This is a genomic window from Paenibacillus sp. FSL R5-0517 (assembly GCF_037974355.1).
Lineage (GTDB): Bacteria > Bacillota > Bacilli > Paenibacillales > Paenibacillaceae > Paenibacillus.
The window spans coordinates 4,382,893-4,440,563 of the sequence record NZ_CP150235.1; the positions used below are offsets into that span (position 1 = coordinate 4,382,893).

The 57,671-nt window shown below is 45.4% G+C and carries 64 protein-coding genes and 1 other annotated feature (1 of these 65 running past the window's edge); of the genes, 3 read left to right on the forward strand and 61 right to left on the reverse strand.

The window, feature by feature from the left end; genetic code table 11:
* Positions 1–303 precede the first annotated feature (303 nt).
* The 6 genes from MKX40_RS19410 to mtrB form a co-directional block, all read right to left on the reverse strand.
* The gene (locus MKX40_RS19410; RefSeq protein WP_339235214.1) at positions 304–924 is read right to left on the reverse strand and encodes a UbiX family flavin prenyltransferase; all 621 of its coding nucleotides are present in this window, start codon (positions 922–924) and stop codon (positions 304–306) included.
* The gene (locus MKX40_RS19415; RefSeq protein WP_339235216.1) at positions 925–1,791 is read right to left on the reverse strand and encodes a UbiA-like polyprenyltransferase; all 867 of its coding nucleotides are present in this window, start codon (positions 1,789–1,791) and stop codon (positions 925–927) included.
* Complete coding sequence (locus tag MKX40_RS19420) at positions 1,784–2,512, reverse strand: demethylmenaquinone methyltransferase (protein ID WP_339235218.1); 729 nt, start codon at positions 2,510–2,512, stop codon at positions 1,784–1,786. The genes MKX40_RS19415 and MKX40_RS19420 overlap by 8 nt, the downstream gene beginning before the upstream one ends.
* Positions 2,513–2,527: 15 nt before the next feature.
* Positions 2,528–3,391: a heptaprenyl diphosphate synthase component 1 gene (locus MKX40_RS19425; RefSeq protein WP_339235221.1), complete on the reverse strand. Its 864-nt coding sequence runs from the start codon at positions 3,389–3,391 to the stop codon at positions 2,528–2,530.
* Positions 3,392–3,492: 101 nt separating this feature from the next.
* On the reverse strand, positions 3,493–4,044 hold the full coding sequence (locus MKX40_RS19430; RefSeq protein ID WP_339235223.1) for a hypothetical protein: 552 nt from the start codon (positions 4,042–4,044) through the stop codon (positions 3,493–3,495).
* A gap of 121 nt (positions 4,045–4,165) precedes the next feature.
* Positions 4,166–4,387 (reverse strand): trp RNA-binding attenuation protein MtrB, encoded by a 222-nt coding sequence (gene mtrB, locus MKX40_RS19435; RefSeq protein WP_017687697.1) that lies wholly within the window; start codon positions 4,385–4,387, stop codon positions 4,166–4,168.
* Positions 4,388–4,534: 147 nt separating this feature from the next.
* Between mtrB and MKX40_RS19440 the strand changes: the two genes are divergently transcribed.
* The gene (locus MKX40_RS19440) at positions 4,535–4,696 is read left to right on the forward strand and encodes a hypothetical protein (RefSeq protein WP_339235225.1); all 162 of its coding nucleotides are present in this window, start codon (positions 4,535–4,537) and stop codon (positions 4,694–4,696) included.
* Between the two features lie 66 nt (positions 4,697–4,762).
* Here the strand turns inward: MKX40_RS19440 and MKX40_RS19445 are convergent, their stop codons facing one another.
* From MKX40_RS19445 to MKX40_RS19555, 23 genes are all read right to left on the reverse strand, one after another.
* On the reverse strand, positions 4,763–5,035 hold the full coding sequence (locus tag MKX40_RS19445; protein ID WP_024630670.1) for an HU family DNA-binding protein: 273 nt from the start codon (positions 5,033–5,035) through the stop codon (positions 4,763–4,765).
* 217 nt (positions 5,036–5,252) lie between these two features.
* Positions 5,253–6,239 carry an ABC transporter permease gene (locus MKX40_RS19450; protein ID WP_339235227.1) on the reverse strand — a complete coding sequence of 329 codons (987 nt, stop codon included), beginning with the start codon at positions 6,237–6,239 and terminating at the stop codon, positions 5,253–5,255.
* Entirely contained in the window at positions 6,236–7,753 is a 1,518-nt protein-coding gene (locus MKX40_RS19455) for a sugar ABC transporter ATP-binding protein (RefSeq protein WP_339235229.1), read from the reverse strand. Before MKX40_RS19455 ends, MKX40_RS19450 begins: the two co-directional genes overlap by 4 nt.
* A 114-nt stretch (positions 7,754–7,867) precedes the next feature.
* Positions 7,868–8,965: a sugar ABC transporter substrate-binding protein gene (locus MKX40_RS19460; protein ID WP_339235231.1), complete on the reverse strand. Its 1,098-nt coding sequence runs from the start codon at positions 8,963–8,965 to the stop codon at positions 7,868–7,870.
* A 218-nt stretch (positions 8,966–9,183) separates the two neighbouring features.
* Positions 9,184–10,662 carry a stage IV sporulation protein A gene (gene spoIVA / locus MKX40_RS19465; RefSeq protein WP_017687692.1) on the reverse strand — a complete coding sequence of 493 codons (1,479 nt, stop codon included), beginning with the start codon at positions 10,660–10,662 and terminating at the stop codon, positions 9,184–9,186.
* 454 nt (positions 10,663–11,116) lie between these two features.
* Positions 11,117–11,896 carry a hypothetical protein gene (locus MKX40_RS19470; protein WP_339235234.1) on the reverse strand — a complete coding sequence of 260 codons (780 nt, stop codon included), beginning with the start codon at positions 11,894–11,896 and terminating at the stop codon, positions 11,117–11,119.
* 27 nt (positions 11,897–11,923) lie between these two features.
* Complete coding sequence (locus tag MKX40_RS19475) at positions 11,924–12,274, reverse strand: 2Fe-2S iron-sulfur cluster-binding protein (RefSeq protein ID WP_339235236.1); 351 nt, start codon at positions 12,272–12,274, stop codon at positions 11,924–11,926.
* A gap of 11 nt (positions 12,275–12,285) precedes the next feature.
* Positions 12,286–12,903, reverse strand: coding sequence for a hypothetical protein (locus MKX40_RS19480; RefSeq protein WP_339235238.1), 618 nt, complete (start codon positions 12,901–12,903; stop codon positions 12,286–12,288).
* Positions 12,904–12,986: 83 nt separating this feature from the next.
* On the reverse strand, positions 12,987–13,166 hold the full coding sequence (locus tag MKX40_RS19485) for a DUF2768 family protein (RefSeq protein WP_278294380.1): 180 nt from the start codon (positions 13,164–13,166) through the stop codon (positions 12,987–12,989).
* A 173-nt stretch (positions 13,167–13,339) separates the two neighbouring features.
* A complete protein-coding gene (locus tag MKX40_RS19490; RefSeq protein ID WP_017687687.1) occupies positions 13,340–13,615 on the reverse strand; it encodes a stage VI sporulation protein F in 276 nt (91 codons plus the stop codon).
* Between the two features lie 102 nt (positions 13,616–13,717).
* On the reverse strand, positions 13,718–14,758 hold the full coding sequence (locus tag MKX40_RS19495) for an NAD(P)H-dependent glycerol-3-phosphate dehydrogenase (protein ID WP_339235240.1): 1,041 nt from the start codon (positions 14,756–14,758) through the stop codon (positions 13,718–13,720).
* Positions 14,751–15,374, reverse strand: a complete 624-nt coding sequence (plsY, locus tag MKX40_RS19500; protein ID WP_339235242.1) for a glycerol-3-phosphate 1-O-acyltransferase PlsY — start codon at positions 15,372–15,374, stop codon at positions 14,751–14,753. Before plsY ends, MKX40_RS19495 begins: the two co-directional genes overlap by 8 nt.
* Positions 15,375–15,385: 11 nt before the next feature.
* Positions 15,386–16,708 carry a ribosome biogenesis GTPase Der gene (gene der / locus MKX40_RS19505; RefSeq protein ID WP_253438644.1) on the reverse strand — a complete coding sequence of 441 codons (1,323 nt, stop codon included), beginning with the start codon at positions 16,706–16,708 and terminating at the stop codon, positions 15,386–15,388.
* 185 nt (positions 16,709–16,893) lie between these two features.
* Positions 16,894–18,108 (reverse strand): 30S ribosomal protein S1, encoded by a 1,215-nt coding sequence (gene rpsA, locus MKX40_RS19510; RefSeq protein WP_062835205.1) that lies wholly within the window; start codon positions 18,106–18,108, stop codon positions 16,894–16,896.
* Positions 18,109–18,250: 142 nt separating this feature from the next.
* Positions 18,251–18,838, reverse strand: a complete 588-nt coding sequence (locus MKX40_RS19515; RefSeq protein WP_339235244.1) for a lysophospholipid acyltransferase family protein — start codon at positions 18,836–18,838, stop codon at positions 18,251–18,253.
* Positions 18,835–19,539: a (d)CMP kinase gene (gene cmk, locus MKX40_RS19520; protein WP_339235246.1), complete on the reverse strand. Its 705-nt coding sequence runs from the start codon at positions 19,537–19,539 to the stop codon at positions 18,835–18,837. The genes MKX40_RS19515 and cmk overlap by 4 nt, the downstream gene beginning before the upstream one ends.
* Positions 19,540–19,642: 103 nt before the next feature.
* Positions 19,643–19,867: a hypothetical protein gene (locus MKX40_RS19525; protein WP_339235248.1), complete on the reverse strand. Its 225-nt coding sequence runs from the start codon at positions 19,865–19,867 to the stop codon at positions 19,643–19,645.
* 63 nt (positions 19,868–19,930) lie between these two features.
* A complete protein-coding gene (locus tag MKX40_RS19530; RefSeq protein WP_339235250.1) occupies positions 19,931–20,584 on the reverse strand; it encodes a flagellar brake domain-containing protein in 654 nt (217 codons plus the stop codon).
* Between the two features lie 148 nt (positions 20,585–20,732).
* Positions 20,733–22,079, reverse strand: coding sequence for a germination protein YpeB (ypeB, locus tag MKX40_RS19535; RefSeq protein WP_339235252.1), 1,347 nt, complete (start codon positions 22,077–22,079; stop codon positions 20,733–20,735).
* Positions 22,080–22,200: 121 nt separating this feature from the next.
* Complete coding sequence (locus MKX40_RS19540; protein ID WP_167350887.1) at positions 22,201–22,371, reverse strand: hypothetical protein; 171 nt, start codon at positions 22,369–22,371, stop codon at positions 22,201–22,203.
* 116 nt (positions 22,372–22,487) lie between these two features.
* The gene (prsW, locus tag MKX40_RS19545; RefSeq protein WP_339235254.1) at positions 22,488–23,183 is read right to left on the reverse strand and encodes a glutamic-type intramembrane protease PrsW; all 696 of its coding nucleotides are present in this window, start codon (positions 23,181–23,183) and stop codon (positions 22,488–22,490) included.
* A gap of 43 nt (positions 23,184–23,226) precedes the next feature.
* The gene (locus MKX40_RS19550; protein ID WP_076209900.1) at positions 23,227–23,841 is read right to left on the reverse strand and encodes a genetic competence negative regulator; all 615 of its coding nucleotides are present in this window, start codon (positions 23,839–23,841) and stop codon (positions 23,227–23,229) included.
* Between the two features lie 187 nt (positions 23,842–24,028).
* Positions 24,029–24,382 carry a hypothetical protein gene (locus tag MKX40_RS19555; protein ID WP_339235257.1) on the reverse strand — a complete coding sequence of 118 codons (354 nt, stop codon included), beginning with the start codon at positions 24,380–24,382 and terminating at the stop codon, positions 24,029–24,031.
* Between the two features lie 94 nt (positions 24,383–24,476).
* Here MKX40_RS19555 and MKX40_RS19560 point away from each other — a divergent pair, with 94 nt between their 5' ends.
* Positions 24,477–25,370: a polysaccharide deacetylase family protein gene (locus MKX40_RS19560; protein ID WP_339235259.1), complete on the forward strand. Its 894-nt coding sequence runs from the start codon at positions 24,477–24,479 to the stop codon at positions 25,368–25,370.
* Between the two features lie 48 nt (positions 25,371–25,418).
* On the opposite strand, the gene MKX40_RS19565 is transcribed toward MKX40_RS19560, so the two are convergent.
* Genes MKX40_RS19565 through MKX40_RS19575 form a run of 3 tightly spaced genes read right to left on the reverse strand, consistent with a single transcriptional unit; the run spans position 25,419 to position 27,288 of the window.
* On the reverse strand, positions 25,419–26,219 hold the full coding sequence (locus MKX40_RS19565) for a metallophosphoesterase (protein WP_339235260.1): 801 nt from the start codon (positions 26,217–26,219) through the stop codon (positions 25,419–25,421).
* Between the two features lie 26 nt (positions 26,220–26,245).
* A complete protein-coding gene (locus tag MKX40_RS19570; RefSeq protein ID WP_339235262.1) occupies positions 26,246–26,698 on the reverse strand; it encodes a hypothetical protein in 453 nt (150 codons plus the stop codon).
* The gene (locus MKX40_RS19575) at positions 26,695–27,288 is read right to left on the reverse strand and encodes a type II CAAX endopeptidase family protein (RefSeq protein WP_339235264.1); all 594 of its coding nucleotides are present in this window, start codon (positions 27,286–27,288) and stop codon (positions 26,695–26,697) included. The genes MKX40_RS19570 and MKX40_RS19575 overlap by 4 nt, the downstream gene beginning before the upstream one ends.
* A gap of 335 nt (positions 27,289–27,623) precedes the next feature.
* Positions 27,624–27,854: a binding site (T-box leader), on the forward strand.
* Between the two features lie 199 nt (positions 27,855–28,053).
* Here MKX40_RS19575 and serA point away from each other — a divergent pair.
* Entirely contained in the window at positions 28,054–29,649 is a 1,596-nt protein-coding gene (gene serA / locus MKX40_RS19580) for a phosphoglycerate dehydrogenase (protein WP_253438670.1), read from the forward strand.
* A 205-nt stretch (positions 29,650–29,854) separates the two neighbouring features.
* Here the strand turns inward: serA and MKX40_RS19585 are convergent, their stop codons facing one another.
* The 29 genes from MKX40_RS19585 to MKX40_RS19725 form a co-directional block, all read right to left on the reverse strand.
* Positions 29,855–34,429: a collagen-like repeat preface domain-containing protein gene (locus MKX40_RS19585; protein WP_339235267.1), complete on the reverse strand. Its 4,575-nt coding sequence runs from the start codon at positions 34,427–34,429 to the stop codon at positions 29,855–29,857.
* Between the two features lie 193 nt (positions 34,430–34,622).
* Positions 34,623–36,020 (reverse strand): ATP-binding protein, encoded by a 1,398-nt coding sequence (locus MKX40_RS19590; RefSeq protein WP_339243132.1) that lies wholly within the window; start codon positions 36,018–36,020, stop codon positions 34,623–34,625.
* Positions 36,021–36,075: 55 nt separating this feature from the next.
* Positions 36,076–36,792 (reverse strand): response regulator transcription factor, encoded by a 717-nt coding sequence (locus MKX40_RS19595; RefSeq protein ID WP_017687664.1) that lies wholly within the window; start codon positions 36,790–36,792, stop codon positions 36,076–36,078.
* 139 nt (positions 36,793–36,931) lie between these two features.
* Positions 36,932–38,194, reverse strand: a complete 1,263-nt coding sequence (gene ccsA, locus MKX40_RS19600; RefSeq protein ID WP_339235269.1) for a cytochrome c biogenesis protein CcsA — start codon at positions 38,192–38,194, stop codon at positions 36,932–36,934.
* Positions 38,191–39,864 (reverse strand): cytochrome c biogenesis protein ResB, encoded by a 1,674-nt coding sequence (locus MKX40_RS19605; RefSeq protein ID WP_339235270.1) that lies wholly within the window; start codon positions 39,862–39,864, stop codon positions 38,191–38,193. Before MKX40_RS19605 ends, ccsA begins: the two co-directional genes overlap by 4 nt.
* A 14-nt stretch (positions 39,865–39,878) precedes the next feature.
* A complete protein-coding gene (locus tag MKX40_RS19610; RefSeq protein ID WP_339235274.1) occupies positions 39,879–40,406 on the reverse strand; it encodes a redoxin family protein in 528 nt (175 codons plus the stop codon).
* A 133-nt stretch (positions 40,407–40,539) separates the two neighbouring features.
* Entirely contained in the window at positions 40,540–41,289 is a 750-nt protein-coding gene (locus tag MKX40_RS19615; protein WP_124116190.1) for a pseudouridine synthase, read from the reverse strand.
* A 197-nt stretch (positions 41,290–41,486) separates the two neighbouring features.
* A complete protein-coding gene (locus MKX40_RS19620; RefSeq protein WP_339235278.1) occupies positions 41,487–42,305 on the reverse strand; it encodes a serine protease in 819 nt (272 codons plus the stop codon).
* 63 nt (positions 42,306–42,368) lie between these two features.
* Positions 42,369–42,902, reverse strand: coding sequence for a spore maturation protein (locus MKX40_RS19625; protein ID WP_062835224.1), 534 nt, complete (start codon positions 42,900–42,902; stop codon positions 42,369–42,371).
* A gap of 6 nt (positions 42,903–42,908) precedes the next feature.
* On the reverse strand, positions 42,909–43,535 hold the full coding sequence (locus MKX40_RS19630; protein ID WP_339235281.1) for a nucleoside recognition domain-containing protein: 627 nt from the start codon (positions 43,533–43,535) through the stop codon (positions 42,909–42,911).
* A 31-nt stretch (positions 43,536–43,566) separates the two neighbouring features.
* Positions 43,567–44,754: a D-alanyl-D-alanine carboxypeptidase family protein gene (locus MKX40_RS19635; RefSeq protein WP_339235282.1), complete on the reverse strand. Its 1,188-nt coding sequence runs from the start codon at positions 44,752–44,754 to the stop codon at positions 43,567–43,569.
* 162 nt (positions 44,755–44,916) lie between these two features.
* A complete protein-coding gene (locus MKX40_RS19640; protein WP_339235284.1) occupies positions 44,917–45,720 on the reverse strand; it encodes a sigma-70 family RNA polymerase sigma factor in 804 nt (267 codons plus the stop codon).
* A 66-nt stretch (positions 45,721–45,786) separates the two neighbouring features.
* The gene (locus MKX40_RS19645; protein ID WP_339235287.1) at positions 45,787–46,479 is read right to left on the reverse strand and encodes a lytic transglycosylase domain-containing protein; all 693 of its coding nucleotides are present in this window, start codon (positions 46,477–46,479) and stop codon (positions 45,787–45,789) included.
* 63 nt (positions 46,480–46,542) lie between these two features.
* The gene (locus tag MKX40_RS19650) at positions 46,543–46,758 is read right to left on the reverse strand and encodes a hypothetical protein (RefSeq protein ID WP_339235289.1); all 216 of its coding nucleotides are present in this window, start codon (positions 46,756–46,758) and stop codon (positions 46,543–46,545) included.
* A complete protein-coding gene (locus tag MKX40_RS19655) occupies positions 46,755–47,129 on the reverse strand; it encodes a hypothetical protein (RefSeq protein WP_339235292.1) in 375 nt (124 codons plus the stop codon). Before MKX40_RS19655 ends, MKX40_RS19650 begins: the two co-directional genes overlap by 4 nt.
* A 78-nt stretch (positions 47,130–47,207) precedes the next feature.
* Positions 47,208–47,594, reverse strand: coding sequence for a hypothetical protein (locus MKX40_RS19660; protein ID WP_339235294.1), 387 nt, complete (start codon positions 47,592–47,594; stop codon positions 47,208–47,210).
* Positions 47,595–47,729: 135 nt separating this feature from the next.
* The gene (locus MKX40_RS19665; RefSeq protein WP_339235296.1) at positions 47,730–48,296 is read right to left on the reverse strand and encodes a sigma-70 family RNA polymerase sigma factor; all 567 of its coding nucleotides are present in this window, start codon (positions 48,294–48,296) and stop codon (positions 47,730–47,732) included.
* A 597-nt stretch (positions 48,297–48,893) separates the two neighbouring features.
* Entirely contained in the window at positions 48,894–49,310 is a 417-nt protein-coding gene (locus MKX40_RS19670) for a Na-translocating system protein MpsC family protein (protein ID WP_339235298.1), read from the reverse strand.
* 230 nt (positions 49,311–49,540) lie between these two features.
* Positions 49,541–49,738: a hypothetical protein gene (locus MKX40_RS19675; RefSeq protein WP_339235300.1), complete on the reverse strand. Its 198-nt coding sequence runs from the start codon at positions 49,736–49,738 to the stop codon at positions 49,541–49,543.
* Complete coding sequence (locus MKX40_RS19680; RefSeq protein WP_339235303.1) at positions 49,707–50,030, reverse strand: hypothetical protein; 324 nt, start codon at positions 50,028–50,030, stop codon at positions 49,707–49,709. Before MKX40_RS19680 ends, MKX40_RS19675 begins: the two co-directional genes overlap by 32 nt.
* Before the next feature lie 155 nt (positions 50,031–50,185).
* Positions 50,186–51,100, reverse strand: a complete 915-nt coding sequence (locus tag MKX40_RS19685) for a hypothetical protein (protein ID WP_339235305.1) — start codon at positions 51,098–51,100, stop codon at positions 50,186–50,188.
* Between the two features lie 14 nt (positions 51,101–51,114).
* Positions 51,115–51,510: a hypothetical protein gene (locus tag MKX40_RS19690; RefSeq protein WP_036672279.1), complete on the reverse strand. Its 396-nt coding sequence runs from the start codon at positions 51,508–51,510 to the stop codon at positions 51,115–51,117.
* Complete coding sequence (locus MKX40_RS19695; protein ID WP_339235307.1) at positions 51,507–52,067, reverse strand: hypothetical protein; 561 nt, start codon at positions 52,065–52,067, stop codon at positions 51,507–51,509. The genes MKX40_RS19690 and MKX40_RS19695 overlap by 4 nt, the downstream gene beginning before the upstream one ends.
* A gap of 14 nt (positions 52,068–52,081) precedes the next feature.
* The gene (locus MKX40_RS19700; protein ID WP_339235310.1) at positions 52,082–52,873 is read right to left on the reverse strand and encodes a hypothetical protein; all 792 of its coding nucleotides are present in this window, start codon (positions 52,871–52,873) and stop codon (positions 52,082–52,084) included.
* 16 nt (positions 52,874–52,889) lie between these two features.
* Positions 52,890–53,843 (reverse strand): hypothetical protein, encoded by a 954-nt coding sequence (locus tag MKX40_RS19705; RefSeq protein ID WP_339235312.1) that lies wholly within the window; start codon positions 53,841–53,843, stop codon positions 52,890–52,892.
* A 3-nt stretch (positions 53,844–53,846) separates the two neighbouring features.
* Positions 53,847–54,908 carry a hypothetical protein gene (locus MKX40_RS19710; protein ID WP_339235315.1) on the reverse strand — a complete coding sequence of 354 codons (1,062 nt, stop codon included), beginning with the start codon at positions 54,906–54,908 and terminating at the stop codon, positions 53,847–53,849.
* 12 nt (positions 54,909–54,920) lie between these two features.
* Positions 54,921–55,274, reverse strand: coding sequence for a hypothetical protein (locus MKX40_RS19715; RefSeq protein ID WP_339235317.1), 354 nt, complete (start codon positions 55,272–55,274; stop codon positions 54,921–54,923).
* 1 nt (position 55,275) lies between these two features.
* A complete protein-coding gene (locus MKX40_RS19720; RefSeq protein ID WP_339235318.1) occupies positions 55,276–57,042 on the reverse strand; it encodes a hypothetical protein in 1,767 nt (588 codons plus the stop codon).
* A gap of 59 nt (positions 57,043–57,101) precedes the next feature.
* Positions 57,102–57,671: the 3' portion of a hypothetical protein gene (locus MKX40_RS19725; RefSeq protein WP_339235320.1), read on the reverse strand. The gene runs 564 nt beyond the window's last position; only the last 570 of its 1,134 coding nucleotides appear in the window; its start codon lies beyond the right edge, outside the window; its stop codon occupies positions 57,102–57,104.

The window sequence follows — 57,671 nt, forward strand, 5'->3', positions numbered from 1 at the left end:
CATGCTTACCTTCCCCTCCAGCAAGTCGGGCCTGCAGGCATTACGATAAACCCGGCTTACCGTTCTTGCTTGTGTTTTTCCATAAAGATCTAACGTATTCTTCTTCACCGAATGTCATGGCCGACACCCGGGAATTAAACTCTGCGACTTGTTCTGAAACAAAATACAGAAGTTGCCGGAGCATGGGTCAAGACTGTGGTTCATGAAGACTCACCATCAGCACTCACCAATACCCCGGGATTCGGGGGACAAATAAACCGAGCAACACCTTGGCAAAAAACTGCCTTGTATCGGACTCAGTCATTATCCCCGTTCATCCGGTTCTCCCCATCTTGTAAAAAGTTGATGTGGGATGCGCAAGCTATCCAGCACTTTTCCCACCAAAAACAGAATCAACTCATCCATAGTCTGAGGTTTGTAATAAAAAGCAGGCATAGCCGGTATCATACGCACACCAAGACGTGAAAGCTTCAGCATGTTCTCCAGATGGATTGCATGAAGAGGCGTCTCACGTGGTACGAGGATCAATGTTCTTCCCTCTTTCAACATCACATCAGCTGCACGGGACATCAGATTATCCGAGGATCCCTGCGCAATGGACGAAAGAGTTCCCATAGAACATGGCATGATAATCATGCCGTCGGCCAGATAAGAACCACTTGCAATGGAGGCCCCTATATCACTCACAGGATGATAGATCAGAGAACCCGCACGGTTGCCGAATTTTTCTTCCAGCACCACATCCCGATTCGTCACATCCCAGTCCATTTCTTCTTTCAATACACGCCACCCTGCATTGGATATGACCAGATGAACGTTATATTCCAAATCAAGCAGCGTTTCAATTAATCGAATGCCATATATACTGCCACTCGCTCCGGTAATTCCGACAACCAGTCTTTTATTGTCCGGTTGCTGTACCATTTATTTCACCGCCAGATCAATCAGAGTAAACGTAAATACGATTATACTAAGCAAACTGTTCATGGTAAAAAACGCCGTTTGAACACGGCTCATATCATTAGGCGATACAATATAGTGTTGATAGAACAGAATTCCATACGTCACCAACATGCCTGCGCCATACCACCAGCTCAGATCTGTCATCAACAATAATGCAAGAAAACCAATTGCAGTAATCACATGGAAGAACTTAGCGATCTGCAAGGATTTAACCAGGCCAAAACGGGAAGGTATGGAGTGAAGACCCTCTCCCTGATCAAATTCCAGATCCTGACATGCATAGATAATATCAAAGCCCGCTGTCCAGAACACAATCGTAACGTACAGCACAATCGCTGTCCAATCCATCGTGCCTGTTACAGCTACCCAGCCACCAAGTGGTGCCAAACCAATCGTCATTCCGAGAACGACGTGGCATAACCATGTGAATCGTTTGGTGTACGAATACAGTACCAACATAAACACAGCAATAGGCAACAGCTGCATGGACAATACATTAAGATTGGATGAGGCCCAGAATAACAATATAAATGAGATAATGACAAATATAACAACTTCCCCATTTTTCAAAAGCCCTGCCGGGATGGCTCTCATCGCAGTACGGGGGTTTTTACCATCAATCGCTTGGTCAATAATCCGGTTCAAACCGAATGCTGCACTACGTGCACCGACCATCGCAAGCAATACCCACATGATCTGCATCCAGCTTGGGAAGGTATCATCCACTACCATGGAGCCTAGAATGGCCCCCATAAATGCAAAGGGTAAAGCAAAAAGCGTATGTTCAATCTTGATCATTTCTAAAAAGATGCGAATTTTCCTAAACATGCTGATTCTCCTTGGTTCCAATATGCAATGCCGCGATACCTCCGGTTAGAGGGTAGGCCTGCACTTCTTGTAATCCTGTTTCTGCAAAAATGTCCGCCAGTTCCTTCCTTCCGGGAAAAATCGCCAGAGAGTCGGGCAGCCATTTGTACTGCTCAAAACTTTTAGCAAACACTTTGGCAAGATTCGGTAAAACCTTCTCAAAATAAAAATAATAAATGCCTTTGAACGGCTGCCATGTTGGCTTGGACAATTCCAGACACACAACCATACCGCCCGGTTTGACCACACGTTTCATTTCAGATAACACCTGTCTGAGATCCGGTACATTGCGAAGCCCGAACCCGATTGTCACATAATCAAATGAATTGTCTTCAAAAGGAAGTGACATGGCGTTTCCCTGTGTCAGGGTAATCTGATTCTGACGTTGCACCGCATTGATCTTCGTCTGGCCGACCTCCAGCATGTTGCTGCTGAAATCAAGTCCGTGCATGTGCCCTGTTTCACTTGCTTCTGCCATAGCAAGCGTCCAGTCACACGTGCCGCAGCACAAATCAAGACCGGTGTCGCCTTTGGACATATTCATCTTTTTCATGGTGAATTTGCGCCAAGCCTTATGCCTGCGGAAACTTAGAATATCATTCATGACATCATATTTTCCGGCTATGCTCTGAAAAACCGAATGGACATATTCTTCTTTCGGTTTGGTCTCTCCGCTCCCCATTCGTCTGTCTCCCCCTCAATCTTCCCTTACTGCCGCATGTGAAGGCTGCAAATATGCCAAGTAAGGCTCAAGAATCGCATGGATCTCATGCAAGCCCATTCGCCCTTCCTCGTCTTGCAACAACACTTGAATGCGGTGTGTACAATCGCGAAGCTTGTCCAGCAAAACTTCACCAACCCTATGCTTCAGCATCATAGCGTTCCATGCACGTACATCCGGTTCAGATTGACGCAGCACAGTGCGCTCATCGTCATTACCATGCTCGTATATGTGCCAGTATGCATAGCTGTGGAGATATTGTCTTTCGTCATTCATCCGCTTCAGTTCTTCCACGATCGTTTCGCAGGAGCTGAATTCGGTCAACAGGCTGTTCCATAGTGATTCTTCGTTATCTCGAATCATGCCTGTAAATGAAAGAAACAGCTGCATTCTCAGCTGTACCGTTTCACGCAAGTATTCATCAGCCGAAACGAGAAGCTTCTTCATCCGTTCATACAGCGTCATCTTGCGTGCGTTCACTTCGGATACAGCACCACTGAGTTTGCCGATCATTTCAATTCTGCCCGCTTGGGCAAGCAATTGATAAAAACGGCTACTTAAATAATCTCCGGCGAGTACATTCAACTGGCGTGAACGCATCTCCTGCTCTCTCCGCTCACCGGAAATGGTATCGATTCGATCATGCGTATCCATGGCCAACTGAACGAGCGAAGTTGCAAGAGCATATAACTCTTGATGCACCTTTTCGTCTGTGCGGCCCACAAATACCTGCAGCAGACGTGCTCGGCTATCCGGAAATGATGGGATTTCCGTATGTTGTCGAATCATGTCGTAATCCGTATATTTCTTTGCTAGTTGGGGTACGCGATATGAATTCATTCTCAGCCTCCGAGCCTTAACATTGTTAAACCATTTCTGCACTACAATCTTATATATTATAGCATATGTTGATCGGGCACGCACTGAATCCTGCTATTCTATTACCCCTGACTTGTCATTTCGAATTGCTTCTTCCAGAGTTCGGTTTCCATCAAATGAAACCAGTCCTTCAATTCCTCTGAAAAGGCCGCACTTTTCCAGTTCCGTAATGTGTCAATCGCATACAGGGGCCACTCACCACGCCGAATATCAGCAGCAAGCAACAGATGTCGTTTATGCATCCATTCATCCTCTGCCATCACACGCAACAGCACCTGATCCACGTTATCCAGAGTACGAAAGCCCAGATCCGCCACAGCTGCCATGTTCTCATAGATTTCAGTGTAACTTGTACCCGTTCCTTTTACTTTGAGGTCCAGTGTCAAAATGGACTGTTTCCATTCCACTCTTGCGATGGGTGTGGATAGTTGCATGGAGCTTAGCACATCAACCAGATTGTCATTCGTTAGCTGAACAGGATGATGTGATGCAGAGGCAGGTTGTACGTTTTCCCCGCCCCAGGTACGCATATGTAAGGTTTGTATCGCAACAAGCAGAAAGACTGCCGCAACCGTTGCCAGCATTGAAGCAGTAACAATCATCCGCGGATTCATATACGCCTCCCTGCCTTTACCTGTTAGTGTAGTCTGTCCGGTAAAGGCTCATACCTCATTGTACAATGAAAAAAAGCAGGCTATGCCTGCAATCTTCATTTGATTGTATTCAATCTGTACATTACTCCGATTCAATCTGTCCATGCTTGGTAATCAGCGTGGCTTTGCCCCGGATTTTAATAGCTGAGGTATGAGTGGTAAATTGGGCAAACATCACTTCACCCTTGTCCAATTTCTCGGTGTGGTGAAAACGTGTATCCTGACCTCGGGTTAATCCGATCACCTGGACACCATTTTCCTCTGCCTTAATTACAATATAATCATTGCCGGTTGGATGATCCATCACGCATGTCCCCTTCTTAAGTTCGATAGCGTTAATGATGATTAAGATTGTTTCATTTGTCAACCTGCCCCTTATACGAATGCACCGCAAGAATCAGCTACCCCCGGGTCATACTACAGTTGTACCCCCACAGAAAGGAGAATCTACATGAAGTACACCCCTGCCGCACTTACAGACGAGCATATTCATCAGTTAAAAGAAATTGAACAGCATCTGTCTGCAGCTGCTGGCGAAGAACTGATTCTCGTTGCTTATACCGGGCAACCGGATGATCCTGAGCACTCGGATAGCCGCAAGAATCATCGTTAAAGGGCAAAAGAAAAGGCCGTGAACAAGTCACGGTCTTTTTGTCGACATATGGAATATGTAGAAATCTTATTTAATTCCGTCTTTGAGCGCTTTACCTGGTTTGAATGCAGGAATTTTGCTCGCAGGAATTTCGATTTCTTCACCTGTTTGCGGGTTGCGTCCTTTACGTGCGGAGCGCTCGCGAACTTCGAAGTTCCCAAAACCAACCAATTGTACTTTATCTCCGCTTTGAAGAGCCTCAGAGATTGCTTCGAATACGGCATCAACCGCTTTCGTTACATCTTTTTTGGACAATTCAGTCGCTTCAGATACGTGTGTAATCAAGTCTGATTTGTTCATTTGTTTTTCACCTCCTGTATCAATGTCCTGAATGTTATACTGTGTTTCCGTTTTATAGCGAAATATACGTTCATACGCAAAAAATCTACGTACATCTTGAGCGATGAACACAAATCTCCGCCTGCGGTCAACAGTCATTTTCGGCAGAATGTCGTCTGAAACCACGGGCATTTCAGACGCCGAACAAATTTCATACTAATACAGACAGCCCACAATTTCAAGTCCGGTTGCGGTTTAAGACGTAAAATGTAACCGCCAGGGCAAGCACGAGAACCCCACCTTTTACAATATCATGGGTGAAATACTGTACGTTCATCATCGTTAACCCGTTCACAAGAACACCAATCAGAACCGAACCGATGAAGGTTCCGATGACATTCGGTTTACCCGCACCAAATACAGAGAAACCGACAAATACTGCAGCTACCGATTCCATTAACAACGGTGATCCAGCATCAATTTGCCCAGATCCCACTTTGGAAGCATAGATGATACCACCGATTGCTGCAAACACTCCAGCAGCTACATAAGCGAGTGTACGCACCTTTTTCACCTTGATTCCAGACAAACGTGCAGCTTCCTCATTACCGCCTGTAATGTACATCTGGCGCCCGTATTTCGTATACGTCAAAAAGATATGCACACCTATTACCGCAATAAGCAGCAGGATAACCGATATCGGCATACCGAGCCATTTCCCCTGCCCTATGAGCAGGAATGTCGGGTCCATCTCTCCCGCAGCTTTGCTCCCATCAGGGAACTGCATGTGATTGTAAATGGTATAACCCTGTGCATACGTTTTGTGAATACCTCCGATGATGTACATCGTGGCAAGGGTTGCCAGCAAATCCGGAATACGCAATTTTACAATGAGCAAGGCGTTCAGCAAACCAATCACAGCCCCAATAATCAGTGGCACAATAATGACGATTGCCAAGGGTTGTTGATACCAGATCATTAACGAAGCAGTAACGACAGTTGTCAATGAGACCGTTGCCCCTGCCGAGAGATCAAATCCATCAACAATGAGAGATAACGTAACACCGATCGCGACAAACGTGACGATTGAGATCGAGCCCAAAATATCGGTCAAGTTACTATACGTAAAGAAATAAGGCAATTTAATGCCGAAAAATGCAATAACTCCAATAATGACTATAATCGCCCCGTAACGGAACGCAAAATCCAGTGATTTATCCTTCATGACTGCACCTCTTGTCCACCGCTTGCATAGTATAGCAGCTGTTCTTGATTAGTCTCGCCTCGTTTGAACTCTTTCACGATAACACCTTCGCACATGACTGCGATTCGGTCGCCAATTCCCATGCCTTCATCCAGTTCACAGGTGAAATAGATGACACCCTTGCCGGCCAAAGCCAGTTCATTGATGATGCGGAAAATGTCACTTTTCGCCCCAATATCTACGCCCTTGGTTGGCTCATCAAATATAAATACATCCGCATCCGCATTAAGCCATTTTCCAATGGCTACCTTCTGCTGATTACCACCGCTTAGGTATTTTACTTCCTGCTTCACTGACGATGTTTTAATTCCAAGCTGTTTCACCAATGACTCTGCATTCAGACGTTCCCGCTTGCGGCTTACGAAACCTAATGTACTGAGACGACTTAGCAAAGGCAGGCTTAGATTCCGTTCCACGTTCTCCTGAATCAGGATTCCTTGTTTACGTCGCTCCTCCGGAACAGAAACAATCCCCAGAGCCGCCGCATCCGCAGGCTGAGACAGACGGAGATTCTGGTTGTTGAGCCGGATCTCGCCTCCCTCCAGCCGATCTGCACCAATCAGCAAGCGAGAGCTTTCGGTTTTACCCGCGCCTACCAGACCCACCACAGCAAGGACTTCACCTCGGCGTACAGAGAGATCAACACCTTTGACCTTCACTCCACGACGAAGTCCACGTGCCTCCAATAGCAGCTCCCCCACGGGCGCTTCCGTCTTCGGAAACTCTTCTTCAAATGGTTTGCCCAGCATCTGAGTAACCAAATCGTTGATCGCCAGTCCCTTTGCTTCACCGGTAAATACATGTTGCCCATCCCTCATAACCGTAACGCGATCACAGTGACCCGTCACTTCAGCAAGACGATGGGTTATGAAAATGCAGGCTACGCCCCGTTCCTTCAACAGATGAACAATCCGGAAAAATGCATCCGTTTCTTCCTGACTCAGCGGTGCAGTAGGTTCGTCAAAAATGATGACCTTGGCATCCTGAATCAAAATCCGCGCCAGCAGTATCATCTGTTTTTCTGCAAGCGTCAGATCAGCCACTTTTTGGTGAACGGATATGTCCGCCCCTAATTGCTTCAATGCCTCAATCGCACGCTGTTGCAGCTTCCGCGGACTTTTCCACCACCCCCCGGCAGGTGAAGCCAACTGATCCAACATAATGTTCTCCGCAGCCGTCAGCTGTGGCACCAGTGCCGCATCCACTTCCTGATAGACACAGTGAATCCCGCTTGCCTTCGCGTCTCCCGGAGAACTTAAATGAAGCGCTTGTCCACTTAGCTGAATCGTCCCCTGATCCAATGGATAAGCACCAGACAAAATTTTCATTAACGTACTCTTACCGGCACCATTGGCACCCAGCAGCGCATGAATCTCCCCGCCTTTTACAGAGAAATCCACATCCTTCAGTGCAGGTATGCCTGAAAACTGCTTGTGGATGTGTTCCATTTGAAGCAGAATCGGTGCAGTGCTCATGATGTTAACCTCCAATCGTTCCCTTCCGGGAGCATCCCTTTTTTCATCCAGGCCATACATATCTTCATTATGTTTGAAAAAAGCGCGCCTTGCGGCGCGCTTCCTATACGCTGCTTATTTAGCAGTAATACCGTATTCGCTCATCCAGTCCTTGATTCCTTGTGTGCTTCCACCCCATCCTTCAACGAACTCTGACAGCTCCGAAGTGGAGATTTGTTGATCTGGCAGAGCTTCACGTTGAACATAGACCGGGTTAAGCACAACTGAATCTTCTGTCTCGTCCCCGTTCAGTTTCTGATAAGCATAACGGACTTGGACGCGACCAATATCCGTTGGATCAACAGCAGCAGAAGCAACCCAAGGATTTTTCGGGTCCTGAATCATTTGCAGATCCTCGTCACTCATATCGATACCATACACTTTAATCTCGTCACGTCCAGCTTGTTGAATTGCACGCGCTGCACCTTTGGCGAATTCATCCCATGCAGTCCATACAGCTGTAATCTCACCTTTTGGATATTGCTTGAGAATAGCTTCCATTTTGGCTTGAGTATCCAGCGCAGGATTCTGTGCGGAACCAAATGTAGCTATTTCCTTGATGTCCGGATTTGCTTTCATGAATTCACCGTATGCAATCTGACGACGTTCCATCGGTGCGAAACCAGCTACCCATACTTTGACAATATTTCCTTGTCCATTGATATCTTTTTTCATTTGCTCCAGTGTGAGCTCAGCCATCTTCTGGTCATCCTGTGACAGGACTGTAGCTCCCGGTACAGTAATGGCTGCGTCGAATACAACCACGGGAATGTTCTGTTCTACTGCCTTCTTCACGCCTGGTTCTAATAGGGAATCACCGTGATCCGTAAGAATGGCATCGAATTTCTGATTAATTGCGCTATCAAGCAAAGATACCATCTTTGCTTTGTCATTATCGGCAACAAACGTCGTCAGTTCGCCACCGAATTTTTCGATTTCTTGTTTGACTCCTTGTACATATTGCTGCGAGAAGGTACCTGTATTAAATTCCATAATAAGTGCAATTCTTTTACCGCTTAGAGGGCCTGTAACTGCTTCCGTTTTCGGCGTATCAGCTGATGCACCTGAAGCTGGAGTTGCTGCCGGTTCTTTTTTAATTCCGCAAGCGGACAGTGCCAATGTAAATACCAATAACACACTCAACCATACCCATTTTATCTCTTTTCTTTTCATCTCTGTCTCCCCCTGTCCACTCTCTGTGATCTCGATCACAATAGTTGAATATTAATATAACGGCTAATCCCTAGTATGTAAATGGGTTTTAGCAATTTAAAGCTAAAAATCGCTAAGTTTTTTTTGAAAGCACTATTCTTCCCATCCATTTCATCCAAAATAAAGAAATCACATAAAAAAGACCGCGAGGGGATTTCCCCTTACGGTCTTTTGATGTCTTACAAAATGATAGCGATCAAGCCACCTGAACCTTCGTTAATGATTCTTCCCAGCGTCTCTTGCAGTTTATATCTTGCATTATCCGGCATCATGGCAATCTTGCCCTGAATCCCTTCTCGCACGATAGAGTGCAGCGAACGGCCGAACATATCTGAATCCCATACCTTGATCGGATCGTTCTCGAAGTCCTGCATCAGGTATCTCACCAGTTCCTCACTTTGCTTCTCCGTACCGATAATTGGAGCGAACTCCGATTCCACATCGACCCGGATCATATGAATGGACGGTGCCGTAGCTTTCAGACGTACGCCAAATTTGGTGCCCTGACGAATGAGCTCAGGTTCATCCAGAGCCATCTCGGCGAGAGATGGAGCAGCAATGCCATATCCGGTCGTTTTGACCATTTCCAGCGCTTCTGCGAAGCGATCGTATTCTCTCTTCGCATGTGAGAACTCCTGCATCAATTGCAGCAGATGATCCTTGCCGCGAATCTCGATGCCAACCACTTCTACGAGAATCTGATCATACAGCTCATCCGGCGCATACAGGTCAATTTCAGCTACACCCTGCCCCATGTTCATACCACTCAGGCCTGCGCGATCAATGAATTCATATTCCATGAACTGAGCGACAACCCGATCCACATCACGAAGTCTGCGAATATCCTTCACGGTATCCCGTACAGAATTTTCGTAGTTGCTTCGCAGCCAGTGAGTCTCGTTCAGCACCATAACCCAGCTCGGCAGGTTTACATTCACTTCATGCACAGGGAACTCATAGAGCACTTCACGAAGTACACCCGTCACATCATCTTCAGTCATTGTGGCTGCACTGAGTGTCATCACCGGAATGTCGTATTTGGCAGCAAGTTCACTACGCAATTGCAGGGCTTCTTCACTGCGTGGGCGAGTGGAGTTGATGACCAAGACAAACGGTTTACCGACTTCTTTCAATTCCGCAATAACCCGTTCTTCGGATTCCACATAGGAACTGCGGGCAATTTCGGCAATTGTGCCGTCTGTTGTGACCACAACACCCAGTGTGGAATGCTCCTGAATGACTTTGCGAGTCCCAATCTCGGCGGCTTCCTGGAACGGAATTGGCTCTTCGAACCAAGGCGTGGAGATCATGCGCGGACCATTTTCATCCTCGTACCCCTTGGCTCCTTCCACCGCGTAACCCACACAATCCACAAGGCGTACATTGACATCAAGCCCTTCGGCCACCTTGATCTGAACTGCGTTATTCGGTACAAATTTTGGTTCGGTTGTCATGATGGTTTTGCCTGCTGCACTTTGTGGAAGTTCATCCACTGCACGGGCACGATCGGCCTCGCTTGCGATGTTGGGCAATACGATCGTTTCCATGAATCGTTTAATAAATGTTGATTTTCCCGTCCGGACTGCGCCGACAACCCCGAGATAAATATCCCCTCCGGTCCGCTCAGCTATGTCCTTAAAAATGTCCACTTTCTCCAATGAAATCCCCTCCCTAAATTACTCCGAAGGAAAAATGCTAAAGAGCATCCGCTTCGTTTTTTCAATCAGAAGACTGAAATCCCTGCAACGGTAGAGCCGCCTTTGTGAGTGCCCGGAAGTCGTCCGCCGCCGAACGTTGCATTCTGATGAAACCGGCGAGAGCGGCGTTAACTCGTACATGCAATTGGACTAGTATCATCTTATGTATCCGTATGCGGCAATATGACGCGTATTTTTGTTTTTTTATCTTATGGTGATGACATTAGGAGAATCCCCCGATCTCGGACTGCGCGTCTTTATTTCAATCTACTTTATGTGATCCATGAAGTTATTATGACGGTTATTGCTCATACGGACAAAAGAAAAAAGAGATATCCCTGATTTGGAATATCTCTTTTTGAACCCTTAGAGGCATGTGAGGCATACAGTTAGATCATATGAATGGCAACCAGACTTATTTTGTTGGCTGTGCCACTGGTGCATTATTTTGCCAAGTGTATAAAACAGATTTTACAGGTACGAAGTAGGAGTGTTCCAACAGAAGATCCCGAACATCATCCGTCTCTGCTGGAGACACATCAGACTTTTCCACTGCCTGCATAATGTCAAAAGCATAATCTACATAGACCTTGCCTTCGTCATCCATCATAAAAGGTAATGCCTGACCCGAATACACACTATTCAATGTAATGGAAGGAGTCCCTGCCTGTGCAGCCTGATCCATATCCACAGCATATAACCCCGGATACAATTCTTCCCCGCTTGGCAGCTTATTGTTATGTACGGATTTATATTGACTAACCATTCGCTGCACATCGTTGACTTTCTGAACAGTCAGGAGGTCCATCACTTTAACGGTGGGATTCACTTCTTCATCCTGGATAAGGAAGTAAGCGCTACCACCGCTTTCAAAAGCGGTTCCCGGTATTTCATCCAGATACCCCAGTTGCTTCAATTTGGGCAGATCCACTCTAAATTTTTCATATTTTGGCGTTTCCATATCTGCATTGAGGATGGGTAAAATCCCCTCATCTTGCTGGAATGCCTCTACCGCACTCTGGATACGGCTCACGCTTTCCCGATAGGCTATTTTAGGGTCCGAATTGCTCTGCGATGGATACATACAACCACTTGCTGTAAAAGCAAACAACAGGAATAACAGCAGACCGCTCATCTGATGCATCAGACGGTGCCGTCCGCTTCCTTCAACACCTTTTGGCTTGTTCCTAATCATTCGTGTCCTCCTAGAATAACGCTTATCTCAGAACCAGTCGTCTTCCTGTTGCTGACGTTCCAGTTGTTTCCGTATGGCTGCCTTCAGCGGGTCCTCCGGAACATGAACCGATAGAGAACCACACACCTTGGCCTGACAGGACAGTCTTGTACCTGCTTCCAACAATGAACCCAACTTGCGCTTTTCTGCATCCGTTGGCGGATACAGTTCCGCCCGATATTCTTCGTCTACGTTCACCTTGCACATCAAGCAAGCAGCTTTACCATCACATCGGGTCGTAATCTTCACTCCGGCTCGTCGTGCTACATGCAGAAGTGTCGCCCCTGGTTTAAGCACGATTGATTTGTTCATGGGTAAAAAAGTAACTTTGTAGTCCATTATGTTCCTCCCTACTGTGACCAGGCAAAGCCAACAAGTTCTTCCACTTCGGCTCTGAAGCGGCTTGTCCATACATTCTGTTGACTTAAAAGCATCATTATAGGCTGATGGGCATGTGGTTGCTGACGCATCTGTGATGCAATGGGTACATAACGATCTTCTCGACCTCGCAGCATATTAAACAACAGCTCATGCGCAAGCGGCATCAGTCGCAGGGGATATGAACCCACTTGTGCTACTGGTGCATGCGGAGCAAGTACATGTTCAATATCGATGCGGTACCAACTTTTGCGAGCCCATATTTCGAAGCCACCAACCAGTTCCAGCGCACATTCACCAACCTGATAGTGGCTTAGCAGAGAAGCATAAGGTCCTGTTTTATCCACTGTAGGCTCGTCAAGCATTTCCCCTGGAGCACTACGGTGAAGTTCCTTAGCAGCAGCAACATCCGCATAAATATCAATATCTCTGGGAGCCTGTTGCAACTCTACCCCCTGAAGCAGCAACCCACAGCTTCCTCCAAGCAACCATGTCTGTGGCTGTGTGTTCCAGGCTTTGGCCGTTTCCAGCAAAGCCGCGTGTAATTCCGGATAACGCTCTGTCCGACCCTCCGTATCATGCGGCCCCATAGGCTCACACTCCCCTCATCCGTGTTCATTGTGTCAGTTCTTATGATGTGCTTATGCGGATGTTAACCTTCAGGCATAGGAAGTCAGGTCAGAGAAGCGATTCCACCGAAAAAGCCAATCAGCATAATCAAAAATGCAATGAAAGAAAGAATCCCTCTTACAATACCTTTTGTTTTGGCACGAGCAAACGTAATCAGGAATACAGATAGTCCCATAATGAGGATGGCGACCAATGACAGCCACATCTTGTCCATTGCGCTCATAATCCAGCAATCTCCCCTTCAGTCCGATATTCATCACTGACACTGTGACAATTGCAACCATTATAACACGAAATTCAGCGCAACTTTCCAAAAAAAAGACAAAAAAGCAAGCCGACAGGAGCCGACTCGTCTTTTTGTCTTACTGGATCACCTGCACAAGCAGGCGTGATCTATTATTTTTTCATCATCATTTTCATTAACGATTCCATACTGCTCGGATTCAATCCGCTTTTCTTGACCGCACTCACAATATCCTTAACCGTATCCTCAGATACCGGAACTTTCGCCATGGCGGATACTTGTTTGATCAATTGGCGCAACTGAGCTTCATTTTGAATCGTCGTTGGTTTCACCGTGCTTGCCAATTTCTTGACGGCACCTTCTGTAATCGTTTTACCCGTTTTCTTGTTGATTGCATTCAGCGCATCTTTGGAAATGTTGTTACCCATTCGTCTCCCCTCCTCCGGCAATACTCATGTGTATAGTATGAGTCCGGAACAGAAAAGGTGAATAAGCTTCTCATTTCACAAATAGGTTTAGGCGGATTACAATCAGGAATGCCACTGCTCCCAGGTTTCAAGCTTCATGACTTCCATTTCAGTCTTCGGGTCACGTCCCATCAAGGCTTCAACTGCATCACGCGGCTGTCTCTCCTGGAATAAAACGTGATACAGCTGATCCGCAATCGGCATTTGCACACCGTATTTTTGCGAGATGAAATAGGCAGCTTGGGTAGTTCGAATGCCTTCTACCACCATGCCCATGGACTTCAGAACATCATCCAGCTTCTGTCCCTGGCCCAACATCGAACCTGCTCTCCAGTTCCGGCTATGCTGACTTGTAGCCGTTACAACCAGATCTCCGATTCCGGCAAGTCCCGAAAACGTTAGCGGATTCGCTCCCATCTCTACTCCAATACGTGTGATCTCTGCCAGACCACGTGTTAGCAAAGCGGCTTTGGCATTATCACCGAACTGAAGACCATCGGACATACCTGCACCAAGAGCAATAATGTTTTTGAATGCACCTGCCAGCTCAACACCGAGCATATCCCGATTCGTGTAAACCCGGAAATAGGCATTCATAAACAAAGCTTGAGCAGCCTCGGCAGATGACTTATCCAATGAAGCTACAACCACAGTAGTCGGACAACGCTTCACCACTTCTTCCGCATGGCTTGGGCCAGAAAGAACTACAACACGGCCTTCTTCACATTCAAGTTCTTCTGAAATGACTGTAGACATCCGTTTGAGGCTTTCTGTCTCAAAACCTTTGGTTGCATGAATGACTAACATCTCAGGCTTATAATAAGCCTTAAGCTGGTTCGTAACTGCACGCATGGCTGAAGAAGGCGCAACAATTAACACAGCTATAGCGCCTTCCACCGCTGCTTCCATATCACTTGTTGCCTGAATTCGTGGTGAAAGCTCCGCATCCGGTAGATAGCGAGCATTGGTGTGCTTGCTATTGATTTCGTTAGCCTGGTCTTCACCACGTGTCCACATCATCACGTCCAACTGATTGGCGGCAAGTACACTGGCCAGAGCTGTTCCCCAGCTCCCAGCAACCAGAACAGCAACTTTTTTAGACAACACGTTTACCCCCTCCAGGGTTTTTCGATCCCAATTTATTTTCCTGTCCTTTGGCGAGCTTCGCAATATTGGTACGATGTCTCCAGAACGCAAACAGACAAATAATCAGACTCCCCCAGAAGATATTCATTGAATATCCGGGTAATACCAGAATAAAGATGGGTGTAAATGCTACAAAAATCAGAGACCCCAATGAAACATACCGGGTCAATACAATAGACAGAATAGCGATCACCCCAGCACATAACGCAGGTAGGAAAGCAAGACTCACCAGAACACCAATGGCCGTGGCAATCCCTTTTCCTCCACGAAAATGGAAGTAAAGAGGCCAGTTATGTCCTGCGATGGCTGCTATACCACTGAGTGCAGGAATCCAGGCAGAACCGTTGCCGAGCCAGATTCCAATCCATACAGCTGCAACACCCTTAAGTACATCAAGTAACAGAACAGCAATAGCCGGTCCTTTACCCAATATACGCAACGTATTGGTAGCTCCTGCGTTTCCGCTTCCGTGCTGACGAATATCGATCCCCCGTATCGCTTTTGCAAGGAGGACACTAAAGCTGATCGAACCGAGCAGATAACTCAGCACAATCGCTGCGATTGGTAAAATCACACACTTCTCCCCTAACCTTCGTCGGACTTCCTCCGAGTAAATATACGGATTGGTGTACCTTCAAAGTTAAACGCTGCACGGATCTTGTTCTCCAGATAGCGCTCGTATGAGAAGTGCATCAATTCCGGATCGTTCACAAAAACAACCATGGTCGGTGGCTTAACAGCAACCTGAGTCACATAGTTGATTCTCATTCTCCGTCCTTTATCTGTTGGCGGAGGGTTAATAGCTACCGCATCCGATACGACATCGTTAAGCAGATGCGTCTGAACACGCAACGAGTGTTGTTCCGCCACATGTTTTACAACCGGCAATAATTTTTGTAAACGTTGTTTTGTCAGGGCTGACAAAAATACGACTGGAGCATACGTCATAAACAGGAAGTGATCCCGAATTTTCGTCTCAAACTCTTTCATCGTTTTGTCATGCTTCTCGACTACATCCCATTTGTTCACGACAAACAAAGACGCTTTGCCCGCTTCAAATGCATATCCAGCAATATGCTTGTCCTGCTCAATAATGCCTTCTTCACCATTAATGACAATCAGAACGACATCTGCACGCTCAATCGCACGCATAGCACGCATTACACTGTATTTCTCAGTTGTTTCATATACTTTACCACGCTTACGCATACCTGCTGTATCAATCAGCACGTAACGTTGGCCGTCTTTTTCAAAAGGTGTATCAATCGCATCCCGGGTCGTTCCAGCCACATCACTTACAATGACACGCTCTTCCCCCAGAATAGCGTTCACCAGTGAAGATTTACCCACATTAGGACGTCCGATCAGAGCTACACGAATGACATCTTCGTCGTAAGTCTCTTCCTCAAGTTCTGGCAACTTCTCCACAATAGCATCAAGCAAATCACCTACACCTGTACCGTGACTTCCGGATACGCCGATGGGATCACCGAAACCGAATCCATAAAACTCATAAATGAGCTCACTTCGTCCGATATTATCCACTTTGTTAACCGCTACAACAATAGGCTTGCCTGAGCGGTATAGCATCTCTGCTACCTCTTCATCCGATTGCGTAATACCTGCTTTTGCATCACACATGAATACAATAACATCTGCTTCTTCAATAGCGAGCTCTGCTTGCATCCGAATCGATTTTAAGATTACATCTTCACCATCAATTTCGATACCACCTGTATCAATAATACTAAATGGTTTACCGTTCCATTCACCGATTCCATATATACGGTCACGGGTAATGCCCGGCTTGTCTTCCACAATGGCCAGTCTGTCGCCGATGATCCGATTGAAAATGGTGGATTTACCCACGTTCGGTCGTCCGACAATTGCCACAACGGGTCTTGCCATACAGTCCACTCCTCCTGTCCATACTTACGATAATCATCATAGCAAAAAAGATAAGTCTTGGCTAACGTTTCATGCCAAATTACTTGCAATAAAAACAATCGGCGAACCCGCCTGGGGCTCGCCGATCTTGCTTTTATTATTCAGCAAAATATGCAGTATATAACTTAGAACCATGCATTGTTAACTTATTTGAATTTGCTGAGTTTGTCACCAAACAGTTCGCCGAGCGTAGTGCTCATACCTTGATTGTTCAAGGAAACGTTTGGATTGTTGATTTCTTCACGTGGAGCGTTGTTTCTTGCTGGACGCTCTGATTTTTGTGGTTGAGCAGGAGCTTCTTCAGTTTCTTTGATGCTCAAGCTTACACGTTGCTCAGAAGGGTTCATGTCCAAGATTTTAACTTGAACTTCTTGTCCTTCTTTCAGCACTTCATGAGGAGTGCCGATGTGTTTGTGGGAGATTTGTGAAATATGCACAAGTCCCTCAACACCAGGAGCGATTTCAACAAATGCACCGAAGTCGACCAGACGTTTTACAACACCTGTTACGATATCGCTGGAATTGAATTTCTCGCTTGCAGTTTCCCAAGGACCTGGTTGAACTGCTTTCATGCTCAGGCTGATTTTGCCTTTTTCAGGGTCAACTTTCAGCACTTTCACACTAACTTTATCGCCTTCAGACAGAACGTCGGATGGTTTTTCAACGTGTGTCCAAGCCAGCTCGGATACGTGAACCAAACCGTCAACTCCGCCCACATCAACAAATGCGCCGAATTGAGTCAAACGTTGTACTGTACCTTCGATCACTTGACCTTCTTGCAAACCAGCCATAACCGTTGCTTTGTTTGCTTCGAATTCTTGCTCCAATACGTCTTTTTGGGAAAGGATCACTTTGTTGTTCTCACGGTCGATCTCTTTCACTTTAACACGCAGTGTGCGTCCTTTATAGTCGCTGAAGTCTTCAACGAAATGGCGTTCAACCATGGATGCCGGGATAAATCCACGCACGCCCACGTCTGCTACCAGACCGCCTTTAACAACATCACCTACAACAACTTCGAATACGTCTTGGTCTTCAAAATGCTTTTGCAATTGATCCCAAGCGTTTTCGCTGTCGATTGCACGTTTGGACAGAACGAGTTTTTCTTTCTCGTCGTCGATGCTAAGAACTTTAGCTTCAACTTCTTGTCCAACTTCTACTGCATCAGACGCGCTGTCCACATGTAATGAAGACAGTTCACGAATTGGAATGACACCGTCATATTTATATCCAATGCTCACATAGGCTTGGTTATCTTCCAATTTGACGATGGTTCCTTTTACGGTATCTCCTTTTTTCAAGGAAACGAATTGATCCAACTCATCTTGGGTTGCTTCTTGATTTTTCATTTCTTCCGACATGTCAAATACCCTCCTCAATTCAAAAACCCCATTATATTCAAACCTGCCTGTAGCAGAGTTCAAAACACTTTCATCACTGAGTACTCAAGCTTTAGTCTCCCTCAAAAATATGGAAACATGCACTCAGCTACCGACGAAGCCATTACTTGCTTGGCACGCCCGTTTGCACCATTTCGTTAATCTTGGACATAATCTTTTCAGTCGCCTTCTCCAGAGCTTCTCCGGAGGGGTCTTCCTTGAACTCGTCCAAACTTACTGGTGCTCCATATACAACTTTCATCTTACGAAAAACTTTGTAGTTACCGATAATAGCAGTAGGAATAACTGTAGCGCCACTACGGAGAGCAAAACTCGCTGCTCCTTTTTTGCCGATACCTCCATCATTGTGACGGCTTCCCGAGGGGAAGATCCCAAGCACTTGACCATCACGCAAAATATTGAGTGAGGTTTTGATGGATTCCTTGCTGACACCTCCACGTTTAACGGGGAAAGCGCCCACGGCTTTGATAATTCGGCCGAGTACCGGAATTTCAAACAATTCGCTTTTGGCCATGAAACGCACCTGACGGCGAATTTTGATACCAACAGTTGGAGGATCGAAATTACTAATATGATTGGAACATAAAAGTACGCCGCCTTCTTCCGGAATATTCTCCCGTCCAACGGCCTCCAAGCGGAAAAGAATGGTGTAAATGATCCGCAGTAATGTGCTGCAAAATGTGTAAATCATAGACCGATCTCTCCTCTGACCATTGTGCAATAAGATACGATTTTGTCAACCACTTCATGAATGTTCATCTTTGTTGTATCCAGGACGATAGCATCCTCAGCACAACGCAGTGGGGAAATTTCCCGATTCTCATCCAATCTGTCACGGGTGGCAATGTCTCGCTCCAGCTGTTGCAACGTCAGTCCTTCAGAGGGGTCCAGTTCTTTGAAGCGGCGAAGCGCACGCTCTTCCACACTGGCAGTCATAAAGATTTTCACTTCCGCATCGGGCAATACTGTCGTTCCGATATCGCGTCCATCCATAACGACGCCCTTGCGCAAAGCCATTTGCCGCTGAGTATCCACTAATTGCGTACGCAGCCCCTCGATTTGCGCATATCGGGACACGATTCCCGTCACTTCACGGGAGCGGATTTCCGAGGTTACTTCTTCCCCATTACAGAACACTTTCTGTCCGTCGGGATCCGGTTGTAAATCAATGACCAGCTTTTGGGCTTCCTGAAGTACCTGTGTCACTTCTTCTGGCGCAATATCTTTCCGAAGCATGTGCAAGGTTACCGCACGGTACATTGCGCCTGTATCGACGTATACATACGCGAGCGCCTCTGCAACCAATCGGGCCACCGTGCTTTTCCCGGCACCGGCAGGTCCGTCAATTGCAACGTTCATTTTCCCGTTCTCTGATGTGTTCTGGCTTGCCAACGGGGCATTCCTCCTCAAACGATAAACCTCAATAAAAAAACAGGCATTGCCTGCATCGTGAAAATTATACCACACTCTACACATGGATGCAAAAACAGACAAATCAGCGCTGCCCGTACTCATTCACCATTTGCAATTGAACTGGCGTTCCTTCCAGACGGTCAATAGTGGTCAAATTCTTTTTGAAGCCTGGTACCAACAGCAGTAATTGATACACCACAAGCAGGATTAAAAGGCCTGTAATCAGAATCGTAACCCGTCGTTCCATTCGTCTGGAGAAAACATAATAAAGTCGTTCATATCTGCGGGTTGCATGACGATAATTCAAGACAATTCCTCCGTTTTTTACATTACAGTGCCCGCAGTTCCCTCTATTTATGCCACAACATTCCTATTTCGTGCGATAGTCCAGTTGCCGTTCGAAACAAAACTTGATAATTTTCTGGCGCTCCGAATCTGAGATCTGCACAAATTTCAGCATGCATAGCTGTCTGCCGGTTTCCAGGGTTTTGATCCGCACGACTTCAGCTTCAAAATTCACATGTTCTATGATTGAATTCCGGTATGGAACAAGCAACCAGCATTTCAATTTTTGACCTTCAGCTATTGGAAACCCTGATTCGCCGTAGATGGACAATCCACCGCCACCAATATCTTCAGTCAATCCGACGGCACGGGTCAGATCTTCACTCTGGATGGCCAATTCGAGATTTGCATGAACACGAAGAAAGCTACGCCTTTGTATTTTGGATATATCGCTCGCAAGCGGTTTGCGTATACGAACAAGACGAACCACATCTTCTTCAAATCCTGTGACAAAGGTATTAAAATAATGTCTGACTCCATCTTCCGTAATGTATGAAATGGACAGTTCCTCTCCGAAAAAAAGTCTTTTCAGACGGCTGCTTCCTTGTTGCATTGGGACCTCAATCAGAAAACTGCTGTCATCCATATCTGCAATGCGTGATTTGTACTCTTTGTGTTCCTCTTTTTCATCTGCAGAAGCAATCTGGATGAATAAAATTTCATTTATTTTAGGAAACAAGCTGTTCACCGCCACTTTATGTATTTATCTTCGTATGTACAAGGACTATTATACCATGACCTTTCTCACATTGAACAAGAAAAAAACAGACCACATCGTGGTCTGCCGCAATTATTCGCTCAACTTAAAATTGAGATTATCCATCTTTTTATGAGGTTGCATTGACCGGTTTGATCTCTTCAACCGCTTCTTCTATTCCTGTATTCGCATTAATGTATATCCGGTAACGAGAACCGTTAATTTTCCCTCCGAATTCATAACACAATACTTCTTTGCTGTAATCATTCTCAATCAGAGATTTTCGTACATAATTTTCTTCAAAGTCTGAGTTGAGCTTTTGACGTGCCTGTTGCTCCGTAAGTGTTGCTTTCGGAATTTTGCGCTTGTCATTATGTTCATAGACAAAGTCACTCGCCTGAAATCCGGTTACTTCTCCTGTATCCAGTCCTACACGAACTGACATTTTCTCAGGATAGATCAAGGTGTCCCCTTGCTTACGCACGTAAGTAAGGTTACCCAAATTACCAAATTCGTCGTAATTGACGGCTTTCATATCTTTGTAGCCTTTATTCGTTAGAAATTGATCTGCTTTTGCCATGGCATCCTGACGAGATACTTTTTTGGTTCCAATCGGACGTGTATCACTATAAGAGATAAGCATCCCCCCATTACGGGTGAAATCCATCATCAGTTTGCCATTGTTGGCATGATCGACCGTCGCAGTATACGATTCCCAGTCTGTTCCTTTACCGTTTTCCTGCACCTTAATTTTGCTGCTGTCCGCATCAGAGAATTTTGCAGCCTTGCTCTGAATCTGTTCTTTGGTCACCGGCATGCCGTCCAGTTTCTTGACTGTTCGTTTGGCATAGATATTGGATACGGAAGGACCCCAATCAAGCTCCGGGTATTCCTGCACCTTTTTATTCACTGTACGAAAACCGTCAACAATCGTGTTATCCATGGATTGCTCTTGTGTTGCCATAGCAGTCTCCGCGTCCATCCAGCGCAAACGGTCCGTCAGCACTTTCTGCTGTACATCCTGCAGATTCTTGGTAATTTCGGATGAATTCTGATACAGCTTTTTCAAGTTGCCCATTTCCTTCTCACTGAGCGGCTCGTTCGTCAAGTCACGCATCGACGCCCGATAGGCAAAGTTGGAAATGCGAGAGAGGAATTCCTCTGTCTCGTTAAATGGCAGCATGGTGAGTGGCAGCTGGTTAATCTCATTCTGTGCTTCACTGGTGAGTCGCCATACATTCATCAAACCTTTGCGGTGCATCCCCTGTGATGTGGAGTGAACCGCCAAGGTGTTGCCAATCTCCGAATGCAATTTATCCATATGAAAAGATAAATCGTGAAAGGCACGCTGATATTGGTTCTCTGCCTTGATCAGAATCGCATTCTTCTCCTGATTCTCCTGATAGCCCCACACGAGCGCACCGACCAGCAGAACCGCAAATATCGGAAACATAACTGAACTTAAACGTTTATACATCGGTAGAGTCTCCTTTCTTCTAAACCACTACCTCTATTGTGGATCGAAGAAAGACCTCTTATGCATGCGATTTCCAGTCCTTACACAAGCAGGCTGCTGAAGTACCGTTTGGGTCCTGCTTTTAATTCAACTGAACCCCAGTTGCCATGCCCTCTTCTTCAATTTCGAACTGGTCTCTGTTATCACAGAGGCACTGCTTGAATCCCGTCTCAATTCGGCCCCGTTCTTTCTTGCCACGTAATGTAAAACGTTCACCACATTGTTTGCATCTGATTTTAATTTTAATTCTCATCACAGTTAATCTCCGTTTCTGTTGGTCATTCCCCGGAGTATATTCCACAAAAAATAAAAACACACCGGAGCCATAGGCGCAATATGCGCTTTATGTCCACCAGTGTGTCCGTATTTTTATAATTTAACCTCTTCCTCCCGCTTCACAAAACGAAAAGGAGAACGGTTATTGGCACGTGTGATTTTACCCATTGCCCCATACCACAGGCCCGCCATTAGCGGCGCTATAAACCATAACCAATAATTCACCATGGTGTTCATGATGACATCGTATAACGCATGCCAGAAAAAAGGTAACACAAGGGAAAGAACCAGGTACCACCGCTTTTTCTTGCCACCGATAAACTTGGCCTTGCCCATGTAATAACCCATGATTACCGCAAACATAGCGTGCCCTGATACAGGAAGCAACGCCCGGAGAAACATAGCTGAGACGGATGCATTCCCCGCAAAGGCATACAACACATTCTCAACTGTGGCAAATCCAAGCGAGACAGCAACTGCATATAAGATCCCGTCATACGGTTCATCAAATTCGGTGTGATTGTAGATGATATGATAAAGCACGAACCATTTGATGAATTCTTCCACGCCACCTGAGATCAGAATGGACTCAACATAAGGATTATCTCCGAGCCACATCATCATTCCACGCTGAATGATCATCACTGGCAATACCATGAGAATTCCCATGAGGAACACTCGCAATACCATATGAAGTGGCTCATAATCATAACGGTCTTTCAGGTAAAAGTATGTTAACAAGGCGAGACCCGGAGCAACTGCTGCCGCTAAGACCGAAAACAAAAGCACCGAAATTCCCTCCTCTGACTAAAGACGCGATTACAACTAGAGATTAATCCTGGCGTTTGAAGTGGGTGCAGATAACATCAATCGCTTGTGCAGGAATAACAACTTTACCATACTCTTCCATAACTGCCGGAGTCACTGAGGAGCCTTCACCAAATTCAGCAAGCAAGGCAATCAATGCCGCATGTTTGGTGGAATCAACCTCATCTGGCTCCAAATGCAAGAACCACTTGTCTTTATAAGAATAAAGTCTCCCAGCATCCGTAACATGCTGACGCAACATATGTGCAGCTTCAATGAGCACTTCAAAGTCCTTGAACGCATAGACGATGGAATCGCTTTGCTCGAGTGTAACTTCCATTTCATATACTTCTTCAGGAAGATCATCTTCATGACCTGAACCATATTGTTGCGGATCATATTTTCCACGTGTGACAATGACAACCATCCCTTGAGCGGGAAGTGCGAATACTTCGACAGCGAGTGGACCCGTGGCATCAAATCCAAGTTCGGAATAGGCCTGATCCATCATTTCAGTGAACAGTTCATGAACCTTAGGTATTTCCTGCCACATATCTTCTTTTTGTATTCCGCGCTCGCTCAGATCGTCAAAGGTCAGGAAAATCCGTATCTTATCGTGACTTAGTCGTTCTATTTTCATACAGGATCTCCCCTTTATAAGCAAGTCTTATAACAGATTATGAAGCACAAAACAATATGTGCTGAAAATAAATCTATGTAGTTATGTTATCATTTTATACCTCTAAATGCACGAAGTAAAATCGACAAAAAAAGAATCATTCCACAGCCAATCAAGACTGTGGATGATTCTAATTGGAGGTTTTGGTTTATAAACCCGGTACTGTTGTGTTTGTTTGGCTTAAAATTTGCTCAACTTCATGCTTCACATCTGGATTAGTGCGAATAAAATCTTTGAGCATACTCATATTCGCTTCTTTTTCCTGCGGTGTGATTGCTCTTGCGCTCTTTGCCACTGGATTTTTGTGTGATTCGCCATGTTGATTTTGCTTGCTTGTGAAACCATCCATACCCGGGAAAGTCATCTCCATCATCTTATGTTTTGCCTGATCCATCATGTTTCGTGATGAACCCGATGACATCATGGGCAATTTGCCTTTGGACAGCCATGAACTGGCTGCAACACCAATCACAATGCCCCAAAAAAAGGATGACGTCTTCATTACACCAACCTCCTTCAAGTGTTAAAATCATATTTAGTGTTTGCGGTAGTGAGCAATCTCATTCCGCATAAATACAGGAAAGCGAGTTGAAATCATGTTCAGACATACAGCCTCCCTGATTATTGCTGCAAGTTTGCTGCTGTCAGCCTGTGGGGTAGCCGAAGAAAAAACATCAGAAAATTCCACATCAGCAGGCGAATCCACCACGATTCAAGAAGAACAAAGTAATTCTAACCCCGCTGAAACAGGAGAATACGGAACCAGTGCCCCTGAACTCTCAGCGAATGATACAACTGTGACTGAAGAAGAAACCGAATCTTCGGGGAAGGTTTCTACAGAAGAGAAAGTGGAAAAGACCTATCATATGAATGAAAATTATTATATTAAACCGAACGATGATACAAGCCAAAGCAAAGTGGTCTTGTTAACGTTTGATGATGGACCCAAAGAAGAAAAAATGATTACTTCACTAATCGACACTCTTGATAAACACAACGCCAAAGCGATATTTTTCGTCAATGGATATCGGGTGAAAAGTCATCCGGAATTGCTCAAACTTATCCACGAACGAGGTCAGATTGTAGGCAATCATGCCTGGGATCATGAGGATCTCAAAAAAATGTCTAATGCTGAAGCGGCAAAACAGGTTACAGATGTCCAAAAAATAGTGAAGGATACCATTGGTGAAGAACCGCAATTCTTCCGCCCACCTTTTGGATCGGGTAATGATGCACTGAAAGCTGCTGTGAAGAAAAATGGCATGTTATATATGACATGGTCTAATGGTTCCCTTGATTGGGATAAAAGCACCAAAGACAAACCGGAAAAAGTCATTCAAAATGTAATGGACCAGTTAAATCCAGGAAGTAATATTTTGATGCATGAATTGCCATGGACGGTTGAAGCATTGGATGAGTTACTGACCAAGCTCGAAAAGAAAGGCTACGCATTTGTCGATCCGCGTGCAATCGAATTGGAAGCTCGTTAAATCCTTATTTCTCGTATGTGTAAAGTTAAACAGCCTTGATCCAATGGATCAAGGCTGTTTCTCTGTAAGTGCTTTTTCCGCGGGCGCTCTTAATGTGATGATATGCATCTCCGCAGGACAACCTAGTCGGAGAGGAAGATGATTCGTACCGTATCCTCTGCTGACCAGCATTTTACCTTCTTGATGAACGTCCTCCGGATTGCGCTTCAGGGAGTACCACCCATTCGATATGGGACGATACGCTTTACTAAGGAAAACGGGTCCAAAAAATGGTAATACCAATTGCCCGCCATGTGTATGACCACTTAAAATAAGATCTGCATTTTGCTCCAAGCGAAGGGCCTGCAAAGGATCATGAACAATCGCAATTTTGCAAAAACTGTCGCCGATCTGCTCTAACAATTCATCGCCCTGTCTGGAACGATAATCTATACCGATCAGGCTTAATTTGTCGTTGCCCCTTTGTAGATATTCCACATTATCCTGCAAGAGCTGAACGCCCGATTGCTGAAGAATACGAGCAAGTTGAGCGGTACCAGCCCGCTTGTCATGGTTGCCATACACGGTAAAAGAAGGAGCAATGTTCGATAAGAGTTTCATATTATGTCTTACTAGAGACCATGAGATTCCTCTTTCCGCAACATCCCCACCGATCAGAACCCAGTCCACCTTGTTTTTAAAGTTTTCCAGATCCTTCTGCTTTAGCTTGCGCTTATGAGTGTCGGATACATACAAAATCATGGCCCCATCAAAGGATGTTGGCAGATGAGGAACTTCGACCTCTTCTTCAATCAATTGATGAACATGGGCTTGACGCCACATATGAGAGAGTAGCAAAATTCCAATCAAAATGACTAATCCTGCGAGTAATAACATTACCACGGCAAGGGAAGGAACGTATTCAGAGCGGGGGCCCCTTTTACTCCCCACCAAACCAGACTAATCGTTAACATGACAAAAATAAAAATGAGTGAATTGACAAACCTCTTGCTCAATTTTAAACGACGTGAAGGATGTAATTCTGTCCGTGTAGGAAGCGAACCCGCTTCGGGGATCGATTCTTCTGTCGATTTTAGCGTTTTTTTGGAGCGTGATGGTGCCCTTTGAGGAAGTACTGGACTTTCCAGCTTTTCTGTATAAGGCTTGCGCTGTGATCTAGGTAAAGTAACGGAAGTAATTGGTGTAATTCCGCCAACCTCAGCAGCTGCTGCTGTTTCAGCAACGATGCTTACTTGAGAAGCCATCTCTCGCTCGGATGTCTCTTTTTTATCCGATTGACGATGGCGCTGACTGCCATATGTCTTCATTCTACTTAATGGCTGATTCATGATCCCCTCCGAAAACGTATCGCTAATCCGGACACCAAATCAATAATAAAGTGACATAATATAGGCGCCCATAATGTGCCGGATTGCAGGTAAATCCAACCCAATCCATAACTTGAGACAAACACCCAGCCTGTTGGAATCCAGTGGCGCAAATAACGAATGTGGATAACTGCAAATAAAATACTTGTCCAGTAAGGACCGATGGCATGTTGAATGGCTCCACGGAATAATAATTCCTCACACACAGCAACAATGGCTGCTATACATACAATGTGCCAGATCGGACGTCCACGGAACAACATCTCGTTAATTCCACCGTCATCCATGCTTTCCTGAGGTATAACATACGACAGTACCAAGTCCATAACAAGCATAATGCCAGCAAGACCAAGACCCCACCATACAAATTGGTAATTGTCAGGCCATGCGAGTACATCTAACAAGTTTCGTTTTTGCAATAAGATCCACACAACTCCGATAATCAGTGTCAGACCTTGAGTAAAGTATAGATTGATTAAAAGCAAACGCTCGGTGAGCTGCTGTGGCTCAGCCTTCTGAATCTTGAACTTGGGAAACTTGAATTTTTTCATCGGATGCGTCTGTCCTCTTGAGTTAAATTTGATGGATAACAATTACGTTGTCCAATCGGATAGTATACTAAATCATAGCCAAAAAACCAAATAGGTTCAAGGCCTGCCCCAAGTCCTGGTTTTACGTCAGTGACATTACTTCATTAAAGCAGTAAAATCCGGTTCACCAAACAGCTTACATTCCATCTTCTTGTAGTAGATAGAATAAGGAATGCATTGCTTATGGTGTCTTGGTATAGGTAAGAAGCGAAAGCCATCTGCGAAACAATTTAAAACATTTAAGCCTATTGACATGCTCATGTCAGCCATGATACATTATGAAAAAATTAGTCACGTTAAACACGATGATGGAAAAAAGACGTTGCTTCGTCTTACAGAGAGCCGATGGTTGGTGTGAATCGGTGGCAGGCAAATGGTCTTGAGCGCTCCTGAGTTATTGCATTGAAATTGGAGTAGGTGCAATCGGTTTAGACCCGTTATCCTCTTCGGTCTTCATTGACCGCTAAGACTGTCGTTGCGAAACGGCGGTGAATTAGGGTGGTACCACGACAACTCTCGTCCCTTATTGCGCAAGCAGTATGTGGATTGAGAGTTTTTTGATTTATTTTAATGGATATCTGTGGAATCACTCTATTTCCTTCACCTTCCCCCTCTGTTGCGACACCGCGTTGTTGGGCGGAAGAATCAATCTGGTTTTAAGGAATACCTCTTCCCTGAGGTCAAACCTTGACGATATAGATACACATACCTAAGGAGGAAGAAACCATGTACAAAGTGTTAGTGTCGGACCCAATCAGTGATCTCGGTATCCAGCAACTGGTGGATGCAAATGATGTTGTTGTTGAGAAGAAAACCGGTCTTAGTGAAGATGAACTTGTTGCCATTATTGGTGATTATGATGCCCTCTTGGTTCGTAGCCAGACTCGTGTTACAGATCGTATTATGACGGCGGGTACCAACCTTAAAGTGATTGGACGTGCAGGTGTTGGTGTAGATAACATTGATCTGGAAGCTGCTACACAGCGCGGGATCATCGTTATTAATGCACCTGATGGCAATACCATCACAACCTGTGAGCATACGTTTGCCATGATGATGGCATTGGCACGACACATTCCTCAGGCATACGCCAAGACTATTCAGGGTACGTGGGATCGTAAAACCTTCCTGGGTGTGGAATTAAGAAATAAAACGCTAGGTGTACTGGGTATGGGACGAATCGGTAGTGAAGTTGCCAAACGCGCCAAAGCTTTCGGAATGGACATCCTTGCATACGACCCGTTCCTGACGGAGGAGCGTGCCGAGAAGCTGCAAGTGAAGCTGGCTAGTGTAGATGATATCATTCGTAATGCGGACTTCATGACCGTTCATACGCCATTAACACCGGAAACACGGCACATGATTTCACGTCCACAATTCGAAGTTATGAAAAAAGGCATGCGTATCATCAACTGTGCTCGTGGTGGTGTAGTTGACGAGATGGCACTTGTGGAAGCAATTGACGAAGGCATTGTTGCTGGAGCAGCATTTGATGTATTTGAAAGTGAACCACCTGCTCAGGACCATCCATTCCTGAATCACCCTAGCATCATCGTCACACCTCACTTGGGTGCATCGACTGTTGAGGCACAAGAAAACGTGGCAATTGACGTTTCTGAACAGGTTCTTCACATTCTGCGCAATGAACCTTTCAAGAACGCAGTTAACATGCCAGCTGTTGCACCAACCGTAATGAACAAATTGCAGCCTTATTTCAAATTGGGTGAAACATTGGGAAGTTTTGCAGCACAGATTACACAAAATGCAGTGCAGGAGATCCGAATCGACTATGCTGGCGAACTTTCTGAAGTAGATACATCGCCTCTTACGCGTTACATTGTGAAGGGTATTCTCGCCAGACATTTGGGTGGGGAAGCCAACATCGTCAACTCCATGCATTTGGCCAAAATCCGTGATCTGAATGTGGTTGTAAGCCAAACCTCTGCAACCAAAGGATTCACTAACCTGATTACTGTAACATTGGTTACAACTCAGGATGCTGAGGAACGCCGTGTAGCAGGTACATTGCTTGCAGGTTATGGAGAACGTATCGTTCGTCTGGACAAATTCCCGGTAGATATCGCTCCGGAAAGTCATCAAATCTTGATCTCACATAACGATAAGCCAGGTATTATCGGTCGTGTAGGAACACTGCTTGGACAAAACGATGTCAACATCGCATCCATGCAGGTTGGACGTAAGATTATTGGTGGTGCAGCCATCATGATTCTGACCGTAGATAAAGCTGTGCCAAAAGACGTGCTTGTGCAGCTTGCTGCGCTGCCTGAGATCAATACTGCTGTTGAAATCGTGCTGGAATAATCATACGTATTATAAATGTAAAAGAAAAGACGGGACCATCATGGTTCCGCCTTTTTTTGTCCCGAATTAAATGAAGTTTTCATTTACATTTTCAAGTTAAATTTGATAATGGTGAGTGATACTTCTGGCCGTGCACTTTCGGTTGCCCCAAACACCTGTTGTTTGATTGACCACTAGTGATTCATCTTAAGACGTTATCAGACGATTAACTTAACTGAATAATATTTAGTGTAGATCCTGGAGGAGAAAGAATAGCTGTGCCAATAAGCCCGAATAATTGTAACTGTATTGTTGAACCAGCCGTAACGGTAACCATAAAGTCAGACTGAAGCTGACTGAGAGAAAGTGCTGGAGATACTACACTCGCTGGAATAGCTGTACCATTAAGTAAAACCCGAGATTGAATAGCAAGTGCAGCTGTCAGATTTATTTTGTATGAGATGTAGTAACGACCTGCGTTGGCAAGTGTGAAGGTGTCATTTGTCCCATTGACGGTTATACCTGTGCCGATATTTTGGTTATTCGGCAATGGAACGAGTGTACCTCCCAATATTACAACAATCGTACCATTAGTGTTCTCAGCAAAAGCAGAGTTAGATGTTACAGATGTTCCGGTTGCACCGGTTGCACCGGTAGCTCCTGTTTCACCAGTCGCACCCGTTGGTCCGGTACTTCCTGTTATGCCGACTCCCGTGGCTCCGGTTATCCCTGTCGCTCCTGTTCCCCCAGTTGCGCCCGTTGGTCCAGTGCTTCCCGTTACACCAACTCCTGTCGCTCCTGTTTCACCAGTGACACCCGTTAGTCCGGTTGTACCTGTAGCCCCTGTAACCCCAGTCGTTCCGGTCGCCCCTGCAAGACCCGTTACTCCACTTACTCCCGTTTCACCAGTAGCACCCGTTATACCGGTACTTCCTGTTATGCCGACTCCTGTGGCCCCGGTTATCCCTGTTGCTCCTGTTTCACCAGTTGCACCCGTTGGTCCAGTGCTTCCCGTTACACCAACTCCTGTGGCTCCGGTTATCCCTGTCGCTCCTGTTTCACCAGTCGCACCCGTTGGTCCAGTGCTTCCCGTTACACCAACTCCTGTGGCTCCGGTTATCCCTGTCGCTCCTGTTTCACCAGTGGCACCCGTTGACCCGGTACTTCCTGTTATGCCAACTCCTGTTGCTCCAGTTAACCCTGTCGCTCCTGTTTCCCCTGTCGCACCCGTTGACCCGGTACTTCCTGTTATGCCGACTCCTGTTGCTCCAGTTAACCCTGTCGCTCCTGTTTCACCAGTGGCACCCGTTGGTCCAGTGCTTCCCGTTACACCAACTCCTGTGGCTCCCGTTATCCCTGTCGCTCCTGTTTCCCCTGTCGCACCCGTTGACCCGGTACTTCCTGTTATGCCGACTCCTGTTGCTCCAGTTAACCCTGTCGCTCCTGTTTCACCAGTGGCACCCGTTGGTCCAGTGCTTCCCGTTACACCAACTCCTGTGGCTCCCGTTATCCCTGTCGCTCCTGTTTCCCCTGTCGCACCCGTTGACCCGGTACTTCCTGTTATGCCGACTCCTGTTGCTCCAGTTAACCCTGTCGCTCCTGTTTCACCAGTGGCTCCCGTTACTCCCGTACTTCCCGTTACACCAACTCCTGTGGCTCCCGTTATCCCTGTCGCTCCTGTTTCCCCTGTCGCACCCGTTGACCCGGTACTTCCTGTTATGCCAACTCCTGTTGCTCCAGTTAACCCTGTCACTCCTGTCTCACCAGTGGCTCCCGTTACTCCCGTACTTCCCGTTATGCCGACTCCCGTGGCTCCAGTCACACCTGTAGCTCCTGTTTCACCAGTGACACCCGTTTCTCCGGTACTTCCTGTTACGCCGACTCCAGTGGCCCCCGTTATACCTGTTGCTCCTGTTCCACCAGTGACTCCGGTTAGCCCTGCCGTTCCCGTCGCTCCTGTTTCCCCGGTTGCACCGGATGCCCCTGTGTCTCCAGTACTGCCGGTTACGCCAACTCCTGTGGCTCCCGTAACACCCGTTGCCCCTGCGCCCGCGAGCAACGTAAAATCCGGTGAAGTCCCTGGCGTTCCCGTTGGTGATGCCACATTCGCGATATACGTACTTCCATTAAACGTTACGACCTGACCGACTGGATACGTCGGCGCAACTGCTGGATCGAACGGCACCACTCCCGTGAGTCCTGCACCCGTAACACCCGTTGCTCCGGTATTCCCTGTCACTCCAGCTCCCGTTGCACCTGTCACACCTGTTGCTCCCGCACCCGCAATTAATGTGTAATCTGGTGATGTACCCGGTGTGCCCGTTGGAGTTGCAAGATTGGATATATACGTACTGCCATTAAACGTTACTACTTGACCCGCTGGATACGTTGGGGCTACGGCTGGATCAAATGGCACAAGGCCACTCAAACCTACGCCTGTCGCTCCTGTTACACCTGAAGTCCCTGTAACGCCGGTACTTCCCGTTACCCCAACTCCGGTGGCTCCGGTAACTCCCGTCGCTCCTGCGCCTGCAAGCAACGTATAATCTGGCGACGTGCCCGGCGTTCCCGTTGGTGAGGCTACATTGGCAATATACGTACTGCCATTGAACGTTACTACTTGACCCGCTGGATACGTTGGGGCTACGGCTGGATCAAATGGCACGAGGCCACTCAAACCTACGCCTGTCGCTCCTGTTACACCTGAAGTCCCTGTAACGCCGGTACTTCCCGTTACCCCAACTCCGGTGGCTCCGGTAACTCCCGTCGCTCCTGCGCCTGCAAGCAACGTATAATCTGGCGACGTGCCCGGCGTTCCCGTTGGTGCAGCTACATTGGCAATATACGTACTGCCATTGAACGTTACTACTTGACCCGCTGGATACGTTGGGGCTACCGCTGGGTCGAATGGTACGATACCACTCAAACCTGCACCTGTCGCTCCCGTTACACCTGAAGTCCCTGTAACGCCGGTACTTCCCGTTACCCCAACTCCGGTGGCTCCGGTAACTCCCGTCGCTCCTGCGCCTGCAAGCAACGTATAATCTGGCGACGTGCCCGGCGTTCCCGTTGGTGATGCCACATTCGCGATATACGTACTCCCGTTAAACGTTACAACCTGACCAACTGAATATGTTGGAGCCACGGCTGGATCGAATGGCAAAATGCCTGTTAGTCCTGCCCCGGTTGCTCCCGTTACACCTGAGGCACCTGTGGCTCCTGTAGGTCCTGCTCCTGCAAGCAATGTATAGTCTGGCGAAGTCCCTGGAGTACCCGCAGGAGAAGCCACATTTGTTATATACGTACTGCCATTAAAGGTAACAACCTGACCGGTTGGATACGTTGGAGCTACTGCAGGGTCAAACGTAACTGCACCATCAAGCCCTATGCCCGTAGCTCCAGTCGAACCTGTAACTCCAGAACCTGCTAGCAGTGTATAATCTGGTGAACTGCCGGGTGTACCTGTTGGTGATGCCACATTGGTAATATAAGTACTTCCCCCAAATGTGATGATCTGTTCAGCGGGATAGGTTGGTGCTAATGCCGGATCGAATGGCACGATACCACTTAAACCTACGCCTGTGGCCCCGGTTGCTCCTGTCGTTCCTACGCCCGTGTCTCCCGCAGCCGCAAGCAGCGTGTAATCCGGGGAGCTTCCTGGTACTCCTCCAGGACTTGCAACATTCGTAATATAAGTACTCCCGTTGTACGTAACAACCTGACCGGTTGGATATGTCGGGGATTGAGCCGGATCAAAAGAAGTTATTCCAGTTAGGCCTACACCAGTTGCACCGGTGTCCCCCGCAGCCGCAATTAATGTATAATCCGACGAAGTTCCCGGTGTTCCTATAGGACTGGCAACACTTGTAATGTACGTACTCCCGTTATACGTAATTATCTGACCGGCTGGATAACCCGGGGCAAGCGCTGGATCAAATGCTAATGCACCCGTTAAACCAGCTCCGGTTGCTCCTGTAGCTCCGGTCGTTCCTCCCGCCAACAAAAGAGTGTAATCCGGGGAACTCCCGGGTATACCCAAAGGACCGTTTACATTAGCAACATAAAGATTCCCCTCATAGCTTACTACCTGACCCTGAGCATATGTCGGTCCAAGTGCTGGATCATATCCGGTAATATTGTTTAAACCTACACCAGGTGCTCCTGCCGGACCCTGTGCTCCCTGTGGGCCAACTGGTCCTACTGGGCCGATTGGTCCAATTCCTCCTGCCGGTCCAGTAGCACCTTTCACCCCGGGAACACCCGGAACACCTGGTACACCTGGTACACCTGGTACTCCTGGAACTCCCTGTGGGCCAGTTGGTCCGGTAGCTCCTCCGTTTCCAAGAGTTGTCGTCGCCCGACTTAAGGATAACGATATCGAACGGATTAACCCCACGAATTTATCTTTTTCTACAGGTGGCACTTCAAGAAGTAACGTCACACTCAATAAATCATCTAGTAAATGTTGCAAGTTACCTGCGAGATTAATTAAAGGAACAGGAATAACCTCTGAGCCTGCAATCGTTAATTCCAGTACTGCTTGTAATTCTGCTTTTACCCCGGCACGAAATCCGGATTCATTTACAAATGTAAGTAACGGGCGTAATCCATTCTGTAATGCTAGTATATTGGCTGAAGTCGGCTGGCCGAGTGCAGCTGGAATAGTCACAGCGAGAGAACGCAGTATGGATTCAAATTGCTCCAGTTCTTTAGTGGTTATAGGAATAAACGGAGAGCCCGCTCTAAAAGATCTGCCTTCCAGAAAAGCTTTAATATTGACCCTTTTTCGATCATCGGACATGCTTAACTCAATCCTCCTCTATCTTGCTTGCTTTTCAAGCTTATGTAACATAGGAAGGAAAATTATCTTGGACACTCTTTTTAGTCAAAAATAAAAAAAATCATGTTCCACGTTGAACAAGATTAAACGGTACTCTTCAACAAAAAACACCCTCCGTAAGAGGGTGTTTCCGCACTTTTTGTATGAAATCAGGCTATTTCGATGAATCCAAGGGAAATTGTAAAATAAACTCTGTTCCTTCGCCAAGCACACTGTTGACGGTAATCATGCCTTGATGCGCATCAACAATATTTTTCACAATCGCTAACCCAAGCCCTGTACCTACACTTTCTCCCCGAACACGAGCCTTGTCTGCTTTGTAGAATCGTTCGAAAATAAATGGCAAGTCGGATGAAGGGATCCCTACACCCTGATCCTTCACTGAAACTCTAACGAATGGCGCACGAAGATAAGTGACCCGCTCTGCCGAGATCATTACATTTTTGCCAGTCGGCGTATGCCTGAAGGCATTATCCAGCAAATTCGTAAAGACTTGCTCAAGTCGATCCTCATCTGCCTGTTGAAGTTCAATGGTTGGCTGTTCACATTCGAAGTGCAGTTGAATTCCCTGTTCTTTCGACCGCACTGAGAACTTCCGGTATACACGCTCAAGTAGTTCCCCAAGGTCAACTTCCTTCATCACCATGTCCGTGTGTCCAGCTTCCATCCGAGCCAGATCAAGTAAGTCTTTGACCAATCTGCCCATTCGCAGGGACTCATCATGAATAACCTGGATAAGTTCTTCGCTCTCTTCCGGTGAGGTTGCCATACCGTCCAGTAGGGCTTCACTGTAACCTTGCATCATGGATAGCGGAGTTCGTATTTCATGAGATACATTAGCCACAAAATCACGCCGCATTTTCTCCAAACGCACTTCTTCTGTTACATCTCTCAAGACAGCCACAGCGCCTCTGACAACACTGTCAGCATACAACGGTGCCATCTGGACAGACCAAACGCCTTGCTGTACATGAACATTGGAGTTCTGATCCCCACCTTGCTCCATCACCATTCTGAACAATGGAAGAAGGGGCTCAGGTACATCACGTGAAGACTTGTCAAACTGTTCAGAATCTTTTCCTTCGTCCACTTTCGCCCAATCCAGATCATACCAAGTCTGCATGATCTTCTCTCCTGGCGGATTCGTCAGAATAACTTTGCCTTCACCATCAAATGTAACCACCGCATCGGTCATGCTTCGAAGCACACTAGCCAAATGTTCCTTCTCATGGTTAAGGTTTCGAATATTATCTTCCAGTTGGGCAGCCATATGATTAAAAGTATTGGCCAATTCACCAATCTCATCACTCGTTACCAGGGAGAGACGTGTTCCGTAGTTGCCTTTGCGAATCGCATTGGCTGCCTGAATCAATTGCTGCATAGGCTGCGTTATTTTGGTGAATAGGAACAATGCAAAAAAGGTAGTTAAACTGAATCCGATAATACAGATATAGGTGAACAACCGTTTAATATCTCTGGACTCGGATTCTGCAAAGTTCGTATCAATGTAGGGCAGCAAAAAAAGACCCAGCGCTATAAGTACACAACCCACAAGGCAGATAATAGTGATCCATAACTTCCCGACCAGCGATCTCCAGAAACTTAAACTACTTCGGTACTTCCAGTTTATAACCGACACCCCACACCGTCGTAATCATGGCCGCCGACTCTGGCGATACCTTGTTAAGTTTCTCGCGAAGACGCTTCACATGCGTATCCACGGTACGAAGATCGCCAAAGAACTCGTAGTTCCATACATCTTTGAGCAATTCTTCTCTGGAGAACACTTTGTCGGGAGATGTTGCCAGGTAGTGCAACAATTCATATTCTTTTGGTGTAAGGCTAATCTCTTCACCACCAGCCGTGACCCGGTGGGCATCATGCTCAATAACCAAATGTGGGAACACGATGTTATTACTCGAATTGCTCTCCTTCGAGAGATAAGCTGTCGCGGAAGATCGACGCAAAATCGCTTTGACACGATAAATCACTTCACGCGGACTGAATGGTTTTACTACGTAGTCATCAGCGCCAACTTCGAAGCCTTGAACCCGGTTAATCTCTTCACCTTTGGCAGTGAGCATCAAAACCGGCGTTGATTTCACCTGACGAAGACGGGTACACACTTCAACTCCATCCATACCCGGTAACATCACATCAAGCAAAATCAGTCCGTAGTCCCCTGCTGTTGCTTTACGCAGCGCAGTTTCCCCATCCTCAGCTTCATCAATTTCATAACCTTCTTTTTCGAGATACATTTTCAAAAGTCTGCGGATTCTCTCTTCGTCATCCACGACCAGTATTCGATTCTCATGTTCAGCCATGCCTCTCCAGCCCCTTTGCAATAACTCCTGATCACTTCTATTATGTTCGATCTGGCGAACAATATTTGAATACCCTTCAATAAAAAGGTACGTTTGTGTTTCCCGTTTCTAAATCCAACCTTTGCAAGACGAGTCTGTCCTAGTCCGCTCCAGCGTACGAATGCAATCCGGCAATGATCAGATTCACCCCAACCAGCGTAAACATGACAACCAGGAAACCAAGAACCGCAAGCCATGCAGACTTTTGACCTTGCCAACCTCTGGATAAACGCAAATGCAGATACACACTATAATATAGCCATGTAATTAACGCCCACACCTCTTTGGGGTCCCAACCCCAAAAACGACTCCAGGCAATCTGAGCCCAGATCATGGCAAAGATTAATGCTCCCAGTGTAAATATTGGAAAACCGATGGCAATCGCACGATAACTTATCTCATCCAGATCATCGGCATCGATTCCATCCATCATTGGCTGTAACGCTTGTCCAAGGGGTCTGCGCACAAGAAGTCGTACAATTCCATACAGGATCAGACCTACAATAAGTGACCAAATCACCGTATTCAGCTTACGCCCGGCATTTACGCCGTTCATCCAGGAAGGCGTCTCAAGTAAAGGTTTTTTCATGCCAAGAAACGGTGTCATGCTCTCCACTTCGCTATTATATGGCGCAAAAATTGGAGGCATGCGATAATTCACTTTCTCTATTGTACTATTTTCCTGTACCTGCGTGTCAATGCTGACCGTTTTCTGCACAAAAACCGCTTCATAGCCAGCTGCACGAAAGGCAAATACCGTTCCTATAAATCCAATAACGACAACGATCGTAACCAGGGTGAATTCAACCCATCCTCGTTGACGTCTTGAAGACTTGTCCTTACCACTAAAATCAACAGTACGGAGCAAATACATGAACCCTGCGGCAAAACCCACGGCGAAGAATGCTTCACCAAGTGCGGCCAACGTCACGTGAATTTTCAGCCAGATGGACTGAAGTGCCGGGATCAACGGTTGTACCTCCTGAGGAAATACAGCAGCATAAGCCATTATAATGATGGTAAGTGGTAAGGCAAACAAACCCAGTAACGACTTCCGATATATCGCGTATACAACGATAAATGCAACCATGATCATCATGGACAGAAAAGACATGAACTCGTACATGTTACTAACAGGAATATGCCCTGCCCCAGCCCATCGGGTTGCAAAGAATACAAGATGTGCCGCCAAAGCGACAGTCGAGGCAATGAAAGCTCGTTTACCCCAGCGATTCATGTGCGCCAGAGGATCACGATTGCTCCATTTTTTGCCCATTACCGCAACACCATATAAAAAGAATGCGGCACAATAGAGAAAGAAAGCTACGATAAATGCGTCGCTGCTGAAATCCAATAAATTCATGCTTGGTTCCCCCCGTTATCCAACGACTTCTCTTCCACTTCCAAATTCATTTGTTTCAAAACAGCCGCCACTTCACGCCTGAAGCCAAACCAGTTTTTGTTGGTATGTCCACCCAAGGTAAGCTGTTGATCATCAAAACGAATCCAGATGCGGCGATGATGCCAATAAAAACCCATGACCAGACCCAACATGACAATGCCGGCTCCTACCCACACAAAAGGCATTGCTTTATCTACGCGTATATTGAGATAACTTACGGATTGAATAATATCAACCTTGTCCATGCTGTCCACTTCCAACTGTAAAGGAATCTCTGTTCCAATTAGCTGTTGGTTAATTGCATCCTGCTGAAACCGTTGTTTATCAATCTGCTTCGCAAAATAAAGATATTGTATCCCCTCTTCCGGCAGATTCGGTCCCTTAATAAGAAAGAGAAAAGCAGGTGCATTAGGTGAAGGCGATATTGATTTGGGCTGTCCATTCTCATCCAATCCAAAGTCCATGAACTTTTCCTTCACGGTCAGTTCATAAGGGCCCGCTTCAAATGTTTTTTGGGTATCGACCATATCAATCTTAATCGCCCCATATACTTCACCAGTCTTTGTATTAACCAGATCCGGCGTTACGGATCGAATGGTGGGTGTTAGATCATAATCAAACTGATATGCTTTCAGACCGTTATAATTTAAGGGATGATTCACACGAACATCATGTCTGGCCACCTCAGCTAATTGAGGTTTTTTTGAAAGATCCGAACAATCTGCTGTACATTCATACAAAACAACTTTTGTTTCGAATAGTTTTGGAACGGTCTTGTTCAGGTTACGGAATTGCTCCGGTACTTCTTCCTCACTGTAAAATTCAACATTAAACTGTTCGTTTTTCAGATACATCGACGTATTCGGTATCTTCTTGATCTCACCTTCCGGAAAAGCAACATGCTCATCCAGATTCAGGCCAGGCAACCCTCGTGCAAGCACCGCCAGCAGAAATATAATGAGTCCAATATGAATGACATATGGGCCCCATCGACTGAATCGCTGTTTCTCGGCGAGTAAAGCATCACCCTGAGTATGCACGCGGTAGCCTTTCTTTTTCAGCGGCGTAACCGCTTTCTTAATCCAGTCTTCTGGTGCCTCTTCGATAGGACCTTGGTACACCAGACGCTGTCTTGTTAGAAATTGCGTGTGTTTACGTATTTTCTGTTTATTCAGTGCTTTGTAGAGCGGTAGGACGCGATCCAGACTGCATATCACCAATGATGCACCAATCAGCACCAACAGCAAGATAAACCACCAGGATTCGTATGTATGGGATAAACCCAACAGATAATAGATATGACCCAACTGACCGTATGTTTCTTTGTAATACACGGAAGGATCAATATTTAGAAATGTACTTTCTTGCGGATAGATCGTGCCAAGCATAGAGCCTACAAGCGTTAACACAATCATATAGACAGCAATTTTGACGGATGAAAAAAAGTTCCAGATGCGATCAATGATGTTGGGATTACTGCGCTGTGAACGGCGCGCCATGCCATCGTAACGCATTTCCAGCACTTCATTCGATTTAGCTTCAGACTCCAGTAGTGGTTTCCCACATGCTTCACATAGTACAGTGCCAACCGGATTTTGGTGTCCGCACTCACATTTGGTATTTTGGAACACGAATAGACCTCCTGTCAGGGCTGCTTCGCCAGTTGCGAAATTTGAGCGTCAAGTGTGTCCAAATCAAGTTGCCCGATATGAATGGTAGAGATTTTGCCGGTGTCGGATACAAAAAATGTTGTTGGCATCGGAGAGATCCCGAAATCACGAACCGAGTTTTTCTCACGGTCTAACATGATTGGAAATGTAACCCCAACCTGCCGAACAAAATTATCCACGGTCATCTGGTCTTCTCCAACATTAATTCCGACAAATTGTACCCCCTTGTCCTTCCATTTGTCAGCTTGTGCCTGAAGTGCAGGCATTTCTTTAACACAAGGTTCACACCAGGTGCCCCAGAAATTGATCACCAATGCTTTTCCTTTGTACTCGTCAGACGTATGAACTTGACCATCCAGGCCCAGCAGTTCAAAAGAAGGAGACCTGTCCCCTTCCTTTGGCTTGCCGTTCGAGCCGGATACCGATGTCGTAATCGCATATCCGCCCAACACCAGGATCAATGTCAAAATGACGATTTGCACCGTTCTTCTTGATTTCCCCATGTGCTGCTCCCCTTTTAAGTGACTCTAACACTCGCATATTATTGAACTGGACAACTGTGAACATCCTATGAACAATTATAGCGAATTTCGTCACAAAACTGCGGCGGTTTTATGAAAATTATGTGTCCTCACATTACCTTTTTTTCATTTTTCTGGCTGGTTCTGATTGTGCGAGGGTAATCAGGTTGTTAACTTCCTCTTTGGTCAGATTGCGTGTCAAACCACGTTTCAGGTTTTGTAGCAAAATGCCACCAAACGAAATCCGTTTCAACCGGGTTACCGGATGGTTGATCGCCTCGAACATGCGTCTAACCTGACGGTTACGCCCTTCATAGATCGTAATGGAGATCACCGACTCATTGGCCGCTGTATCCACATCTTTGTACTCCACCTCTGCAGGAGCAGTCATGCCATCATCAAGCATAATGCCTGTCTTTAATTTTTCCAGAGCCGAACCATGCGGCACACCTTTGACCGTTGCGTGATAAGTTTTGGGTACGTGATGCTTCGGATGCGTCAACAAATGTGCAAACTCACCATCATTGGTCAGAATCAATAAGCCCTCTGTGTCATAATCCAGACGACCCACAGGGTATACACGTTCCTTGACACCTTTCAGGTAGTCGGATACAATTTTCCGACCTTCCGGGTCAGATGCACTTGTGATTACGCCTTTTGGCTTGTTCAACATCAAGTACACTTTTTTCTCACTGCGGATCGGTTTTCCATTAACCGTAATCATATCCTCTTCGGGGTTCGCTTTCGTACCCAGTTCGGTTACGACCTCCCCGTTAACTTCTACTTTGCCGGACAGGATTAGTTCCTCGCTCTTACGGCGGGATGCAATGCCTGCCTGTGCGATAATTTTTTGTAATCTTTCCATGTTTGTCATGTCACCTCACACTAATGATACCCATCACGCAAGGAAATCACAAGGATAATCCAAGGATTTTGTAAACTGACGACACGAATATCCATTTCAGGCTGACTTCCCCTTTGAGATTCACGTAAAAAAAAGCCTACCTTTGCACGATCTGTTCAACACAGATAGCGTAAAGATAAGCCTTTACCTCAAACCAATTAATTGGAAACTTTTCCGGCAACTGCAACCTGTTTTTTGGCAGGCGTAGCGCTGTCCTTAATGAAAGACTGCAATGTTTTGGAAGTAATATAATAGGTGCGTCCACCGTATACAAATGTCATCATACCAATGACCCGGTTGTTCTGGTCCAGCACAGGGCCACCTGAATTACCTTGTGCCATGGATTTCACAATACTGCCGATTCCCTTTTTACCCGGAACATCCGAGGCTTGGGAACTGAACACTCTGCTTTTGGCTATCGTATTGTAGGTTGAAGGAAAATCTTCATCCAGGATGACCAGATCACCAGCAGGATTTTTGGGGAATCCAATCGTATAGACAACCTGGTTATCCCTTGCGTTTGCAAATGTGACCGGTTGGGCGTCTATTTCCTTGTCCAACTTCAGCAGCGCCATGTCTGTTACCGGATCAGTCTTCACAATCTTTGCCTTTACAGGTTTACCTAAGGAACCCGGACTCGCAACAGTCAGTGTGCCTTCATCGCCATCAGACAGTTCAGCATAACTCTGAACCACATGGTAATTCGTGAGCACTTCATCCTTCGAGATCAGTATCGAGGTACCAATATCATAATATACCATATCGGGTTCATTCTGCTTGACCAAACGTACATTCACGACGGGGAAAGAATCCGCTGTGACTGCCATTTGTGCACGCAGCTGTTTGTCGAAGTAACCTGTAAAATGTATCGTCTGAACGGCTTGAGCCGCCGCCAGCCCCGTTGAACCAGCGAGCATTGCAATGGCAAGCACACCTGACATTCCAACACGGAGCATTCGTTTCCAACTCTTCTGCATGTCTCACTCTCCTCCGCTATTATTCTAGCATAACTAATATATCGGAAGGAAAGGAGATATCTTTTAACCAAAAACGAGCAAACAAATGGCGAGGGCAGCAATAAAACCAACGACATCGGAAAACAACCCTACTTTGAGTGCATACCGACCATTCCTTATGCCTACAGCCCCGAAATAGACAGTCAGCACATATAATGTAGTATCTGTACTCCCCTGAATCGTAGATGCCATACGTCCAATCATGGAGTCGGGGCCATGGGTTTTAATCAGATCGGTTGTAAACGCCAGGGAGCCTGTCCCAGTCAAAGGACGCAGTATTCCGAGTGGTAACACTTCGCCTGGAACACCCATCCAGGACACCAATGGAGCCAATAGACTAATTACAAAATCCAGTGCACCCGAGGCACGAAATACGCTGATTGCGACCATCATGCCTACGAGATGCGGGATAATACTGATTGCAGTAGAGAATCCATCCTTGGCCCCATCAACAAAGGATTCGTAAACCGGGACCTTTTTGGTAAACGCATATAATGGAACAAACGCGATAATAACCGGGATGGCCCAGACAGAGATCCAGTTGATGAAGGTTAACAAAGCTACTCATCCTTTCATGCCGGGTTTGCCACTTTTCTGTATACGTGGCGGTTTATGTAAAGCCCTATTCCGATACCAGCGATCGGCGATTATAGCAGCAAGTGTAGCGATAATGGTAGCCATTAATGTTGTTCCCACGATCTCTGTAGCATTGGCGGAATGATAGTTTAATCGGATGGCAATTAGCGTTGTTGGAATAATGGTAATGCTGGCCGTATTCAGAGCCAGTAAGGTGCACATGGCTGGAGAAGCTGTTTGTTTATCCGGATTAAGCTCCTGCAGCTGTTGCATGGCTTTGATTCCCATTGGTGTCGCCGCATTTCCTAGCCCCAGCAGATTGGCACTCATATTGGAGAGAATATAACCCATCGCCGGATGATTTTTGGGCACATCGGGGAACAGGAAGCCCACAATGGGACCAAGCAGCTTAGCAATCCGAGACAGGAGACCGGCATCCTCAGCCATTTTCATCATGCCCATCCAGAACACAAGCACACTGATCAGTCCAAAACAGACTGTAACTCCCGTGGCCGCGCCATCAAAAGCGGCTTGCGTGACCACCTCAATATTGCCGTTGATGGCTGCAAAAGCAAATCCGATTAAGATCATTAGTAGCCAAATTAAATTGATCAATGGTTATACCCTCCCTTCAACGATGATTCTACTAAGGAGACAACAGGTGACTTAACACGGCACGCCAAGCTGCTGCCCAGGAAGAAACGTCTCCGATTCCCCCTATCGTTGCCTCATCTGTCTTTGGTTCAGGAGGAATAAAACTGCCTTTGCGATATACCGGAATCGAGCCAACAAGTTTTCCGTCAAGTTGCATATCGATGCGTCCTGCCAATCCAAATGTAGGGTCTGTGGATTGTTTATTCCCTTCCGTTTCAGATTGGGCGCGATTTTCGTGCAAAATCAACTTTTTAGTCAATGAACTTTTCTCACTCTCAGCAAGTGGATACCAAAATCCCCGGCCTGTAACGACATCTGTATTTTGCACAGGCTGTTCTTGCCTCGCAATCTCTACCAATGGGAAGTATTCAAACCCAAAATCAAGCATCCGAGCATGATCATTCCAATCATTTCCATCGTTCAGCGTTACCGCGGCGAGCTGCTGTCCATTGCGTGTAGCCGAGCTGACCAAACATCTGAAAGCTTTCTTTGTATAGCCGGTTTTCACACCATCTGCACCTTCATACATCCGTAGCATTTTATTTTTGTTGTGCCAGGAGTATTCCCAGCTTTCATTGGGGTTCGGTGCGGATTTGTCCTCCGTGGCCACGATGCGTTTGAATACCGGATTGTGCAACGCGTAGGCAGTTAATCTGGCCAAGTCATTGGCTGTAGAATAATGACCTTCTGCATCCAGTCCATGAGGGTTCATAAAGTGGGAGTGCGTCAGACCGATTTGCTCTGCCTTTTTGTTCATTAATAGCACAAATCCTTCTTCCGAACCCCCCACATGCTCTGCGATCGCAGAAGCCGCGTCATTGCCTGAACGGAGCATTAGCCCGTACAACATGTTCTCGAGTGTCATCTCTTCACCTAACTTCAGATAGAGAGACGATCCTTCTTTGGCAAAAGCCGTGGGAGACACTTTCACTTTCTCATCCAGCTTGCTGTGTTCGATCGCTACAATCGCTGTCATGATTTTGGTCAAGCTGGCAATTCGCAGTTCCTTATCCCCATCCTTGCTGTATAAGATCCGGCCTGATGTGACATCGATTAGAGCAGCGCTTTGCGCATGTGTGGACGGACCTTGAATTGTTGCCTGGGCTTGAGTAACCCCTAAGGAAGACAGCAAGAAGACAGGGATAAGCATGCATGCAAGAACTTTCGTTATTTTTCGCATCAATTCATTCCTCCGGGTCACTTGGAATCTTGTACTATCTTATGTTCGGACAACTTGGAGTATGTCCCATAGGGCAAAAACAGCAAAAATCCCTCACGCTTGGATGCGGGAGGGAAGTTATGTATGATACGTTATATAAAATAGCAATGGCTGTGATGACGATCACGCCTGATCCGGTTTATTCAGCATTTTTGCCACTTTTCGCATAATTCTGGAGACTCTCATCTGGCTAATATCTTCCATATCTGCGGTCTGAGTTTGATTAAATCCGTCTACACGATGCTTCAGAACCGTAACTTCTTTCTCACTAAGCTTGCGCTTGACCGAATCAATGACCGCATCAACATATAACTTATCCAGAATACCTTCTTCAATGTTCTCCCCACTATAGATAGTATCCATCAACGTCACGGATTGAGTTTGTTGATCATCAGCACCTACAGGCTCATCAAGGTACTTCACACCTTTACCCACCTGAAGTGCCTTGTTGATCTTATCTTCCTCCTCATCCAACAGCAGTGCGATTTCATGTGCTGGTGGCAGGTAGCCCATATCGTGTTCAAGTCGATTAATTCGGTTAATTAATTCCGTAGCTGTGCGAGTTGGACGAATAATGCTTGCACTATCTCTTAGAAAACACCGAATTTCTCTGACAATCGCAGTGACAGCAAACGAACTAAATTTTACGCCACGTCCGGTATCAAATGCCCTAATCGCTTTGATAAATCCAAGACGGCCCAGTTGCAGAATATCATCCTTCTCTACACAATGATTCTTAATAATCATTTCCGGCTTTCCTATATACTTATGAACGGAATGCCAAATCAGGTTCTCATTGACCAGAATACAATCCCCAAGGAAATGTTCATCAAGCTTACAACGTTCAATATTTTCTACGTCATCCATTGTGTAATGCTTCTTATCTACCTGTAAATTCATACTAATATGTTCTGGAAATTTTCCCATGTGGATCTCCCTATGTAAAATTGATAAACGGTATTGTAATATTCAAATTCTATTGTTAACTGATGTTCATAGACCTTTTTTGATTATTTCAAGCATTTTGTTATGGTGTTCCTTCACTTGATTGTAATACCAGGGGCGATCCTTTCCCTTAGCTACGTTGCCTTCTCCCTGATTGTAGGCAATGGTTGCTGTACGAAGATTCCCATCGTACTTATCCATAAGATATTCCAAGTAGGTAATACTTGTCCTGATATTCGTTTCAGGCTGATGAAGCTCCTGTTGGCTCACTCCAAACGATTTCGCTGTGCTAGGCAGAATCTGAAGTAAACCAATCGCTCCATGGGATGATACACTTTCCTCTAACATCCGGCTCTCTTGCCACATCATTGCCAGAATCCAGACGGAATCGATATCCGTATCCTTCGAATATTGAATTACCCACCTCACATACTTCAGCAGCTTTGCGCGGCTCACTGTTTTCTCCTGGTGGAGTTCTATATACTGCTCAAGCATATCCGTCATTCGTATGTGCGCAGGAGCAACCGATTTAACTTGTTTCTGTTGTTTTTCTTGTTCCTCTTGCTTCATTGGCTTTACTTGCTTTATCTGCTCTTCTTGTGTTACTTCCTTTAATCTCTGAGAGCCAACTATTTCTTCGTAAGCCCGTTTGAAATTTTCTGATGTCGATAGACTCCCGTATTGCGAAGCCAATACCACAACAGCAATAACAACACCTATTACTCTTTCTAAAGTGAACAACAGATTCGTCCACCTCCTTACTGAAAGCCTCTATATTATAGAAGGGATAATCTCATGCATAAGTTAGGATTGGTCTTGTTCACTTGGTTGGTATACAATGATTGCTGCAAATTCCAACATACTGCTGAGTGGATCAACGGTGGAGGTAAACTCCAGTCCGGTAACAAATGTGTGTGGTTTGGATAACATCCATGCGTTGATCAGTTCTTCCACACCTGCAGCGCTAGTGGACACAAACGATTTTACAGCTAAATCCGAGGCGTAGTTCAACACCTTCATTGCTCTTCACCATTTGAGTCTTGTTCTTCTTCCTTTTTCTCTTCAATGAGTTGATTAAACTCCTCTTCGGTCAGTTCATGAATTTCCAATTCGTAAGCACTTGTCAGAATGTACCCCATACCATCCGTTAAATGAACGTTATAAAATGTTTGTGGTTCTTCATGAAAGGTACCCTCTTCGTAATTGAATCCAATAACGGCTTTTTCGTAACCCGCTACACTGCCAGCAAACCATACGTTAGCCTGGGTTGTTGCACCGGTTGGCGTCTGGACCTCATGCATATTGATTGGTGCGTGGATATACTTTCCAATCATGCTGGCTACGATTTCTTCCGTTAATTTATCTTCTTTTGCTTTGATCACATGTGTCATTGAATTATTCCTCCATTAGTTAAAGTCTCGCGAATATTCTTGCCCTTACATTCTCTATACGTGTTATAGGAGCAGCAGTTAAATTGGAGGCGCAGATGAAGTATTGGTTCCGCTGCTTAGGACCAAATACTTCGTCCGCATATGGAGTACAGCTGTATCCAGATCAGTCACTCGTTTGGATACAAAATCTTCGATAACAGGCTCCAATGGTTTGAAACCCACACCCAAGATTGGTTTTTTATGTATATAAGCATGATGCATGATCACAATATCAGTAGAGCTCAAATGATCCAATGCCAGATTAACCAAGACGGCATCAGCCTGTACGACTACTTTCTCAATAATCAAGGCATACTCCCTGTTGCTTAAATCAGCAGCTGTCGACGAATCATGACTTGCCCAAGCGATATCCGAATACCCCTTCAGACGTTCCATCGTAAATCCTAAAACCACCACACTAAGCATCTTGTTCCGCCTTTCTTTCTGTACTAGTCACTCTATACGACTTAAAAGAGCACCCAGTTAAGGGTGCTCTCTCTGTTCTATGTAGGTTACTGAATCTATCTTCATCTAACTTAGGCTATTAATTGCCACTTATGACTACAATGCTTCGTACTTCTCACGAATCGCTTTCCATAACTGGGATATACGTGCCTTGGATACACCTAGCATTCCTGCAATCTCTACAAATTCATACCCCGAAGTCCGAAGTTTAAAGATTTGCTTCTCACGTTCGTTCAGCCTCATATTTTCCATAATATCTGTTACAAACTCAAAATTCTCATATGCAAATCCAGCATGACCAAGCGCTAATGCAATATCTGAACTTTCCGATTCATCGCCACCACTCTGATCCGTGCACATGATCTGTACAGCGTTAACCACACTGAGATTTTTCTCAGACATGCACTTGCGGTACATGTCCTTAATTTTATTTTCGATAAGATGATCAACAAACGTCGACATTTTCGCTTTTTCTGCATCATACTTGTCCAGAGAATTAACCAATTTGATCATAATCTCCTGGGTTACATCTTCTTTCTCCATCCCTGCAAATGTTTTCCCTCTAAGCTTGTGACGACACTTCTCCTGAGCTTTATTCAGGAACATGTCTATATCCCCAATCTCAAATAAATCATCAAAACCCATAGCAGTTGTAGCAGACATAATACATTTCCCCCATTAACTTTTAATTATCGTCGGTCGTATACTTTCTTCACAATCTAGTTACTATCCAGCGTGATTTTACTATACATCACCCGCTATTGCTCCCTAAATCTCACATACCATATGTAGTCTTGTTACAAACAATTGAAACTAATAAGCCTAATTACATACAAACGATCAAAAAATCCCCCTTTGATCCGCCTCCTCATTCCCATCCTATTACATTCAGAATAACAAATGCGAACTAATGTTCGCAACATTTATTTATTTCGTTCGCTTATATGCCTTTTACTGACTATATACGAAGTATACGGTGAAAGGTAAAGCAGCATTTTTTACAAACAAAAAGACCAACACAGAGCGCACCACTGGAAAATACCAAAATGGTGGAATGTGTCGGTCTTGGTCTGACATCTATTTCGTCCCAATTACCGAAGATATGGCCTTCAAGTTCTTTAACAAGGTTATAGGCTTCGTCAAGATTATTAATCTATTCAATCGCCATAAGGGTAGTATAAGGAAATATGTAGGATATTGTCAACAACAAAAATTAGTTCCTAAGAACCTGTATAGTATTCAAAATTTAGTTAATAGGACTTAAGGCATGTTTATCTCATCATTTTTCAGCAGCACTTCAACATCCTTGTTCATCTTGAAGACTGTAATCTGTTCTGCAAAATCAGGGCCAAAAAATGTTGTTTCGATGTCTTCGATCTTCAGACCCATGTTGATATAGGAGAAAACGGGGTTGAAATTTTCTCTCATCATATGTGCTAGCTTCATCTTGTATTCGGCGAAAATTTGACTTGAGTGTGATTGCATATGTTCCAGCATGAATGCTTCAGGCTTGGTGAATTTTGCTGTAAACTTTAAGATGATAAAATGATTCATGATAGAGACTCTGGTATCTACCGGCCCGCGTTCAGTAAAATCTTTTCTTATTCTGGATGCCAACTTTGCGAGCTCTCTTTCCAAGTCTTTTATCTCAATGTCCCATCCCTCCTTGCCAATCATCCTGACCCTTCTGCTGCTGAACATATGAATTCAACCTAGTTTAATCAAAACTACTTGTACAAGACAAGTTTCAATGGATGCATTAAATCAAGTCACGTTCATCTTTTCATGAAAAAGGAATAGACCCCAGAACTAGGCTTGGGGTATATCACTTTATTAACTATATTTTATAATTATTCAAATAAATTAGCAGTTGATGCTGAAAAGCTAACATTAGTTAGCGTAAACGCTTAATTTATCATTTCATTGGTAAGCTCTATTTTGAGCAGGCTAAACGCGACCAGGTTCAAAGCGACAGTGGCTCCATAGTCTCTTTCGATCAAATCGAATGCTTCTTCGGTTGCTCCAACCAGATCCTCCTTATCCGAAGTCATCTCGGTAGTCACAATTTCCTCATCATTCAGTGCGAAGGTCAGTCTGTACAGCATCTGTATTCCCCTCCTTAGAAGTCAATTCAATGTTTCGTACATCCGTAAGATCAATGATATGAACCACATCGTCTGTATCTTCCAGCGTGATCGATTTCCCCTCGTTCTTGTGTTTAGTGAAAAGTCGTCGATATTCTTGCTTAACCTCATCCGCTGTTAACGGGATTTCACGTACGACCTTATCCGAATCTTTCTCTTTCTGTTGTAATCTAGGATTATCTTCTATCCAGTTCACCGTTTTTTTCTTCCCACTTCCCTTGAAATAGAAATGAGCAGTCAGTTCAATATTCATCGTACACTACCTCCCGAAATAATTACGTTCTCATACTACTTTCTCTATACGACTTGATCAGCCAAGTGTTAATGCTAGTCTTCATATGGTGATGGATATACACTAATAACTTCATTGTTAAAAGAAAAAAGGACAGCATATGCTGTCCTTCCGTATTAATATTTCTTAACCGCTATGCGATTGCCGAATGAGTCATATATATATTGAAAGTTGGTTTGAATAGGTGTTGTTCCCATTCTGGCGATGGACTTCGCCACCAATCTTCCCTCATTATCATAATGATAAATGACATCAACCAAAGGTGGGAGTTGCACGAAGTCCAGACCGTCATATCGATAAATCTCACCAATGGAAATGACCAAGAAGGAATCACCCTTTGCGTAACCTTCTGAAGAAGTCGGCATGGTCAGCACAGGTTCTCTAACCAGCTGCTCGGTGTAGTTGTCCGTAACGACTTGTCTAATAACTCTTCCCTGCATGTCAAAAGCAAAATATGTAACCACATCGGTATAATCCACCAAGTCACTGATCGATTCCCACGGATCCATGACACTCAGGCGTTTTCGTTCCCCCCAAGTCATGCTCACATGGATCTCTCCATCACTAATCATATCGGCACTATGTGTATCAGGATGTGTGTAATGATTGGCCTCGCGCTCAATGTTGGACAATTTCTCACGTTCATCCAGTGTCATGATAACATTATGAGCTCCATCTGTTAGCATATCAGCACTGTGTGTATCAGGATGGTTGTAGATCACCGTTCTGGTACCATTAAGATTAATGGTTCCATTCTCCGGATGGTTTGAAACTCGATCACCACCCACCTTTACATATTCCCCGCTGCTGTATGTATAGGTCGTTGATTCATTCTGATTGCTTGAGTCTTGGCGTACCAGATATAATCTTCCTGCTTCACCTACGGTGGGCAGTTCTGTTTTGAGTCTGACCGAGACCACGTTTCCTACTGACACCGCGTCCAATCTGCCGTCAAGTGAGGCATAAGAATCCCTGGCTTGTTTAACTTCACGTTCTACTTTGGCAGCTTTGCTGAATGAAACAATATCCATGTGGTGGTCCCCTCCTACCTCGTAGTCAAGCCAACGACCTCAATATCGAAGTTGGCCACATCTGTACCCAGATTTTTTAACGACAAGTGAAGTGTTGAAGTCCCATCTACGTCCTCATATGGCAAATCGATCATATCATAGATCCCTTCCATAAAATTCCCCGTTGAGTATTGGGCATTGTTGAAATAGAGAACTTCTGGATGTGGACCGGCACTGTTCAACACATGGACTTCCACATTCGTCTCTCTGGACGGGATGACTCTGATCGTTTTGATCATGAATCGAGGATGTTCCATGGGAATATCAATCATGGCCTTCGCCCCACCGCCAACATACTCTACTCTTTGGGCAAACGATACCGGCAATAGCACTTTTCTCATCTCCTCCATCAGTTTCCATGTCCTGTTCAAGAGTCTTCCCTCCTTCTAGGAATATGTGTACCCGGATACCGTCGTGGACGAAGATGATTGCCAGAAGTGTTGCCACTTCCGCTGTAAGACCAATCCCCCCACGTTTTCCCAATTAACCCCGCCTGCTGGGTAGGAATCTTGACCTTAATACACCAATCGAGCCCCGCAAAATTTTGTTTTGCTCTTAGTCCTCTTATGGTTTCTCGAATTAAACCTACTCCACTGGATTGGGTCAAAAATTTATGCTTCAGTATCATATTTTTTTCATTAGGAACTCCCACGCTGGTTCGTGGCCCATAAATATACTTATCTGTAACGTATCCAATCAAAAGATCGTTATGGTTGTCCAGTACCCTCCATGTACCCCAGCGATAGATGTCAATTAATTCTGCCGTAGTTGATAACGTTCCTAATGAATAGACCATTTCCTTACCCTCAATGTTTAACGGAACAGCATCCAGATCGTATCCAATGCCATGGAGGACCACTGCCTTACTCTGGGTAAAAATAGAACCGCTCTCGGCGGTCCCTACAACTTTCCCTTGATGTATTGCCATGTCCATTCACCACCTTAATTCATCAGGACAGCAACCGTAGCTCCTGATAAGAAGCTTTGTCCACCAATCGATAGAGAGTATACCTTATATGTTTTGGTGCCCACTTTGATCTCATCTCCATGAGAAACTCCGGCAGAAGGTACCGCATAGATATCAATAAGTTCGCCTCTCGGTCCTTCCACACCATTACACATAATAACCGGAGCAAGATGATAAAGGGACCCCCATCCTGGATTAACAGGAAGCATGGCAGAGTAAGCATCATATATGTTATTCACCATCTGTTTATCTTTATCACGCAACGTCCGGATCCCGTTATCTCCGTTGTAGCTGAGGCCTACACTCAAACTCGAGGAATCTGTCTCTGTGGCATACCTGTTCAGAATTCCAAAGTAACCCAGATTGGATATACCGGTAACCGAGTTCACATCCCCCTGCAAATAAATAATAATTCGGTTGGGTTGAACTGAAACTTGGTAATCAATTAATAGATTCGTATCAACGGCACTCGTATGACATAGGAAGTCCTTCTTCACTTCGGCTCTGCCTAAGGGAATACTGCCATCTGTTGCCATCACATCTTCAGCCACACTCACAGTCAATGTGTTTCCCGTTGTTCCCTTCGTGTTCCCAACCTCAAGTCTGAAGAACAGTTTATCTGAACCCGTTGTGCCCACCGATTTCAACACGATCACACTCGCTGTCTCGTAAAAAATGGACCATGGAGATCCCGCAATCGTTTTAAATCCCTGAACAATATTCGCGAATAATTCATTCATCTTCACTTTGCCTGTGAAATTAGCCATCCCTCATCGACACCTCCTATATTTGGAAAAGTAAAGCTCTCTGCCCCCCACCAAGCAGTCGGGCACCATGGAAGAACTTTGGTCTTGAATACACTGGAACTTGGTTCGAATTGTAGTAATAACGTCCATAGTCTGTATTCGGGTAATCCTGATCTACGACATGAAAGACGTAGTACTTGCCATCATTGCCAAGATCGAGGATCGATCCGTCCGGGTGCTGTGCACTGTTTTTAAATACAATGGAGCGCATACCCTTGAATTCACCCCTAGCCCCTTCAGATGGATGATAGACCATGAAAGGTGTAACATAATATCTGGAACCCACACCTGGGGAAGGAATCGACTCTGTTCCAAAATTATAAAGTGCATACTCCGTTCCATTCCGTGAAGTCATAACCACACCCCTCGGTGTATCGTATTGATCTGTTATGTTGTTATCCGAAGCGGATAAAGGCATATGTGGGAAAACGCCATAAAATTTATTGGCAATCGCCGGGTCTTCTTGCTCTAGTGGCTGGCATTTGCCTAGGAATATTCGTACTGGGTACGCTCGTTCCGGGTAATTCAGACTTTCTCCATGGATAAACAGGATGTCCTCATTCGTAATTACAGACCACTTATAGTTCACATTGTACTGCACGTTATGACACAAAAATGGCGTTTCCGTCATGAATTTATCCGTGTCCACGGGCGGATTTACGAATAGATCTGGTGATGCCACATTGTTTCCCAGGTTCTTCAGTCCCCAGCGAATGTTGACTCCTCTGGCGTGCGCCCATACACACATGGTAAAACGCATGGATATATTTTTTTTATTGGTAAGCAGCGCATTACCCCAGTTGGCGTAAGTCGTTTCGGCCGTATGTAGGGTATCCCAGTAAGGATCAAGTGCATCTTTCAATGTGTTAACAAGTGTTGAAGTAAATAAGCTTAGCGTACTGGTAAACTCGTGTCTGCGAATCATGGTCATGCCCTACACCTCCTTCTCAATTTCGAAAAGCAGCACCCGCTGCCCGCCGCCGAGGAGTAAGGGGGAGTCAAAGAAATAGGGTTGGCCATTGTAGTAAGCTCCATTGCTTGCATAAAAACCTTGATGTGTTGCGGGATGCTGCTGGTTCATAACATGAAAAACATAATAGCGTTCGTCTCCAAGATCTAGAATAGAACCATCGGGATACATACCTGCATCCCTCAAAACAGCTGTTCTAATACCATAAAACTCTCCACGAACACCTTCTGATTCATGCCATACATAGAAGGGCGAAACAAAGTACCTCCCACCCAAACCCGGAGAAGAGACTTGAGAACTTGTTGAAAAGTGATATAAAGCATTGGCTGTGCCGTTTCTTGATGTTCTCACATAGCCTCGCCCTGTACTAAACTTTAATTCGTCGTCCGACATGTTCAACCCTAGAGGATAATGTCCGAAAACGCCTACAAAATCGTTAGCTACTAAAGGGTCCTCATTTTCGAAAGGTTTCAATTTTCCGAGATACAATCTTACTGGATACGCTACGTCAGTAGCATTCTGTGGTTCACCTAACATGAAAATATAATGCTGTGAGCTGAATAAGCTCCATTTCCAGTATACATTTGGGGCAGTGCTTCTGTCCGAATAGGCCTCATTGATGCAGGTATTTAGTGGTATTTCTGACACAGCGCCTACTTCAGTATAAAGATCAGGTTTCACTACTGAGCCATTGTTTCTATATCCAGTTCTAAGTAAATAACTCCGTGTGTAGTCATTAGTATAATAATTAGTATAAAATCTTGAGATGTTCATACTTATTGTAAAAAATAAACTTGGATCATTCTTATTTTTTGCCGTTATCGTTCCTTGGTTTCCTGTAAATCTACTGGTACTATTCCAGCTTCTTGGAATCGAGTATTCATTCGTTGTATTGTAATCCCATTCCCAGTTGGTATCTCCATATAACTCTTGACTTACAATTTTATAGAGTTCTGAAATAAATGTGGACGAGTAAGAATAAAACTCGTATCTTCGTAGCGCGCTTAGTAGAATGTTCTCAGCCACTCTAATACCTCCTTAAGTCCCGAATCTTAAACTCATATCACGAAAAATATGTTCCTTAATAACAGTAAACAAGACTGTTTTCACCATGTCGCTTCTCTCATTTATGAGATTCTCTTGATAAGACTGTTCTTTGTCCCCAACTCCATGCTCTGTCTCCAAACCACTAGCAGCAGCCTCATGAATTTCAGGTAGCCCTTTCAGTGAAGGCAGAAATTTATGAGCCACATTATCAAACAGAATATTGCTCTCAAAAGCAAAGATCAGAATTTCAATCTCCTCTGTACTGTATGGCTCCGAGTGATTGCCCACTAATTTATCCATAATGGTATGTAGAGCAAATTTCACATCCTGCACGGTCCTCGTCACGTCAAATCACAACCTTTCTAATTTTTACTTGTTTGATGTTACCGCTAGCATCGTATTCAAACGCCTTTTGAACGCCCTGGCCGTCATAGATCAATGTCTCGGTCTTAACGGTACCATCTGTATTGTAAGTGAACGATGTTTTCTTCAATAGCTGCGGTGTCAATTCTACGGAGAACACTTCTTCTGACTCGATGTCACCATTAGAGAGGTAGTTATACACGACATCGAGCTCAAGTGTACTTCCTTCAAGAAAGACAAGCCTCCTCCGGATGTCCGTGTCATCGAAGGTAGCACCACCTTGAAGTACATAATAATCTGCACCGTTGTTGATTTCGCGCAGTACTTTACCCGTAATGTCACGCTGATACTCAATAGACTTAATCTGTCCGTTACTCTCCGTAACCTCTTGTCGTTCCAGATTTCCATCCGGGCTATAAAAGTGCTCAATAGTGCGGTTAATTCCTCCATCAATCTTCTCGGTATGTACTTTTCCATCTGGATAATAGGTATATTCGGTTACCGAAGTGGTGTTAATAATAGACCCACGACCAATGACCGTTACCCGCGCTTCCCTGGGCACATCAAAAGTAAACCGTATAAGCGTATCATTATATTCAATGTAATCGTCTCCTGCATCCATGCGTATTCCGTCCAGAAATACCTCTGCGGAATTCGAACCAATCACATATCTGGGCACTTGAAAATCCCTTGTCGTCGACAACCTGCTGTTAGGAGCAGAAGTGAAATGAAATACGGATTGATGCTCCATGGTGCCTCGACTCTCAGCGAGTTCAAGACGACTCTGCATGTTGTCGAGTCTGTCCTTGAGAGCATCATAGACGACTCCGTTTTTATCTTCTCTTGAAACCACAACTTCTTCAGCAGTTGCTTCTAATTGGGCTTCCATCGCTTCGATCGCCGTATGATGTGAAGCAATTGTTGCGGTCTGCTCACCAACGTTTTTTTCCAGATCATCTACACGAACTCCCAATACAGACATGTCATTTTCAATAGAACCCTTTGTTAAGAAATACCTGAAATCCAAAGCTGTAAGTGAAGTTGTTGGAGAAACTCCGACATCGAGTCCACCAATGATCATGGCATCCTTGGGCTCTTTTTGATCTGAACTATAAGAGTACTCCCCATTTTCATGAAGGAAAATATAATATGTTGTGTTTGCCACAATGTCCGGGATGCTGAATGTCTGAGTAAACTGATCTACAATAACCTTATTGATACTGGCTCGTCCTGCATTAATCGTAACTTGAACACTGTTATTTGTATCTAGATACGTGGGATTGGTAACACTGAGATCCTGAATGGGTTGCTTCGCTACAACTTCAATCGCTTTCTCCAACGTGTCAAATCGATGATCTATGGATGCCTCTGCTCCACGTGCTTCTTTTATTTCCGTCTCAGCGAGGCTCAACCTCTTCTCATGGTCATCCTGGCCCTTAGAAAGAGTATTGACATCTGCTCTTGCCGTCAGAATATCCTGCTGAACATCATCCAGTCGTGAGCTGTTTGAGATAACCTTAGTCTCAACATCGCCTAGTCTCTGCTCATGATCTTTAACAGCATCTCGACTATCGCTTGCAGACTCTTCTACGCGAGTGATTCGGTCACCTAGACTGAGTGCAGACCCTCTGGCTTCTTCCAACTCTGCAAGACAGGAATCAATCTCATCATGCGTACGGACCCCAATATCACTCAATTCCTTATGACTCTTGGCGGATGATCGATGAGACTGGTTAATTCTTACTGACATTTGACCACCTCCATTCATGCCTTACTTGCTCTATACGTAATTAGTCCAATTCGATTAAGTCATATGTATGTCGAATACATCTGTAACGAAAATTTGACCTGAGAAGCATACCTGTCTTGAGACTCTTCCCTTTCCATTCGCAGCCAAAATCGATAGGACGCTCCTGGCAAAATGGTAAATGCGGTGACCGAGTAGCTAAAGGACCCAGGAATGCCATCAACATCAGGCGCAATCTGCACTTTATCCGTACCGCTTGTGAGCGCAAAGGTTACATTTTTAAAGTCTCCTGATATCATGGGGTTTTTAGCAAACATTCGAACTTCTTGTGTAGCGGAACCACCTGCCGTTAAATAGCCTAGAAACCGATCCGTATTGGGATAGAGAAGCATATCGAAATCTTCTCCTGTTTCAGGATTTGACTCTTTGTAATACAGATCTGGTGTAACCTCAAAATACATGAGGTCTCCTCGGTATAGCTTTATAGAATCTATGGCCTGAAACCGATTTCCATCTGGAAGCCTAATCCCAAAATTGCCTTCAAACGGATATGCATAAGGATCCATGTTAAAATGTACAACCGTCTCTTTAGATCGGCATACCCTGGATTCAAGCACAACACCATTCTGATC

What these genes read in the sequence shown, in the direction of transcription:
- MKX40_RS19410 (WP_339235214.1), bottom strand. Translation starts at nt 924, where the DNA reads ATGGTACAGCAACCGGACAATAAAAGACTGGTTGTCGGAATTACCGGA.
- MKX40_RS19415 (WP_339235216.1), bottom strand. Translation starts at nt 1,791, where the DNA reads ATGTTTAGGAAAATTCGCATCTTTTTAGAAATGATCAAGATTGAACAT.
- MKX40_RS19420 (WP_339235218.1), bottom strand. Translation starts at nt 2,512, where the DNA reads ATGGGGAGCGGAGAGACCAAACCGAAAGAAGAATATGTCCATTCGGTT.
- MKX40_RS19425 (WP_339235221.1), bottom strand. Translation starts at nt 3,391, where the DNA reads ATGAATTCATATCGCGTACCCCAACTAGCAAAGAAATATACGGATTAC.
- MKX40_RS19430 (WP_339235223.1), bottom strand. Translation starts at nt 4,044, where the DNA reads ATGAATCCGCGGATGATTGTTACTGCTTCAATGCTGGCAACGGTTGCG.
- mtrB (WP_017687697.1), bottom strand. Translation starts at nt 4,387, where the DNA reads ATGGATCATCCAACCGGCAATGATTATATTGTAATTAAGGCAGAGGAA.
- MKX40_RS19440 (WP_339235225.1), top strand. Translation starts at nt 4,535, where the DNA reads ATGAAGTACACCCCTGCCGCACTTACAGACGAGCATATTCATCAGTTA.
- MKX40_RS19445 (WP_024630670.1), bottom strand. Translation starts at nt 5,035, where the DNA reads ATGAACAAATCAGACTTGATTACACACGTATCTGAAGCGACTGAATTG.
- MKX40_RS19450 (WP_339235227.1), bottom strand. Translation starts at nt 6,239, where the DNA reads ATGAAGGATAAATCACTGGATTTTGCGTTCCGTTACGGGGCGATTATA.
- MKX40_RS19455 (WP_339235229.1), bottom strand. Translation starts at nt 7,753, where the DNA reads ATGAGCACTGCACCGATTCTGCTTCAAATGGAACACATCCACAAGCAG.
- MKX40_RS19460 (WP_339235231.1), bottom strand. Translation starts at nt 8,965, where the DNA reads ATGAAAAGAAAAGAGATAAAATGGGTATGGTTGAGTGTGTTATTGGTA.
- MKX40_RS19470 (WP_339235234.1), bottom strand. Translation starts at nt 11,896, where the DNA reads ATGATTAGGAACAAGCCAAAAGGTGTTGAAGGAAGCGGACGGCACCGT.
- MKX40_RS19475 (WP_339235236.1), bottom strand. Translation starts at nt 12,274, where the DNA reads ATGGACTACAAAGTTACTTTTTTACCCATGAACAAATCAATCGTGCTT.
- MKX40_RS19480 (WP_339235238.1), bottom strand. Translation starts at nt 12,903, where the DNA reads ATGGGGCCGCATGATACGGAGGGTCGGACAGAGCGTTATCCGGAATTA.
- MKX40_RS19485 (WP_278294380.1), bottom strand. Translation starts at nt 13,166, where the DNA reads ATGAGCGCAATGGACAAGATGTGGCTGTCATTGGTCGCCATCCTCATT.
- MKX40_RS19490 (WP_017687687.1), bottom strand. Translation starts at nt 13,615, where the DNA reads ATGGGTAACAACATTTCCAAAGATGCGCTGAATGCAATCAACAAGAAA.
- der (WP_253438644.1), bottom strand. Translation starts at nt 16,708, where the DNA reads ATGGCAAGACCCGTTGTGGCAATTGTCGGACGACCGAACGTGGGTAAA.
- rpsA (WP_062835205.1), bottom strand. Translation starts at nt 18,108, where the DNA reads ATGTCGGAAGAAATGAAAAATCAAGAAGCAACCCAAGATGAGTTGGAT.
- MKX40_RS19515 (WP_339235244.1), bottom strand. Translation starts at nt 18,838, where the DNA reads ATGATTTACACATTTTGCAGCACATTACTGCGGATCATTTACACCATT.
- ypeB (WP_339235252.1), bottom strand. Translation starts at nt 22,079, where the DNA reads ATGTATAAACGTTTAAGTTCAGTTATGTTTCCGATATTTGCGGTTCTG.
- MKX40_RS19540 (WP_167350887.1), bottom strand. Translation starts at nt 22,371, where the DNA reads ATGAGAATTAAAATTAAAATCAGATGCAAACAATGTGGTGAACGTTTT.
- MKX40_RS19550 (WP_076209900.1), bottom strand. Translation starts at nt 23,841, where the DNA reads ATGAAAATAGAACGACTAAGTCACGATAAGATACGGATTTTCCTGACC.
- MKX40_RS19555 (WP_339235257.1), bottom strand. Translation starts at nt 24,382, where the DNA reads ATGAAGACGTCATCCTTTTTTTGGGGCATTGTGATTGGTGTTGCAGCC.
- MKX40_RS19560 (WP_339235259.1), top strand. Translation starts at nt 24,477, where the DNA reads ATGTTCAGACATACAGCCTCCCTGATTATTGCTGCAAGTTTGCTGCTG.
- MKX40_RS19570 (WP_339235262.1), bottom strand. Translation starts at nt 26,698, where the DNA reads ATGAATCAGCCATTAAGTAGAATGAAGACATATGGCAGTCAGCGCCAT.
- MKX40_RS19575 (WP_339235264.1), bottom strand. Translation starts at nt 27,288, where the DNA reads ATGAAAAAATTCAAGTTTCCCAAGTTCAAGATTCAGAAGGCTGAGCCA.
- serA (WP_253438670.1), top strand. Translation starts at nt 28,054, where the DNA reads ATGTACAAAGTGTTAGTGTCGGACCCAATCAGTGATCTCGGTATCCAG.
- MKX40_RS19585 (WP_339235267.1), bottom strand. Translation starts at nt 34,429, where the DNA reads ATGTCCGATGATCGAAAAAGGGTCAATATTAAAGCTTTTCTGGAAGGC.
- MKX40_RS19595 (WP_017687664.1), bottom strand. Translation starts at nt 36,792, where the DNA reads ATGGCTGAACATGAGAATCGAATACTGGTCGTGGATGACGAAGAGAGA.
- ccsA (WP_339235269.1), bottom strand. Translation starts at nt 38,194, where the DNA reads ATGAATTTATTGGATTTCAGCAGCGACGCATTTATCGTAGCTTTCTTT.
- MKX40_RS19610 (WP_339235274.1), bottom strand. Translation starts at nt 40,406, where the DNA reads ATGGGGAAATCAAGAAGAACGGTGCAAATCGTCATTTTGACATTGATC.
- MKX40_RS19615 (WP_124116190.1), bottom strand. Translation starts at nt 41,289, where the DNA reads ATGGAAAGATTACAAAAAATTATCGCACAGGCAGGCATTGCATCCCGC.
- MKX40_RS19620 (WP_339235278.1), bottom strand. Translation starts at nt 42,305, where the DNA reads ATGCAGAAGAGTTGGAAACGAATGCTCCGTGTTGGAATGTCAGGTGTG.
- MKX40_RS19635 (WP_339235282.1), bottom strand. Translation starts at nt 44,754, where the DNA reads ATGCGAAAAATAACGAAAGTTCTTGCATGCATGCTTATCCCTGTCTTC.
- MKX40_RS19640 (WP_339235284.1), bottom strand. Translation starts at nt 45,720, where the DNA reads ATGGGAAAATTTCCAGAACATATTAGTATGAATTTACAGGTAGATAAG.
- MKX40_RS19650 (WP_339235289.1), bottom strand. Translation starts at nt 46,758, where the DNA reads ATGAAGGTGTTGAACTACGCCTCGGATTTAGCTGTAAAATCGTTTGTG.
- MKX40_RS19655 (WP_339235292.1), bottom strand. Translation starts at nt 47,129, where the DNA reads ATGACACATGTGATCAAAGCAAAAGAAGATAAATTAACGGAAGAAATC.
- MKX40_RS19660 (WP_339235294.1), bottom strand. Translation starts at nt 47,594, where the DNA reads ATGCTTAGTGTGGTGGTTTTAGGATTTACGATGGAACGTCTGAAGGGG.
- MKX40_RS19665 (WP_339235296.1), bottom strand. Translation starts at nt 48,296, where the DNA reads ATGTCTGCTACAACTGCTATGGGTTTTGATGATTTATTTGAGATTGGG.
- MKX40_RS19670 (WP_339235298.1), bottom strand. Translation starts at nt 49,310, where the DNA reads ATGATTGGCAAGGAGGGATGGGACATTGAGATAAAAGACTTGGAAAGA.
- MKX40_RS19675 (WP_339235300.1), bottom strand. Translation starts at nt 49,738, where the DNA reads ATGCTGTACAGACTGACCTTCGCACTGAATGATGAGGAAATTGTGACT.
- MKX40_RS19680 (WP_339235303.1), bottom strand. Translation starts at nt 50,030, where the DNA reads ATGAATATTGAACTGACTGCTCATTTCTATTTCAAGGGAAGTGGGAAG.
- MKX40_RS19685 (WP_339235305.1), bottom strand. Translation starts at nt 51,100, where the DNA reads ATGGATATTGTTTCATTCAGCAAAGCTGCCAAAGTAGAACGTGAAGTT.
- MKX40_RS19695 (WP_339235307.1), bottom strand. Translation starts at nt 52,067, where the DNA reads ATGGCAATACATCAAGGGAAAGTTGTAGGGACCGCCGAGAGCGGTTCT.
- MKX40_RS19700 (WP_339235310.1), bottom strand. Translation starts at nt 52,873, where the DNA reads ATGGCTAATTTCACAGGCAAAGTGAAGATGAATGAATTATTCGCGAAT.
- MKX40_RS19705 (WP_339235312.1), bottom strand. Translation starts at nt 53,843, where the DNA reads ATGACCATGATTCGCAGACACGAGTTTACCAGTACGCTAAGCTTATTT.
- MKX40_RS19720 (WP_339235318.1), bottom strand. Translation starts at nt 57,042, where the DNA reads ATGTCAGTAAGAATTAACCAGTCTCATCGATCATCCGCCAAGAGTCAT.